The sequence below is a fragment of the Selenomonas sp. oral taxon 478 genome, from assembly GCF_001189555.1.
GTDB lineage: Bacteria > Bacillota > Negativicutes > Selenomonadales > Selenomonadaceae > Centipeda > Centipeda felix.
Window position 1 is genome coordinate 1,144,528 of record NZ_CP012071.1, and the last position, 55,779, is coordinate 1,200,306.

The window sequence follows — 55,779 nt, forward strand, 5'->3', positions numbered from 1 at the left end:
ACCTTCGTCATGTTCATCGAACATCTCGCACCGATCGCCATTGTCTGTATGGTGGTTGTGCTCTTTATCATGTCGACGATCTACCGCAAGCAGCTCGTGACGACGCCGGAGCTGCAGGCAGAGCTGATGCAGATGGACGAGAAGGCGGCGATCACGGATCACGCCCTGCTGAAGCGTGCACTGTTCGTGCTGGGGCTGACGATCCTCGGATTTTTCACGCACTCCTTTACGCATATTGAGTCCTCGCTCATTGCCCTCACGGGCGGCTTCCTGCTGCTCCTCCTCGCGGGCGGCAGCGAGCATCTCGTGGAAAAGGCGATGCATGCGGTCGAGTGGCCGACGATCTTCTTTTTCATCGGCCTCTTTATCGCGGTCGGCGGTCTGATCGAGGTCGGCATCATCGCCCAGCTCGCGGAGACGGCGGTCAATGCGACGGGCGGCGACCTGACGGCAACGTCGCTCCTCATCCTCTGGATGAGTGCGATCATCTCGTCCGTGCTGGACAACATTCCGTTCGTCGCGACGATGATTCCGCTCATTCAGAACATGGGCGCGATGGGCATCACGAACCTCGAGCCGCTCTGGTGGTCGCTCGCACTCGGCGCGTGCCTCGGCGGCAACGGGACGCTCGTCGGCGCATCGGCGAACCTCATCGTGGCGGGGATGGCGGCGGAGCGCGGCGTACACATCAGCTTCGTCCGTTACTTCAAGATCGGCTTCCCGCTCATGCTGCTCACGATCGTCCTCTCGACGGTCTACGTCTACGTGCGCTATCTGCTCTGATTTCTAAAGGATAAAAGAAAATTATTCTTTGCAGGAAAATAGAGCGTTTGCGCGAATCAAATAAATACAGGAAAATTGTGGGAGACACCGACACAGTTTCGGTGTCTCTCTTTTTGACCAAGAAATATTTGCTTTCTGTGCTCTGCATGGAGAGCAGGGAGTATCATCAGGCAGGAGGGAGCTATGTTTATTCTTGCATCAGCATCGCCGCGCCGCCGCGCGCTCCTGCGCCAGATCGGGGCGCAGTTCGTCTCGATTACGCCCGCTGTCGAGGAGCGCAAGGACGGGGAGCACCCGCGCGACGATGTGATCTACAATGCGCTGATGAAGGCGCGCAAGGTGGCGGCGGAGTACCCCGACCACGCCGTCCTCGGGGCGGATACGGCGATTGTCCTCGGCGGCAAGTCGTTCGGCAAGCCGCGCGACGCCGAGGAGGCGCGCCACATCCTCTCCCTGCTGGAGGGGCGTCAGCACACGGTACTGACGGGGATCGCGTGGGTCGTGGGTGGACGCGTGGTCACGGACGCGACGGAGACGACGGTGCGTTTTGCGCCGATGTCGCCGGCGGAGATCGCCGCATACGTGGCGACGGGCGAACCGATGGGCAAGGCGGGGGCGTATGCGATTCAGGGGCGCGCGGCCGTCTACATCGAGGAGATCCACGGCTCGTTCTCGAATGTCGTCGGGCTGCCTCTCTACGCCGTGGCGGCACTCGCGCGCACGGCGGGCGTCATCATGGAGGCAGCGGACGATGCCTCTCTCTGACCTCCCGCACGGGGAGCTGCCGCGCGAGCGGCTTCTGGCGCATGGGGCAGCAGTGCTCAGCGACGCGGAGCTGCTGGCCGTTCTCCTGCGGACGGGGCGGACGGGAGAGCATGTCCTCGATCTCGCACGCGGCATCGTCGCGCAGTTTCGGGAGGAGGGGCTCGCGGCGATCCTGCGCATGCCAGCCGCCGAGTTTGCACGCATCCCGGGCATCGGCGGGGCAAAGGCGGCGACGGTACTCGCCGCCTTAGAGCTCGGCCGACGCGCCTACGCGGGGACGCACGGGATGCCGCACCTGAACGAGGCGGCGGATGTGATGACGCTCCTTTCGGCGCGCTGCCATGCGGAGCGACGCGAGCACTTCTTCGTCCTGCCGCTCTCGGCAAAGAACGAGCTGCTGATGCTCGCCGATGTGTCGACGGGGACGCTCACGAATGCGCTGGTGCACCCGCGCGAGGTATTCGAGCCCGCGATCCGCTGCGGCGCGGCGCATGTGATCGTCGCACACAACCACCCGAGCGGCGACCCCACGCCGAGCGCGGAGGATCACCGCCTCACACGCAGTCTGTACGAGGCGGGGAAACTGCTCGGCATCCCTGTGACGGATCATGTCGTCGTCGCGCGGGACGGTTTCTTCAGCTTTGCCGAGGAGGGGCTGCTGTAATACTTTTTTTTCACAGAAAAAGGATTTGCCGTTTTATCATCGAAATATACAGATAACGTAACTAACAATATGCAGCAAATTAGGAGGGATTATGATGAGTGACATCAAGAAGATTCTCGTCCCTGTGGATGGTTCGGTCAACGGCTGCAAGGCTGTGGACGAGGCGCTCTCGATCGCGGAAAAATGCGGTGCGGAGCTGGATTTTGTCTACGTCGCGAGCAACATCAACAAGGATATCCCGAGCCATATCGTCTTTGACCGTATCTGGGAGAAGCTGCCCGAGAGCCTGACGGCGCGCAAGCACGTCAAGAGCGGGCACGTCGCCAAGTGCATTCTGGAGCTGGCCGATGAGGAGAAGGCGGATATCATCATCATGGGCAGCCGTGGTCTCGGCCTCCTCAAGGGCGTATTTATTGGCAGCGTCAGCCAGAAGGTGGTGGAGGAGTCGAAGATCCCCGTCATGGTCGTCAAATAGGAGGTGCAGCCATGACGGTACGTGAGCGTTTGGAGGAGCAGGAGGCGGCTCTGCTGTCGCCGCTGGCGGCGCGCAGCGTGGATGCATCGCGCAGTCATCCGATGGCGGAGTGCCCCTTTCGCACAAAGTTCCAACGCGACCGTGACCGCATTCTGCATTCCAAGTCCTTTCGCCGGCTAAAGCACAAGACGCAGGTCTACATCGTGGCGGGCGACCACTACCGCACGCGCATGACGCACAGCCTTGAGGTGGCGCAGATCTCGCGCACGATCGCGCGGAGTCTGCGGCTCAACGAGGATCTGACGGAGGCGATCGCCCTCGGGCACGATGTCGGACATACGCCGTTCGGACATGCGGGCGAGGCGGTGATGGAGGAGATCCTCGGGCATTTTGCCCACAACGAGCAGAGCCTGCGCATGGTGGAGATCCTAGAGCGCGGCGGGCACGGGCTGAACCTTACGGGCGCGGTGCGCGACGGCATCCTGAACCACACGGGAAAGGGGATGCCGTCGACGTTTGAGGGACGCATTGTCCGCATCGCCGACCGCATCGCCTACCTCTGCCACGACTATGACGACAGCCTGCGTGCGGGGCTCCTCACGGCGGATGATCTGCCGGCAGAGGTGCGCGACGCGTTCGGTACGGATACGTCGGCGATGATCACAAGTATGGTGTCGGATATGATCGTCACCTCGGAGGCACGCGGCGACGCGGCGCTCTCTCCGGAGGTGCAGCATGTGATGGATGCGTTCCGCAGCTTTATGTTCGAGCACATCTATCATTCCAAGACGCTCGCGCACGAGCGCGCACAGGCGGGCTATGTCCTGCGTGCGCTGATGGATCACTTCACCGTGTACTTTGACACGCTGCCGCGCGAGTTTATCGCGCGGGCGGAGCGGTGGGGGCGCGAGCAGTGCGTCGTGGACTACGTGGCAGGGCTGACGGACAGCTACGCCGTCGCGCTGTTCCGCGAGATCTACATCCCGCCCGTCGATCAGATGACCATCAAACCAATATAAGGAGAAACCTATGCGTGACCCGAGGATGGAGGCGTTCGTGCAGCAGGTGCGCGCAGGAACGGACATCCTCGCCGTCGTGCAGAGCTATGTATCTCTGAAGCGCAAGGGCAGCCGCTACTGGGGCTGCTGCCCGTTCCACAGCGAAAAGACCGCATCGTTTTCCGTTGTGCCGTCGGAAGGCTTTTTTTACTGCTTCGGCTGCCATGCGGGCGGCGATGCGTTCAAATTTCTCTCGCTCATCGAGCACATCACCCCGTTTGAGGCGATCCTGCGGCAGGCGGAGCAGCTCGGCATCGAGCGCCCCGCACGCAAGCGCGACGCACAGGAGGAGGCGCGCCTGCGCGCCCTCGACGACCTGCGCCGCGTAAACGCGCTCGCACGTGACTTCTTTCACAACTGCCTCACCATGACGCGCTACGGCGCGGCGGGCAAGGCATATCTCGCGGGGCGCGGCATCACGGACGTGGCCATCGAACGCTACGGCATCGGCTTTGCCCCGGATGCGTGGTCAAAGCTCTCCGATGCGTTCCAAAAGCGCGGCGTCGCGGAGCACGTCCTCGTCGATGCGGGGCTTGCCGTGCGGCGTGAGCGTGGGGACGGGATCTACGATCGCTTTCGCGGACGTGTCATCATCCCCATCGCGGATGAGCGCGGGCGCGTTGTCGGCTTCGGCGGACGTGCGCTCGGCGATGCCCAGCCGAAATATCTCAATACGGCGGAGACGCCTGTCTTTAACAAGCGAAAGCTTCTCTTTGGCATGGATCGTGCGCACAGTGCGATTGCCCGCGCGGGCTATACCATCGTCGTCGAGGGCTACATGGACGCGATTGCTGCGTGGGAGGCGGGCGTTGACAACGTCGTCGCGACGCTCGGCACGTCGTTCACGAGCGACCACGCCGCCCTGCTCCTGCGCCGCGCCCCGCGCATTGTCTTCTGCTACGACAGCGACCGCGCGGGACAGGAGGCGACCCTGCGCGCGCTCGCGGCGGTGCATGGGCGCGCGGCGGAGCTGCGCGTCCTCCTTCTGCCCGACGGCAAGGATCCCGATGAGTACGTGCGCACGCACGGCGCGGATGCGTTCCGCGCCCTCGTCGAGACAGCCGTGCCCGCGCCCGCCTTCCACCTGCGCCATATCCGCGCGCAGATGGCGGACGGCATCGAGGGACAGCGTACGGCTCTGCGCGCGATGCTGCCCGTCCTCGCGGAGCTGGATCCTGTGGAGCGCGCTGCATACGTGCGCCGCACGGCGGCGGAGCTCTTTCTCGACGAGGGGGTCGTTGCCGATGCTCTGCGCCGCTGGCTGCGGCGCGGTGGTGCGGCAGAGGAACCTGCCGCACCCACTGCGGGCACGCCCGTACGACGTGCGGATCGTGCCCTGCAGCGCGCAGGGCGACAGCTCATCGCGGCCGTGCGGCAGGATCCCGATTTCCTCGCGCAGATCACGGCGGCCGTGCCGCTCGATGCGTTTCCCGATGAATTCTTCGGCACGATTTTTTGCGCCGTTGCCGCGCAGATCGCGGCGGGGGGCGTGATTGATGCGGATTTTATCGCGGCGCAGCCGGCGGAGGAGAGCGCGGAGATCACGCGTGCGCTGGTCGAGGAGCCGCCCACGTCGGAGGCACGCGCAGGTGCGCTCGCGGTATTTCGGCGGGCGCATTTGACCGCTGCCCTCGCACAGCATACACATCGCGCAGAAACGATGATGCAGGAAGGAAAAGCGGGCTACGTTGACGAATTAAACGAAGTGAAGCGCATTCAGGATGAGCTTGCCAACATCGGCACACAGGAATAAATATGCAGATTCCTTTAACAACGACCTGCGATGAACGATATAATAAGTAATAGTAACTATTTAGAAAAAATACGAACTGAAAGGAGGGGGCAGCGTGCAGATCGCGGCATTACGAAAAGAAACGGAGCAGACGGCTACGCCTGTAGAGATCATGGATCTGCTGAAGAAAGGCAGAGCAAACGGTGGGACACTCACCTGCAGTGAGCTGATGGACGCGCTCGCGCAGGACAGCGTGACCCCCGACGCAATGGATGCGCTGTATCAGCGCTGCATGGATGAGGGCATCGAGATCATCGACGATGCCGATGTCGGTGCAGAGGATGACGCAGCGGATTTCGCCGATGATTTGGAGGATAAGGACGAGACGGACGCTGATGTCGATATCGACCTCTCCGTACCCGAGGGTGTTGCGCTCGACGACCCCGTCCGCATGTACCTCAAGGAAATCGGGCGCGTTCCCCTGCTGACCGCAGAGGAGGAGGTCGATCTCGCACGCCGCATGGAGGCGGGCGATGAGACGGCACGCCACCGTCTGGAGGAGGCGAATCTGCGCCTCGTCGTCAGTATCGCGAAGCGGTACGTTGGGCGCGGCATGATGTTCCTCGATCTCATCCAAGAGGGGAATCTCGGGCTCCTGAAGGCGGTCGAGAAATTCGACTACAGCAAGGGCTATAAATTCAGCACCTATGCGACGTGGTGGATCCGGCAGGCGATCACGCGTGCCATCGCCGACCAGGCGCGCACGATCCGCATCCCCGTGCACATGGTCGAGACGATCAATAAGTATATCCGCGTCTCGCGTCAGCTCCTGCAGGAGCTCGGCCGCGACCCGACGTCGGAGGAGATCGCGCACCGTATGGGACTGAGTGTGGCGCGCGTGCGTGAGATCATGAAGATCTCGCAGGAACCCGTGTCCCTTGAGACGCCGATCGGCGAGGAGGAGGACACACATCTTTCCGATTTTATCGAGGACGAGGCGGCACCCGACCCCGCAGATGCGGCGTCCATGCTGCTGCTCAAAGAACAGATCTCGGAGGTGCTGACGACGCTCGCCCCGCGTGAGGCGGAGGTGCTGCGTCTGCGGTTCGGCCTTGTGGACGGACGCTCCCGCACCCTCGAGGAGGTTGGACAGAACTTTGGCGTGACGCGGGAACGCATCCGCCAGATCGAGGCCAAGGCTCTGCGGAAACTCAGACATCCCGTGCGTCTGCGCAAACTACAGGGAAATTTTGACGCGTAAGGTGGGAGAGCCTACCCAACATCGACAGGAGGACAGCCCTATGCCAGAGGGGACGGAGCAAAAGAAAGCGCCGAGCACCGACATCATTGAGCGACTGCTTGCCAAAGGCAAAAAGAACGGTGGGTCGCTGCTTTTTGGTGAGCTCATCGACGCGCTGCAAAAACAGGATATGTCCCCCGACGAGATGGACGATATGTACCAACGCTTCAGCGATGAGGGCGTGGAGATTGTCGATGATGTGGCGGCGGCGGGGGAGGCGGCAGAAGAGGATGGCCCCGACAAGGAGGAGGAGGTCGAGATCGACCTCTCCGTGCCCGAGGGCATCTCGCTGGGCGACCCCGTCCGTATGTATTTGAAGGAAATCGGCCACGTCCCCCTCCTCACGGCAGAGGAGGAGGTCGCTCTCGCTCAGCGTATGGAGGCGGGCGATGAGGAAGCGCGGCATCGTCTGGAGGAGGCGAATCTGCGCCTCGTCGTCAGCATCGCGAAGCGCTACGTCGGACGCGGCATGCTCTTTCTCGATCTCATCCAAGAGGGGAATCTCGGCCTCCTGAAGGCGGTCGAGAAATTCGACTACAGCAAGGGCTATAAATTCAGCACATACGCGACGTGGTGGATCCGGCAGGCGATTACGCGTGCCATCGCCGACCAGGCGCGTACGATCCGCATCCCCGTGCACATGGTTGAGACGATCAACAAGCTCGTGCGCATCTCGCGCCAGCTCCTGCAGGAGCTCGGCCGCGACCCGCGCCCCGAGGAGATTGCAAAGGAGATGGGCATCAGCGTCGCACGCGTCCACGAGATCATGAAGATCGCACAGGAACCCGTGTCGCTGGAGACGCCGATCGGCGAGGAGGAGGACTCCCACCTCGGCGACTTCATCGAGGACGAGGCGGCGCCTGCACCGGCGGAGGCGGCATCGTTCATGCTCCTGCGGGAGCAGCTCGAGGAGGTCTTGGAGACACTGACCGACCGCGAGAAGAACGTCCTGCGCCTGCGCTTCGGCCTTGAGGACGGGCGCTCGCGCACACTGGAGGAGGTCGGGCAGAGCTTCGGCGTGACGCGCGAGCGCATCCGCCAGATCGAGGCCAAGGCGTTGCGCAAACTCCGCCACCCGAGCCGCAGCAAGGTGCTGCGGGACTTCCTTGAGTAGTTGGCGAAACTGCAGCCAACATTTTTCTTGACAGCGGGGCATACAGCCTTTATAATACGCTTGTCTGACACATTCCTCGATAGCTCAGTCGGTAGAGCGTCTGACTGTTAATCAGAATGTCACTGGTTCGAGTCCAGTTCGAGGAGCCATTTGAATTTTTGGAGTGTAACGGAGAGGTTACACTCCTTTCTTATATTTGTTTGCGGGGATGTGCCCCGCATAGTGAAACGACAAGGAGGGGGGCTATGCAGCTCGATGCGCGGCTGGCGGCGATTGCGGCGCTTGTTCCGCACGGAACGACACTGGCGGACATCGGCGCAGACCATGCCTACCTTGCAGCGACGCTTGTCCTGCACGGGCACGCGCCGCGTGCGGTCGTCGGTGACCTCAGCGCGGGCGCGTGCGCGGCGGCGCGGCGGACGGTCGGCGCACAGCGGCTCACACAGCAGGTTGACGTGCGGCAGGGGGACGGGCTCTCCGTCCTCCTCCCGGGCGAGGCGGAGAGCATTGTTATCGCGGGCATGGGCGGCGCGCTCATCGCCGATATCCTTGCGGGGGCACAGGACATCCTCGGGGACGTCGGGACGCTCGTCCTCCAACCGATGAACGGTGCGGAGAAACTGCGCCGCTGGCTCTATGCGCATGACTGGACGATCGAGAAAGAGACACTCGCCCGTGCGGGGGGACATCTCTATGAGATCATCCGCGCCGTGCACGGACACACGGCGATGCCCGAGCCGGCACTGCTCCACATCGGCACACAGCTCGTTCAGCAGCGTGACCCGCTCCTCGGCGAGCACATTGCGCGCAAGGCGGCACGGCTCGCTCGTGCCGCGGAGGGCATGGAGGGGAGCGCGGAGGCACGCCGGAGTGCGGAGTACCGCGAAACGGTGTCACTCTTGGCGGCACTGCGGACAATGCAGGCGCTCATCCATGCGGATCGACGAACACCCTAAGCCCCGTCGAAATGGGGGGAGAAACCTAGCGCTCCCTAAGCCTCCCCCGTCGGAACAGGGGAGAAACCGAGCGTTCCTTAAGCCTCCCCCGTCACAACGGGGGAGGGGGACCGCTTGCGGTGGTGGGGGCGCCTTGAAGAGAGCTGTCAACGGACACCAAAAACGATAGCGCAGCGCATCAAAAGAACTCACATCATTTTACGCAACTCCCCCCATCGAAAACCCAACGCATCTAAGGAGGTCACACATGCTCAGCTGTCAGGTCGTCATGAACGCACTCGAACGCATCGCCCCGCGCCATCTGGCGGAGGACTGGGACAACACAGGACTGCTTGTCGGCAGCTTCTCGCAGAAGGTGGAGCGCATCCTCGTCGCGCTCGACGTGGACGACACTGTCGTTGCCGAGGCCATCGAACGCAGAGCGGACATGATCGTCGCGCATCACCCCGCGATCTTTCGCGGCATGAAGCAGCTGCGCACCGACCTCCCGCTCGGACGGCGGCTCGCCGCGCTCCTTACGCACGGCATCGCCGTCGCGGCAGCGCATACGAACCTCGACATCACGCGCGGCGGCGTGAACGACGTCCTCGCAGAGCGTCTGGGACTGGAAAAGCTCAGCAGCTTCATCATGGCCGCGCAGGCGGACGGCAGCGCGGAGAGCCTCGGACGCATCGGCACGCTCCCCGCCCCCGTCGCCATCGATGACTTTGCCCATAGCGTATGCGAGCGGCTCGGCGTCTCCCACGTGCGCCTCGTACGTGCCGCCGATCGCCCCGTACGGCGCGTGGCCGTTGTCGGCGGTGCGGGCGCGGAGTTTATCGACACAGCCGTACGGCGCGGCGCAGATGTCTACCTCACGGGGGATGTCAAGTACCACGAGGCACAGCGCGCCGCCGAGCAGGGCATGCACCTCATCGACGCGGGGCATTTCGGCACGGAGCGCCCCGTTCTCCCCGTCCTCGCCGGCCTCCTGCGCGCGGAGCTCGCGGCGGAGCACGGGACGGTGGAGATCCGCGTGACCGAGACACAGCGCGACGTATTCGACGTCATTATATAGGAAAGGGAATCTATGGAGCAGAAGCATATCCGCAATTTTTCCATCATCGCCCACATCGACCATGGAAAATCCACCATTGCCGACCGCCTCATCGAGTACACGGGGACACTCAGTGAGCGCGAGATGGAGGCACAGGTGCTCGACAGCATGGATCTCGAGCGCGAGCGCGGCATCACCATCAAGGCACAGACCGTGCGGCTCGACTATCGCGGCGAGGACGGGGAACTGTACGAGCTGAACCTCATCGACACGCCGGGACACGTCGACTTCAACTACGAGGTCTCGCGCAGCCTTGCCGCGTGCGAAGGCGCACTCCTCGTCGTGGACGCGGCGCAGGGCGTGGAGGCACAGACCCTGGCGAACGTCTACCTCGCGCTCGAGCACGACCTCGAGATCGTGCCCGTCATCAACAAAATCGACCTGCCAAGTGCCGAGCCCGAGCGCGTCAAGGAGGAAATCGAGGACAGCATCGGCCTCGACACGAGTGCCGCCGTCCTCGCCTCGGCCAAGACCGGCATCGGCATCAAGGAAATCCTCGACGCTGTCGTCGCCTACATCCCGCCGCCCGAGGGCGACGCGGACGCACCGCTGCGCGCGCTCATCTTTGACTCCTACTTCGACGCGTACAAGGGCGTGATCGCTCACGTGCGCGTCAAGGAGGGCGTGATCCAAAAGGGTATGAAGCTGAAACTCATGGCGACGGGCAAGACCTTCGAGGTCACGGACGTCGGCTGCTTCCGCCCGCGTCCTGTCGATACGGGCGAGCTCCGCACGGGTGAGGTCGGCTTTATCGCAGGCGCACTCAAGGACGTGCGTGACGTGCGCGTCGGCGACACCGTCACGGGTGCCGAGCGCCCCGCCGCCGAGGCGCTGCCGGGCTATCGCGGCGTCACGCCCATGGTCTTCTGCGGCCTCTACCCCGAGGACAGCAAGGACTATGACAACCTCCGCGAGGCACTCGAAAAACTCCAGCTCAACGACGCCGCCCTCGTCTTTGAGCCCGAGACCTCCATCGCCCTTGGCTTCGGCTTCCGCTGCGGCTTCCTCGGCCTCCTCCACATGGACGTCATCCAGGAGCGTCTTGAGCGCGAGTACAACCTCGGCCTCATCATGACCGCGCCCTCCGTCGTCTACCACGTCTACCGCACGGACGGCACCATGCGGGAGGTCAGCAACCCCGCCGACCTCCCGCCCCAGACCGAGATCGAGCACATCGAGGAGCCGTGTGTCAAGGCGACCGTCATCGTACCAAAGGACTACGTCGGCGCCGTCATGGAGATCTCACAGGAAAAACGCGGCGTATTCCAGACCATGGACTACCTCGACGCGACGCGCGTCACCGTCATCTACCACATCCCGCTGAACGAGATCCTTTACGACTACTTCGACCGTCTGAAATCCGCCACGCGCGGCTACGCCTCCCTCGACTACGAGCTGATCGACTACCAGACCAGCAATCTTGTCAAGCTCGACATCCTCCTCAACGGCGACCCCGTGGACGCGCTCTCGACCATCGTTCACCGTGACCGTGCCGCCGCACGCGGCCGCCAGCTCGCGGCCAAGCTGAAGGAAATCATCCCCCAGCAGATGTTCGAGATCCCCATCCAGGCGGCCATCGGGAGCAAAATCATCGCGCGCGAGAATGTGCGCGCCCGCCGCAAGGATGTCCTCGCAAAATGCTACGGCGGCGACATCACGCGCAAGCGCAAGCTGCTCGAAAAGCAGAAGGAAGGCAAAAAGCGCATGAAGGCGGTCGGCAGTGTCGAGCTCCCGCAGGAGGCATTCATGGCGGTGCTGAAAATTGACGACTGATATGCGCAGGGAAGAGGGGCGGCAGACGTGGGGCATCTACGTCCACATCCCCTACTGCGTGAAAAAATGTGCATACTGCGACTTCGTCTCCGCCCCGTCCGCGCAGCATGCGGCGGAGATGGAGGCCTACGCGGCGGCGCTGACGGCAGAGATCCTGCGCGAAGTGCCGCCGCTTCGTGCCCGGTGGGGTGCGGCGGCGACCATCTACGTGGGCGGCGGCACGCCGACGGCACTGCCTGCGCCGCTCCTCATGGGAGTGCTGGAGACGCTCCGCACGGCGGCGGGAACGCCTGTGGAATGGACCGTCGAGGCGAATCCCGGCACCGTGGATGCGGCGTACCTCGGTGCACTCCGCGCGGCGGGCGTGAACCGCCTCAGCCTCGGCGTACAGAGCTTTGACGATGCGCTCCTCTATGGCATCGGACGCATCCACACCGCTGCGGAGGCGGAGCAGGCCTTTCACGCGGTACGCGCAGCGGGCTTTGAGAATATCAGCATCGACCTCATGTACGGACTGCCGGGGCAGACCCTTGACCACCTGCGGCGCAGCGTCGCGGCGGCCGCCGCCCTCGCGCCGGAGCACCTTTCCGTTTACGGGCTGACCGTCGAGGAGGGAACGCCGTTCGCGGCGATGCAGGCAGCAGGGCGGCTCGACCTCCCCACGGAGGACGCGGCCGAGGAGATGTATGACTTCCTCATGGCGGAGCTGCCCGCGCGCGGCTACGCCCGCTATGAGATCGCGAACTTCGCGCAGCCGGGCTTTGAGAGCCGTCACAACCGCGGCTATTGGCACATGACCCCCTACCTAGGCCTCGGCGCGGCGGCGCACGGCTATGTGGACGGTGAGCGCTGGGCGAACGAGGCGGACATCCCCGCCTACATCCGCGCCATGCGCGCGGGCACGAGCGTCCGCACGCCCGAGGACGGCTCACGCACACGAGAGCGTGCGATGGAGGAGTATGCCTTCCTCGCGCTGCGCACGGCGGAGGGCATCGACGCGGCGGACTTTTATCGCCGTTGGGGGCGAGATTTGGAGGAGGTCTACGGCGCGGTGATCGCGCACTACGCTGCGCTCGGCCTCCTCCGCCGCACGGCGGCGGGCGCTGCGCTGACGGCGGCAGGCATGAAACGCGGCAACGAGGTCTTTGCCGCATTTTTGCTTGAGGAGTAGAGTTGTGGTATGATGATACGAAGTGTGGCATTGCTGTTCGCGCGAACACCTCGTTTGCAAGTGGTCGTGCGCTTATCTGCCTAAGGAATCGCTGATAAGATGGCGGTGCTGAATTTATCAGTGCTTCCTTAAAGTTGCGGTATGATAGGGAAGCTAAATATCGCACTCTCTAAGCCTCCCCCGTCACGACGGGGGAGGTGGCGAGCATCGCGAGCCGGAGGGGGCGCCATGGACGCTGGCAATATTACTGTGCATCGAGCGATAACCTCGCAAGTCACAAGCGCCCCCCATCGCCTCACTGCGTTCGGCACTTCCCCCGCCTCGGCGGGGGAAGCAATCACTGATATCGTCTAAATCAAAGGAGAAATTTCCATGAAAACACTGACCATGATCGAAATGCAGGGCTGCCCCTACTGTGCGAATGCACATCGCGCCATCGACGCACTGCGCGCAGAGGGCGGCGCGTACGTGGATGTTCCGCTCACCTTCATCGACGAGAACCGCGAGCCCGCGCGCACCCAGCCCTACGCCGGGCAGTACTACTACGTCCCGAGCATCTTTATGGACGGCACGAAACTCTACGAGGCACAGCCGGGCCAGAGCTACGAGGCCATCTATGCTGAGGTAAAGAACGCGTTTGATGCGGCAAGCGCTGAGTAAGGGGACGCGGTTTACACGAGGCTGACAATCTTGTGTAACAGCTTTGCCTTTGTGCCCCTTCCACCGCTTGCACGCTCCCCCTTGCTGACCTGTCCAAGAAGCAAGTCCACAGGACGAAGCTGATTGGGTAACAGGTCGTATGGGAAAACGTCCCAAGAACACGAGCGACAGCGATGTGTGATTGGCTGACGTTGACCGCTCCCCGTGATAACGGGGAAGGCTTTGGAGGATCACGGCATAGTAGCTAGTAGCTCGCTTGCGGGGGAAGTGGCGAGCACAGCGAGCCGATGGGGGCGGCAGCCACATCGGCTCGTGAATTGCAGCACGAATACGTGAGAATTCACTCACAAAACGAAATAAAACTTGTAAAATTGTTTGAAATGACGCATAATAAACAGCGAATTAGATTTAGCGCATTCCTATGGAGAAATGCGCAGCTGAAAAGGATGAGGTGATTGTATGCATCAACCGGTCACGGACAACCCCTTCGTCATTATGGTCATCAACATGGTCATTGTCTTTGCTGTGCTGACGGCGGTGTGGGGGCTCATTGAGCTTGTCCATCTGATTGATCCAACCAAGAAAAAGGAAGTGCCGGCAGCGCCGCCGCAGGCAGCTGCCGCACCTGCTGCACCCGTTATGGCTGCCGCACCTGCTGCACCCGTTATGGCTGCCGCACCTGCCGCCGCGGATGAGGGCGTCAGCGCAGAGACCATCGCAGTCATCGCCGCCGCCGTCGCCGCCTGCGGCTGCAGCCCTGCACAGATCAAGGCCGTGCGTCCGGCGGAACAGCCCTCGTGGAGCCGTTATGCCCGCGAGCGCGGGATGCGCTAAGGAGGGATCATCATGGACTTTATCAATGCATTTTCCGTCTCCCTGCAGGCGATTGTACAGGGCAGTGGATTCTCCGGATTCACATCCGGCAACCTCATCATGATCTTCGTTGGACTGGTGCTCCTCTACCTTGCGTTTGCCCGTGACTTTGAGCCGCTGCTCCTCAGCCCGATCGCCTTTGGCTGTATCCTTGCGAACATTCCGTTCAACGGCTTTGAGGAGCCTGGCGTCATGTCCGCGATCGGCATGGGCATCAAGTATGAGATCTTCCCTCCGCTCATCTTCCTCGGTGTCGGCGCAATGACGGACTTCGGTCCGCTGATCGCCCGCCCGTCGAGCCTTCTTATGGGCGCGGCGGCGCAGTTCGGCGTCTTTGTCGCTCTGATCGGCGCGATGATGCTCGGCTTCAATGCACAGGAGGCAGGTTCCATCGGCATCATCGGCGGTGCGGACGGCCCAACCTCCATCTACCTCGCCTCCAAGATGGCCCCGCACCTCCTCGGTGCGATTGCCGTTGCGGCGTACACCTACATGGCCCTCGTGCCGCTCATTCAGCCGCCCGTCATGAAGCTCCTCACTTCGAAGCGGGAGCGCGAGGTCGTCATGGAGCAGGCACGTGAGGTCACGAAGTTCGAGCGCATTGCCTTCCCGATCGTCTCGACCATCTTCATCAGCCTTCTCCTGCCGTCCATCACCGCCCTCCTCGGGATGCTGATGCTCGGCAACCTCTTCCGCGAGAGCGGCGTGACGGATCGTCTCTCCGATACGGCGCAGAATGCGCTCATCAACACCGTCACCATCTTCCTCGCGCTCGGCACGGGACTCACGATGAGTGCTGAGAGCTTCCTCGTCAAGCAAACGCTCATGATCATCGGACTGGGCCTGGTCGCCTTTATCTTCGGTACGGCGGCGGGTGTTGTCCTCGGCAAGATCATGTGCCGCGCGACGGGCTGGAAGATCAACCCGCTCATCGGCTCGGCGGGCGTCTCTGCCGTTCCGATGGCAGCGCGCGTCAGCCAGATCGTCGGCATCAAGGCAAAGCCCGGCAACTACCTCCTCATGCACGCCATGGGACCGAATGTTGCCGGCGTTATCGGCACCGCCGTCGCCGCAGGTGCGATGCTCGCGATGCTGATGTAATGCGTGCGCCTGTTGGCGAATGCTCTATATTGACAAAATCATCCTTCCTCTGTACTATGGGGGAAGGATTTTTGTATTCTTCGCACACTTCCACCGAAGAACCGATAAGAACAAGTGGGAAAAGAAAGAAAAGTGACGCCCAAGACAAAAGAAAGGCGCGGGCTTTCATCATGGGAGGAAATTTATGCGCGGCACATTCTACGGCATCGGCGTCGGTCCGGGCGACCCCGAACTGCTCACCGTCAAGGCAATCAAGGCAATTGAGGCAGCAGATGTCCTCATTGCCCCCAAGACCGAGAAGAAGGACGGCAGCGTCGCCCTCAAGATCGCCCGTCCCTACCTTAAAGAGGGCGTCGAGATCGTCTATCAGGTCTTCCCCATGGTCAAGGACTTCACGAAAAATCCCGAAGCATGGGAGGAAAACAAAGCAGAGATCCTCGCCCTCCTCGACGCGGGGAAGAACGTCGCCTTCCTCACCCTCGGCGACCCCATGTTTTACAGCACCTACATCTACGTTTTCCGTCTCATGGAGCAGGAGAACGTCGAGATCGTCACCATCCCGGGCGTACCCGCCTTTGCCGCGATCGGCAGCCGTCTCAATCGCCCCGTCGTGGAGGGCGATGACATCCTCGCCATCATTCCCGGCACGGCGGACCGCGCAGACATCGAGAAGATTCTCTCCGCCGTGCAGAGCGCTGTCGTCATGAAGGTCTACCGCAACGCCCCCGAGATCATTGACCTTCTCGCAGAAAACCACATGGCGGAGGATGCCGTCCTCGTCAGCCGTGCAGGGCTCGACGATGAGAAGATCATCCGCGACATTGGCGCACAGCGCGGCGAACCGCTGAACTACCTTTCCACTATTCTTGCACGGAGGAACTGACATGAGAGCATTGGGAACGATTTTCCTCATCGCCGCCACCCTCGTCCTCAGCGCGTGCGGTGCGCCCACCCCCTCCGCCGGCAGCGGGGCGGACGGCAGCTACGCCACGGTGACGGACGACAACGGACGCACGGTCAGCTTTGACCAAAAGCCTGCGCGCATCGCCGTCACCTCTGCCTCCTTTATTGCGCCGCTCTACGCCGTCGGCGGCGAGGTCGTCGGACGCCCCGACTCCAAGATGAAGATCCCGGTCGCAGCAAAGGCGGCGCCCTCCATCGGAAAAACCTACCAGATCGACACAGAGAAGCTGATCTCTCTCTCGCCGGACCTCGTCCTCCTCAATCGCGGCATGAACGAAAAGCTCATCGATACGCTCGATGGGAACGGCATCAAGACCCTCGTCCTCGACGGCAAGAGCTACGATGACGTAAAGCGCGAGATCGGCATCCTCGCCGCGCTCACGGGGGAGAAGGAAAAGGGGGAGGAGCTCGTCCGGAAGATGGACAGCGACCTCGACGCCGTCCGCCGCTCCATCCCGCAGGAGAAAAAGCGCGTCGCCATCATCCACAGCACGGGGCAGGGGCTCTCCGTCCAGCTCGACGGCAGCATCGCGGGCTGCATTGCGAACATGCTCGGCTGGGAGAACACGGCGGCGGGCATGCCTGCCCTTGACAAGAACCCCGATGCCGCCCCCTACAGCATGGAGACCCTCGTCGCACAGAACCCCGACATCCTCTTTGTCACGAGCATGGGCGATGAGGCGGAGATCCGCGCGTCCATGGAGGCAATGTTCGCGGATAACCCCGCATGGCAGACCGTCACGGCCATCCGTGAGGGCAGAGTCTACTACCTCCCGCAGGAGATGTTCCTCTTCAGCCCCGGGCTTGACTACCCCGCGGCGGCGAAGTATATGGCGGGGCTCGTCTATCCATGAGAAAACGCATCCTCGTCCTCGTGCTCTTTGCCGCGCTCGCCGTCATCGGCTGTATCGTATCGACGGCAAAGGGGTCGGTGAACATTCCCTGCGCGGAGATCGTCGCCGCCCTCGGCGGCGTGCGTGACACGGCGCACGCCCAGATCTTCTGGAACATCCGCCTGCCGCGCACCATCGTTGCTGCCCTCGTCGGCGTAAACCTCGCCCTCTCGGGGGCGATCCTGCAGGCGATCCTGCGCAACCCGCTCGCCGACCCGCACATCATCGGCATCTCCTCCGGCGCAGGGCTGGCGGGCATCTTTATCATGCTCGTCCTGCCTGGAGCGGCGTGGCTCATCACGCCGGCGGCGTTCGGCGGGGCGATGTTTGCCGCCCTCCTCATCTATCTCCTCGCGTGGCGTGACGGCATCCGACCGACGCGCGTCATCCTCGCGGGCGTCGCCGTCTCGGCATTCCTCGGCGCGGGCATCTCAGCCATGATGATCCTCTACAGCGACCGCGTCCACAGCGCGCTCATGTGGATGGTCGGCGGACTCTCTGCGCGGAGCTGGCCGCACGTCGAGATGCTCCTGCCGTACACCGTCGGTGCGGGGCTCTGCGCTCTGCTCGCGGCGGGACGGCTCAACATCCTCCTGCTCGGTGACGACATGGCACGCGGCGTGGGGCTTGCCGTCGAGCGCACGCGCGTCATGCTCACGGCGCTCGCCGCCCTGCTTGCCGCGAGCGCCGTCTCCGTTGTGGGGCTCCTCGGCTTCGTCGGGCTCATCGTCCCGCACGCCGCACGCCTCATGGTCGGCGCGGATCATCGCGTGCTCCTGCCCGCGGCGGCACTCCTCGGCGTCGCCGTCCTCACCCTCAGCGATACAGCGGCTCGCCTGCTTTTTGCCCCGCTTGAACTGCCCGTCGGCATCCTCATGGCGGTCATCGGCGCACCGTTCTTCCTCTATCTCCTGCGGAGGCAGCTGTGAGCGCCGTACTGCGGGCGGCGGGGCTCACCGTCTCCGCCGCCGGACAGGAGATCCTGCACGGTGTGGACATCGAGATCCCGGCGGGGCGGCGCACGGCGATCATCGGCCCGAACGGCGCGGGCAAGACCACCCTCCTGCGCGCCCTCGCGGGACTGAACCCACACTATACGGGGACGATCGAGCTGGCAGGACGCGAGCTACGCAGCTATACGGTGCGGGAGCTGGCACGCGTGCGCGCCATCCTGCCGCAGGAGCGCGCGGCGGCCGCGGGGCTCACCGTGCGCGAGCTCGTCGCCTACGGCCGATTTGCCCACGCGGGGCGGTTCTCCCTGCGCACGGGGGCGGCAGACCGTGACGCGGTCGCGTGGGCGATGGAGATGGCGAACGTCGGCGCATTCGCCGCGCGCGACGTACACACTCTCTCGGGCGGCGAGCGGCAGCGCGTCTTCCTCGCGATGGCGCTCAGTCAGAAACCGCGCCTCCTCCTCCTCGACGAGCCGACCACCTACCTCGACATCGCGCATCAGCTGCGCGTCATGGAGATCACGCGCCGCCTCAGCACGGAGCACGGCATGACCATCCTCATGGTCCTGCACGACATGGCACACGCCATGCAGTACGCGGACGACATCATCCTCGTGCGTGACGGTGCTGTCGCCGCCACGGGCACGCCCGCCGAGGTGCTCACCGAGGAGCGCATCGCCGACGTATTCGGCGTCCGCGTCGAGCTCCTGCGCGCGTCGGGCGGTACGCGCATCCCCGTCCCGCTCGCCCTCGTGGGGGAGTGAGAGTGGATGAGATGTATCAAAAATCATTGAATGCCTTGACCCCGTAACGCCAACGCCAGCCTCCCCTGCCGAGGCGGGGGAGGTGGCACACGCAGTGTGCCGGAGGGGGCGCCACGCACGCGGGTATGTCTCTGCCATAGGAAGTCAGCAGCCACGCAGAGAATCTGAAACTAATCTGAATTTCATCACCTAGTATAAAATTAATTCACAATAGGACTTGCATTTTGCTTTTCTGCATGGTAATATAAAGACGTTCCAAACGAGAGGATACAGAGGGCAAAGGAAACATGGATACTTTCACCCGCGTATTCCTCCGAATGGAAATCGAGTATTTCTCATTTATTGAAGGAGGAGTTTCTCATGAAGAAGACACTCGTATCCGCACTCGCGACGGCACTCGTTGTCGGCGCAGCATCCACCACGTTCGCAGCTGCGAACCCGTTCTCCGATGTGCCCCGTGACCACTGGGCATACGACGCTGTGACGCAGCTCGCTGCTGACGGCGTTGTCGAGGGCTACGGCGACGGCACGTTCCGCGGCGACCGCAACATCACGCGTTACGAGATGGCGCAGATGGTGGCAAAGGCAATGGCAAAGGGCGATATGTCCGCATCGGATCGTGCGCTCGTTGACCGCCTCGCAGCAGAGTTCGCTGATGAGCTCAACAACCTCGGCGTCCGCGTCTCGAACCTCGAGCGCAACGCTGACATGGTAAAGTGGAACGGCAAGCTCCAGTATAAGTATGAGAGCCTCCGTCCCGAGGGACAGGCAAAGGACACCACGAATGAGGTGAAGTTCCGTCTCGAGCCGAAGGCTGAGATCAACGATCACTGGCATGCGATCGCACGTCTCGACGCCGACCTCAACGTTGCAGATGACACGGGCAAGGATGGCAAGGTTACGCTGAAGCGTGCCTACGTGCAGGGTGACTACACGAACTTCCAGGTTCGTCTCGGCAAGATGGCGCTCCTCTCCTCAGAGGGCTATCAGGCACCGGGATCCATCGTCCTCGATGACAACTTCTCGGGCGCACAGGTCACGTTCGGCAGTGATCTGAAGGCAACGCTCGAGGCTGGCCGCTACAAGGGGGCATTCCTTGATAAGGATAACCTCAGCGAGCGTGCGAACTACTATGGTGCGAAACTCAACTATGAGAAGAACAACTTTGTCGCAGGTGCGGGCTACTACCACCTCAAATCGAAGGACATCGGTTCCTACACGTCGAACGGCAAGGATTCGCTTAACGTTTGGGGCGTAGACCTCGGCTATCACTTCGACAAGAACAGCTTCCTCTCGGGTGCCTATGCACATGCGAACAAGCTGGATGTAGACAATAAGTACAAGAAGTCCTATCAGGTGACCTACGCCTACAAGGGCGCAGACATGATGGACAAGGGCTCGTGGGGCGCATACCTCTCCTATCGTTACCTCGGCGGTGCATCGGTTGCTGCAACAACGGATGGTGCACAGTTTGGCACGAAGGGCATTGAGGTCGGTGCGGACTACACCCCGCTCAAGAACGTTGTTCTGACGGGTAAGTACTTCAACGGCAAGAAGCTCGAGAGCGGCAGCAACGACAAGGTTCAGAAGCTCTACGGCACGGTTGAGTTCTTCTTCTGATCAATTCTTTGGTCAGCGGCAGATCAATACGTAATAAAATCCCCCTCCTGCGGGAGGGGGATTTTTGTGTTGTGTTTTTCTTGCCCATGGGTGATTCCACGTGTTATAATACGCCAAAGGAGGGGGAGACAATGCGCAGTTATTCGTCCCGAGAGATCATTAAACTTTTGAAATCTGATGGATGGTATGAGGTGCATTGTGTCGGGGATCACCACCAATTCAAACATTTGACGAAGGAGGGGCGTGTGACCGTGCCGCACCCTGTCAAGGATCTTCCCCAGTATCTTGTAAAGTCGAGAACAGTCGGGGCTTGCACTCTAAGGAGGGAATTCCCATGAATGATACGTATGTGTTCCCCTCCGTTTTCCATACAGAAGCGGACGGTATTTCGATATTTTTTCCTGATTTGCCGGGCTGTTTTTCGTGCGCAGATACAATGGAACAGGCATTTTCGCGTGCGAAGGAGGCACTGCAGCTGCATCTTTACGGGATGGAGGAGGATGGTGAGACAATCCCTGCCTCATCGCCCGTCGGGAAGATTTCGCTTCGTGCAGGAGAAACCATCGCTATGATTGAGGCGTGGATGCCTCCCTTCCGTGAGCGGATGGATAACAGGGCGACCAATAAGACGGTGACCATTCCACGTTGGCTTGATACACTGGCGCGGCGAGAGAAGGTGAACTACTCTCAGCTCCTCCAACGTGCACTGAAATCCTATCTCGGCGTAGGAGAGAATCCATCCTCACGTGTGCATATTTGAGGAATCAGTGAAACATGGGAGCTGCCGGATTGACGTAGATTTTGTCCGATTTACTAACGATAAGCGGACAAAAAAGATGCATCAACGCAAAAAAGGGGTGTTTTTTATTGAGGTAATTTTTTTAGAAAAGATTGTGGTGTGAGCGCTGGCACACGTGACGAAGTAAAACCACTTGCATCTCGTGTGATGATAAAATCGCAGTGGAGGGATTCCGCACAAACGGCGACAAGTCCGTCCTCAAAATCAGGCGTCCGATTGTGCAGAGCCTTCTGGATGTGTGCATACGTAACGTCACAGACAGAAAGAATATCCAGAATGTGTTCTATCGCTTGATAGGCAAGCTCTGTATCGTGCAGGTTCTTCCGTACAAAGTAGAATATGTCTGTGATGCACGAGGCTGTCGTATATCCCTTGATTTGTCTGCTTTCGCAGAGACGGAGAACGTCTGCGGATGATGCTGCGAATGGTGCTCGGGCGAGCAGAACGTCGAGAATGATGTTTGTATCACATAGGATGTTCATGACGTTGCAGCCTTTCTTCGCGGATGTCCGTTGCCATTGTTTCCGCAGGAGCGTTTTTTAGCAGACCATATAGATGGTCCACTGCACTCATTTTTGGGGCGACCATGTGCGCGACGGGTTTTCCCTCGACGGTGAGGAAAATATCCTCATGTGGAATGAGAGCCAAGTATTTATCCATATTGGCGTGAAAGTCAACGGTGGTGACAAACATAGTGACACTCCTTCCTTATAAAAAAGGGGCTGTGCTACTGCACAGCCCCTACTCTGTTACACGGATACGTCGATGCTGCCGCCGAGGCTCGGGTCGAGGCTCGCGGTGCTCTGCTCGATCAGGTCGAGTGCCTCACTGCTCGAGTCCATCGCCATCTTTGCGGCGGCGATGCCGACGCTCTGTGCAGTCTGCTGTGCCGCCATGCTGACGGAAAGCTGTGCAATATCCATACTCCATTTTCCTCTCATTAGACATAGATGCTGAAGAGATTCAGCATGTTCGAGTAACGCGACATGGTGGGCAGGGAGCGTCCATTCAGGATGTTTGACGCGTAGCTGAGCTGCCCGCCGATCGCCTGCTCCATGGTCGGGATGACGCTGCGGCGCGAGAACTGTGCCGCCTCTGCGTGACGGTCGGCGCGTCCCGCGAGTCCGCCTCGGCCGAGAATCGCCTCGGAGCGTGCGGGGGAGTCGATGAGTGCGTCGGCGAGCAGGTTCTCGTTGACGCGCAGCTTGCCTGTTGCGCCGTCGACGGAGATGCCCATCTTCGCATACGAACCCGCCATATAGGTGGTGTCGGAGAACTCGCTTGAGAGTGCCTGCACGCCCTTGCCGAGCTCCTTGTTCTCGCGCAGGAAGTCACTCGTCTCGTTGTACTTGCTGACGAGGTCCTTCACGTCCGAGATCGCGCTCTTCAGACGGTCGCTGTAGGAGCGTGAGCCATCGGCATTCGTCGTGATGTCGCTGCGGCTGAACTTGAAGTCCGTGTTCTCGACGGCACGTGCCGCCTTGCGCAGATCCTTCATGTTGCCGTCGTACTCAGCATAGAACTTGGAGCTGGTCTCCGCATAGGTCTTGCGCAGCTTTGCCGCCTGATTCGCAATGGCGAGGATGGAGCTGAGCTCCTCTGCGCTCGAGTCCTGCCCGCGGTACTGTGCGGAGTAGAGACTGCTGTTGCCCTGCCGCTGCATGGGACCGCCGAAGATGGCACGCGTCGCATCCGTGCGAGAGTTGCCGGCGTAGAGCGAGCGGTAGATGCTGCTCGCCGCACTGGTCATCTGTGTAATCGTTGCCATGAATTTCCTCCTTCCGTGGTGTGTATGGTAGGGATTTTTTTCTACACCTATTATATCGTTTTTTTCGTAAATGTCATTAGGTGAGGGCAAAAATTTATCACGGCGGGCGTGCTGCGCGTGTGCCTTGCAAAGGCGGGCGAAATCTGTTAAGATAAAAGTATAGAGAAGGAGAACCTCTCATGGGGGATGCTCTCCTTCACCAGCAGACGGAAATAAACCGCTCCCATGCCAAAAGCAGGGCGGTTATTTCTTTTTTATTGTCGAAACGTCACACGAGACAGAGGCGCCCCCTCCGGCACACTGCGTGTGCCACCTCCCCCGCTTCGGCGGAGGAGGCTGAGCTGCCGCGCCTCCAAGCCTCCCCCGCAAACGGGGAAGCTAATATACAGGTATCCTAAGCCTTCCCCGTTATCACGGGGAGCGGTCAACGTCAGCCAATCACACATCGCTGTCGCTCGTGTTCTTGGGACGTTTTCCCATACGACCTGTTACCCAATCAGCTTCGTCCTGTGGACTTGCTTCTTGGACAGGTCAGCAAGGGGGACCGCGTAAGCGGTGGAAGGGGCACAAAGAAGGGGCTGCTGCACGAAGTTTGCGACTTCGTGCAACAGCCCCATGAAAACAGGAGGTGTGCGGTGCGCGCAGCATTTATGACACTCGGCTGTAAGGTGAACCAGTTCGAGACGGAGACGATGGAGGGGCTGTTCCGTGCGCGCGGCTACGAGATCGTGCCGTTCGAGGAGCGGGCGGATGTCTACGTCATCAATACGTGCTCGGTGACGCATCTGAGCGACCGCAAGTCCCGCCAGATCATCCGCCGTGCATCGCGCACAAATCCGTCGGCGTGCATCGCTGTGGCGGGCTGCTATGCGCAGGTGTCGCCTGAGGAGGTGCGTGCTCTTGCGGGGGTGCGCGTCGTGATCGGGACGGAGGAGCGCGCGCGCATCGTGGACTATGTGGAGGAGGCGCTTCGTGCGGACGGCGTAGTGGAGGAGATCACAGATGTGATGCAGGCGCGTGCCTTTGAGGACATCCCTCTGCATGGCGTACCGCACCGCACGCGCGCCTTTCTCAAGATCGAGGATGGCTGCCAGAATTTCTGCTCGTTCTGCATCATCCCCTATGCACGCGGCCCCGTGAAGTCGCGTCCGCTTGCGGCGGTGGCGCGCGAGATGGAGAAACTCGCAGCGGCGGGGTTTCGCGAGGTGGTGCTGACGGGCATCCACCTCGGCGCGTACGGCATCGACCTCCCGCAGCGGCCAACGCTCGCCGATGCGTGTCGCACCGTACTCCGCACACAGGGGCTGCGGCGGCTGCGGCTGGGCTCGCTGGAGTCGGTGGAGCTGTCGGAGGATCTCCTCTCGCTCGTGCGGACGGAGCCGCGCTTTGCTCCGCATCTGCATCTGCCCCTGCAGGCGGGGAGCGACAACGTCCTGCGCGCGATGAACCGCCGCTACGATACGGCGGCGTTTGCGCAGCTCCTCGCCGATGTGCGCCGCGCCGTGCCGGGCGCGGCGATCTCGACGGACATCATTGTCGGATTTCCGGGGGAGACGGAGGAGGACTTCACGGCAGGCCTTGACTTTGTGCGCGCGATGGGATTTGCGCGGATGCACGTCTTCCCGTACTCGGCGCGGCGCGGTACGCCGGCGGCACGGCGCACGGATCAGATCGCCCCGCCGGTGCGCAGGGAGCGTGCAGCGCGGATGCAGGCACTCGCCGAGGAGATGGCGGAGGCGTATCATCGTGCGGCGCTCGGCACGGTGGATGAGGTCCTCTTTGAGACGGAGCAGGACGGTGTGGCGGACGGACTGACAGGGACATACATCCGCGTCTATACAGATGCCGCCGTCCCGCGCGGCGAGCTCGTCCCCATGCGTCTCGTGCGTCTCTGCCGCGACGGCGTGTGGGGCGAGCGCGTCTAGGAGACTGCACAGGGCACAATGCGGTGCCCCCTTTTATTTGCTTGTGCAGCATATCTGTGGCAATCCTGCAACTTCCGCGTAAGTTGTAAAATAAATTGACGCAAAAAGTTCCATTTTGCAAACGGTTCAGTTAAACTTTTAGTCACAACACAAAAAGAAACTGAAAGTGAGACTGCAAAATGGAACAGAATCATTGTACTACAAAAACAGGGAAATGGAAACAGCTGACGGAGCGGGATCGGTACAAAATCGAAGCCTATTTCCAGGCCGGGTTGAAGCCGCAGGAAATCGCCGCGTACATTGGCTGCTCCAAGCGTACGATTGAGCGGGAGCGGCGTCTTGGAATGACAGCACAGCTCAAACCTGCGACAAAGAATATCAAGACCTGCGGAGACCTGCAGGTGCAGTGGGTGTATCTTGCCGATGTAGCACAAAGACGACACGAGGAAAACGCTGCTCGTAAAGGGCGGGGGCTGAAAATCGATAAAGACCACGCGCTTGCTCGACACATTGAACATAAGATCAAAACAGAAAAATGGTCTCCTGCGGCAGTTATCGGTGAGCTCTGTCAACGCGGCTGGAGCTATGATGTCCGCATTTGTGTCAAGACCCTGTATAACTATATCGATCAGCAGCTGTTTCTCGAACTCACAAACGACGACCTCCTCTACAAAAAGAATCGAGACAAACAGACAGAAAACAGCAGGCACGGCGTTGCGTGGAATAACCGGGACGGGAAAAGCATCGACGAGCGCCCTGAGCCGGTGAATCGGAGAGAGGAGTTCGGACATTGGGAGATTGACTTGGTTGTCGGTCGCAAAGGGACAAAGCCGGTAATTTTAACATTGGTCGAACGGCAGACGAGGAAATCACTCTATGTTCTGATAAAGAACAAGAGCCAAAAAGAAGTACTGCAAGCACTTCGTCGGTTGCAGCAGCGCGTCAAAGGAGACTTTACGCACGTATTCAAGAGCATCACGGCGGACAACGGGTCAGAGTTTTTAGATGGCGAAGGAATGAAGCGTGCCGCCAAATGCGGCGAGGTATATTACGCGCATCCGTACAGCAGCTGGGAGCGTGGAAGCAACGAAAACGGAAATCGGATGCTGCGCAGGTTTCTTCCCAAGGGAACGGACTTCAGCAAATTGAAGCCGAAGGAACTGCAGCGGATCGAAGATTGGGTTAACAACTATCCGCGCAAGATTTTCGGATATAAGTCAGCAAATGATATGTATGCTGCGATGATATAACTCGCTAAAAGTTTAACGAGACCTTGCGACAATAAAACTTGCAATTTGCCATCCTGCAACTTCCGGAAAATCCCCCTTGACAGTCTGCCTCAAAGATGTTATTATAATCACCGTCGCAAGACACGTGACTCAGTAGCTCAGCTGGATTAGAGTATTTGACTACGAATCAAAGGGTCGGGGGTTCGAATCCCTCCTGGGTCACCATTTTGAATGCAGACGCCGATGAAGATCGGCGTTTTTTTGTACATGGATGATATTTTTGTCATTGAGAATGAAAATATGAACGAGGTTCATATTTTGCTTTTCAAATGGCTTTTTTTTCGTTATAATAGTATTACTAACGAGAGAGGGTGCGATTCGTTTGGAAGAAAAGATGGGGCGTCGTGAGCGCAAGAAGCTGCAGTCGCGCAAGATGATTCTCGAAGCCGCGATCAGCGAGTTCTCGAAGAAGGGCTACAAGGAGACGTCGGTTGCGGACATCATGACGGCGGCGGATCTCGGCATCGGCACGTTCTACAACTATTTCGCCTCGAAGGAGGAGCTGCTGTTCTCCCTGCTTGGACGGCTGGGCGAGACGATACGCATGGCGCTTGCCGAAGCGCGGTCGGCGGAGCGCAGTTCGCTGGAGCTGCTTGAGGTCGGTGCGCGCGTGACGGCAAAGTTCCTCGATGAGAACCGCTTTGTGATGCCGCTCTTTCTCTCGGTGTCACATCATAAGCCGCAGGAGGGGGCGGAGGATAAGCCGCATCCGAGCCGCATGGCGCCGCAGGTAAAGCGGGTCTTTACCGAGATTATCCGCGAGGGACAGAAGGCGGGGGAGATTCGCGGTGACGTTCCCGTCGATCTGATCGCGGAGATGTTCCACTCACTGTATCAGGCGGCGGCGTTCAGCCAGCTGGAGCTGAGTTTTCAGGAGAATATCGCGCTCAAGACGCGCCTCCTCCTCGACGGCATCCGCAGGCGGGACGGGCAGTCAGAGGGCTGAGTGTTGTTTTCCCTACGGAGTGACGGCGCGAGCCGTGTTCCAATCTGTGTATTTAGGAGTACCAATGATCAGTGTAACGAAACTACTTTTTATGGATGAGTACTATGGTGATGCGCTGCGCTACTCGCACAATGCGCATCGGATGAAGAGCGGTGCAGCAGAGGGCATGGGCCCCGTGGTGGTCTGGAACTCGACGCGTACGTGCAATCTGCGCTGCCGCCACTGCTATATGGAGTCGGACGGGCAGAAGTACGACGGGGAGCTGACGACGGAGGAGGCAAAGCGCTTCATCGACGATCTCGCGGAGTTCCGCGTACCCGTGCTGCTCTTCTCGGGCGGCGAGCCGCTGATCCGTCCTGACTTTTTCGAGCTCGCGGAGCATGCGGCAGAGCGCGGCGTGCGTCCGACGCTCTCGACGAACGGGACGCTCATCACGCGCGATGTGGCACAGCGCATCAAGGATCTCGGCGTGGGCTATGTCGGCATCTCGCTCGACGGTCTGGCGGATGTGAACGATATGTTCCGTGGGGTGGACGGCGCGTACCAGCGGGCGATGGAGGGCATCGAGAACTGCGTCGCCGTCGGTCAGCGCGTGGGGCTGCGCTTTACGATCAATCACCACAACATCATGGAGCTCGATAAGATCTTCGATTTCATCGAGGAAAAGGGGATCAACCGCGTCTGCTTCTATCACCTCGTCTACTCGGGGCGCGGCGGGCAGATGATGGATGAGGATGTGACGCCCGAGGAGTCGCGGCGGGCGATGGATACGATTATCGCGCGGACGAAGGACTTTGAGGCGCGCGGTCTCAAGAAGGAAATCCTGACGGTGGACAATCACTGCGACGGGGTCTATATGTATCTGAAGGCACTTGCCGAGGGCAACGACGCGGGCGCGGAGCAGATCAAGAAGCTGATCGGCGCGAACGGCGGCAACCGCTCCGGGATCGCGTTCGGTGAGGTGGATCCGATGGGCTATGTGCACCCCGATCAGTTTACGCAGCATCATACGTTCGGCAATGTGCGCGAGCGCAAGTTCGGCGATATCTGGCAGGATGTGACGAATCCAATCATGGCGGGGCTGAAGGATCGCAAGCCGCTCCTCAAGGGGCGCTGTGCGCGCTGTCAGTATCTCGACTGGTGCAACGGAAATTTCCGGACGCGTGCCGAGGCACGGACGGGGGATTTCTGGGCGTCCGATCCGTCCTGCTATCTGACGGATGAGGAGATCGGCGTCGCGGGGGCGGCACTGTGAGCGCGCCGATGGATGCGGCGCACGCTGCACAGAGTGCCCCGGCAGGACATCCGCATGGGATGGGGCATCCCGGTGGACATCCGCATGGCATGGGACAGGGCGGTCACCCCGGCGGGCACCCGAAGGGCGTTGCGGGCGGCGGGGTGAAGATCATCTCGTGGAACGTGACGAACGCCTGCAATATGTACTGTGCGCACTGCTATCGTGACGCGGGCTGCCGCGCGGACGAGGAACTCTCGACCGAGGAGGGCAAGAAGCTCCTGCGCGAGATCGCAAAGGCGGGGTTCCGCATTATGATCTTTTCGGGCGGTGAGCCGCTGTCGCGCCCCGATATTCTTGAGCTAGTCGCCTATGCGCGCGGGCTGGGTCTGATCCCCGTGTTCGGCACGAACGGCACGCTGATCGACCTGCCAATGGCGAAGGCGCTGAAGGAGGCGGGCGCATGCGGGATGGGCATCTCGCTCGACTCGCTCGACAAAAAGAAGCACGATACATTCCGCTCGTTCCCGGGCGGCTGGGACGGCGCGGTGCGCGGCATGGAGAACTGCCGTGCCGTCGGTCTGCCGTTTCAGATCCACACGACAGTGATGGACTGGAACGCGCACGAGCTTGAGGCGATGACGGATTTCGCCGTGGAGATCGGAGCAAAGGCGCATCACTTCTTCTTCCTCGTGCCGACGGGGCGCGCGGAGACGATCGAGGAGGAGTCGCTGCGCGCGGAGGCGTATGAGGATGTGCTCACGCGCATCATGAAGAAGCAGGAGACGGTGGACATCGAGCTGAAGCCGACCTGTGCGCCGCAGTTCCTGCGCATTGCCGACCAGCTCGGCGTGGATACGCGCTTTTCGCGCGGGTGTCTCGCGGGGCTGACGTACTGCATCATCAGTCCGCGTGGCAAGGTGCAGCCGTGTGCCTATCTCAACCGTGAGCTCGGCGATGTGCGCGAGACGCCGTTCGACGAGATCTGGGCGAAAAACGAGGTGTTCAAGGAGCTGCGCACGCTCGACTATGGCGGCGGCTGCGGCTCGTGCAGCTATAAGAAGGCGTGCGGCGGCTGCCGTGCGCGCGCTGCGTACTACCACGGCGGCGACTTCATGGCGGAGGAGCCGTGGTGTCTCTACCACGGACGCCGCGGTGAGGCATAAAGAGATGTGAAAAGCCCCCGACGATCGTCGGGGGCTTTTGTGTGTTTTTTAGTTGCAGATTTGAACAGGTGTTTGTATAATAAGAATAGAGACCTTAACAGGCAGGGCGTCTGTTTCTCCACTTCCATTATCCTACGGGAAAGGAGGTGGTGCACATGGGTTACTACGAGTTCATCTTTGCGTTGATTCTCGTCACTGGCTACATTGCTGCGATAAAAAAGAAATAACCGCCCTCTGCTGGACACACTGAGCGGTTATACCTTATCGGTGTAGAAGTAGACGTCCTGTCAAGGTCTCTTCTCTATGTCCCTATTATATCAGAGAGCCGTGTAACGTGCAAGATTTATTCGCTGCGGGCTGCATCCTTGTGCCCTGCATCGTCCTTGTCTTTGCTCTCCGCATCATCGAGTGCCTTCTTTGTCAGTGCGGCAGTGAGGGAGGTGACGGCGTTCGCCGCCGCATTGTCCTCCTTGGGGGCAGCGTTTTCCTTTTCCTTTGCCGCAGCGGCGTCGAGGTCGGCGCGCTCCTGCACGGACTGACGCCGCAGGGCGTCGGTATGCTCTGCTTTTTCCTTGATGATATTTTGGAACTCACCGATGTTTTTTGCGTTCTCACTTATCTGTGTGCCGATGAGTCGCTTATCCTCTCCTGTGAGCCCTTCGGCATTGTATTGCCGTTCTAATTCGCGCCCCTTCTTGTAGAATGCGCTGAGCCAATCCTCATCGGTCATTCCCGCTCGCTTCAGCTTGTCCGCTTCCTTCTGCAGGAGTGCCTTATCGTCGTCTGTGAGCTTCTCGTCAGTCGCGATGCGCTGCTCGATGGCGGCGGCTTCGTCCTTTTTCGCGCGTTTCTCATCCAGCTCGTTCTGCTCGGCGGCGAGTGCCGTCTCGGCAGGGGTCAGGCGGTCGTCGGGAGCATCCATTGCACTCAGTTCGCGGCCTTTCGCACTGATATAGACCTCGGCGGCACGGGAGAGGATGGTCGGTGCAGCTTTTGTGTTTTGCCCTGCTGCCTGTCCCGTGGCCTGACGTGCGGGATGATTGTCCGTGTGCAGAAAGGAAAGTTTTTCATCGATACGCTGTGTTTGCATGATCAGCACCTCCGCAGAGAACGATCTCTTTATCTATCATATCGTATGGAGGGGAGATTGCTTAAGGAAACACTGATAAAATGAGGTCAGCCAGATTGGCGTAGATTTTTTGTCCGATTGAGGCAGCAAACCGGACGCATAGCGAGGGCTATGTGGAGGATTTGCTAACGAAAAGCGGGCGAAAAAGATGCGTCAAGATGGTTGTGCCGAATTTATCAGTGTTTCCTTAAATATGGATGAAGTTCTTCTGCGCCCGCATGGCACGCATGGCATTGAGGACGGCGAGGAGGGTGACGCCCACGTCGGCGAAGATCGCCGCCCAGAGGCTTGCCCAGCCGAGTGCACCGAGGAGGAGGACGGCCGCCTTGATGCCGACGGCGAGGGCGATGTTCTCCCGTGCGATGCGGACGGTGCGGCGTGCGAGGGCGAGGAGGGAGACGAGCCTGCGCGGTTCGTCGGTCATGAGTACGACATCTGCCGCCTCGATGGCGGCGTCCGCACCGATGCCGCCCATGGCGATGCCGATGTCGGCACGTGCAAGGACGGGCGCGTCGTTGATGCCGTCGCCGATGTAGGCGAGTGTCCTGCCCGCGCGCTCGGCGGCGAGCAGACGCTCAAGATGCGCCGCCTTGTCCTGCGGCAGGAGTTCGGCGTATACCGTGTCGATGCCGACTGCCGCAGCGACGTCTTGTGCGGCGGGGCGGGCATCGCCCGTGAGCATGACGGTCTCGCGGATGCCGTGCTCCTTCAGCGCGCGGACGGCGTCCGCAGCACCTGCCCTGACGGTGTCGGCGACGCAGATCATGCCCGCATACGCTCCATCCACGGCGAGCCAGATCGCACCCGCAGGTGCGGCAGGCGGGAGGTCGGCGACACCTCTCTCGCTGAGGTATGCGTGTGTGCCGATGCAGATGACGCGCTTTTCGCTGCGTGCGGTGATGCCGCGTCCCGCCCGCTCCTCGATGTCATGGACAGCCGCAGGGGTGCCGCCGCATTCCGCGAAAGCGCGCATGACGGCCCGCGCCGTCGGATGGGACGAGTGCTGTTCTGCTGCAGCGGCGAGGGCGAGCACCTCCTGTTCCGTACCGCCTGCGGCGGGGAGAATGCGCGTCACGCGGAGGCTGCCCTCGGTGAGCGTGCCCGTCTTGTCAAAGACGATGGTGTCCGTACGGGCGAGCGCGTCGAGATAGGAACTGCCCTTGACGAGGAGACCCGCACGGGATGCTGCCCCGAGTCCCGCGAAGAAGGTGAGCGGGACAGAGATGACGAGGGCGCAGGGGCAGGAGATGACGAGGAAGGTCAGTGCACGATAGACCCACGGAGCGAAGGGCTCTCCCATGACGAGCGGCGGCAGGACGGCGATGCCGAGAGCGGCGCATACGACGACGGGCGTATAGATGCGCGCAAAGCGTGTGATGAATGCCTCCGTGCGCGACTTCTTCTCGGCGGCCTCTTCCACGAGCTCCAGAATGCGCGCCGCAGCGGACTGCGCATAGGCGGCTGTGACGCGTACGGTGAGCGCACCCGTGATGTTGACGCAGCCGCTGAGCAGCGTATCTCCCATACGCACGGTGCGCGGCAGGGACTCGCCCGTGAGCGCGGCAGTGTCAAGTGTGCTCTCGCCTGCGGTCACCGTCCCGTCGAGCGGCACGCGCTCGCCCGGATAGATGCGGATCGTGCTGCCAAGGGCAACCACCGCGGGATGTACGATCTCCTCGCGCCCGTCCATGAGGACGCGCGCCGTGTCGGGGCGGATGTCCATGAGCGCTGTGATGGAGCGGCGTGCACGCTGAACGGCACGATCCTGCAGGAACTCGCCGAGCTGATAGAGAAGCATAACAGCGACGGCCTCGGCATAGTCGCCGAGTGCGAGTGCGCCGATCGTGGCGGTGCTCATGAGAAAGTGCTCGCCAAAGATATGCCCCCGATGCAGATGCACAGCGGCACGGCAGAGAACATCAGCGCCGACGAGGAGATATGCCGCGAGAAAGAGAATAGTGCCCGCCGTCCCCTCGCCGCAGAGCATGCCGAGGAGAAAGAGCAGCACTGCTGCCGCGATGCGCGTGCGCATGGACAGGTACGCGCTCCGTTCCGCCTGCGCATGCGTGCATCCGCACCCGCATTCATGAGACTGTGCTGCTGAATCCATGATGGATCACCGCTTTCTGCTTTTATATGAACAGTTATTCATACGTTGATTATAGCGCAGAAGCGCGATGAAGTCAAGCGGAGATGTGGAGATCACGGATAAATTCAGCGCGATTTTTAAGGAACCTTTTTGCCTGTCCTTTGAAGAAATAATCGTCTGTCTTTTCGTAATGCTGTGTTCTATTAAATTTTCCCGGAGGGTGCAGAACTGTTGCAATAGCACGGCGGATATGGTAAATTATCACTCGTATTTCTTATACGTGTGCCAGCATTCGAAAGGGAATGGGGGAACGGCATACGGCACATTTGGAAGAATTAGCTGGCCTTGGCGAGGGATACCTTGAGACTTGGCGGGATGATTAGTGTCTGCACGGGGGAGACGCGCACGAGCGCGTCGTGCATCGACGACCAAATGGCAGGAAATACAGGCTGGTGAGGATCACCAGCTTTTCTTTTTGTCCGAAATGCGATAAAATAAATTGTGCGCATCTGTTTGAAAGGAGCTGCTATGTTTACATTCAAAGGAGACGGATTCCATGCCTTTCACGGCATTACGCCGCAGATTCACGAGGAGGCGTTCGTCGCGCCGCAGGTGTTCCTCTCGGGTGATGTGCGGCTCGGGCAGTACGCGAGCCTCTGGCCGGGGGTTGTCGCGCGCGGCGATGTCAACTATATCTCGGTCGGCGTCTGCTCCAATGTTCAGGATCTCACGTGTCTGCATGTCGCGGATGAGAACCCGTGCATCATCGGCGACTATGTGACGGTCGGACACAGCGCATGCATTCACGGCTGTGAGATCGAGGATCACGTGCTGATCGGCATGGGCGCCATTGTTCTCACAGGGGCAAAGATCGGACGCGGCTCGATTATCGCGGCAGGCGCCGTGGTCAAGGAGAACGCCGTAATCCCGCCGAACTCGCTCGTCGCGGGCGTCCCGGGCAAGATCATGCGAGAGAATATCGACCGTATCAAGACGATCCATGCACAGGCAATCAAGTATAAATGTGAGTGGGCGGTGGAATACGGCGTCTATCCTGAGATCGGCGGCGAACGCTACCACGGCGAGAAGGTCATCTGATGGTGGATGCGGAGGAGCTGATCCGCCAACCGCACGGCAGGGAGCAGCAGGTCAAGATGGAGATCGTCTCCATGATCCACGGCGGTGAGTCACCCTATGACGTGATCTATCACGTCGCACAGTGGCTGGAGAAAGCCTCGGGCGAGCCGGGCTACGCACAGTACGTCCTCAATGCGATGCGCGCGGTCTACGGCTGTGCGCTGCAGCATGTGCGGCCGATGGAGGATGAGCTGCGCGACGTGGAGGCACGCCTCGTCCGCATCCGCGCTGCCTACGAGGACCCTGTATTCACCGAGGAGGAGAAGAAGCGCATCCGCTTTGCGATCGACCTCCACGTGAAGAATATCGCGCGCCTGAAGGAGTGCATTGCGCGCGCCAAGGCGAACGGCGAGCCGGCAGAGATTGTGAAAAACTGAGAAATCGCTGATAAAAGCATTCTGCCATACGCGTGCCTTTCCTATGTATACCGCGATACAAACGCCGCCCTGCTTGCGTGCAGGGCGGTTTTTATGTTACTATGTTTCTGTTATTCCGTTTTTTGTGGAAAATCGCTCATTTTAGGAGGGAAAGAACATGAACATCTCTACCGTAAAGAAAATTTTTGCGGCAGGTGCAGTCCTTGTATTCTCTGCTGCACTCCTTACCGGCTGCGGCGGCGACTCTGCATCGGGCAAGAAGTTCCTGAACATCGGCACAGGCGGCACGGCGGGTACCTACTACCCGATCGGCGGCGCGATTGCCGAGATTCTGAACAAGGAGATCCCGGGGATGAACGCGAGTGCGCAGAGTACGGGCGCGTCGGTGGCGAATATCAATATGCTGCGCGACAAGGCGATCGACCTTGCGACGGTGCAGAACGATATTACATACTATGCCGTGACAGGCACGGAGATGTTCGACGGCAAGAAGGTGGACGGACTGCAGGGGATCGCCTCGCTCTACCCTGAGACCTGCCAGTTCGTGACGCTCCAGACCTCGGGCATCAAGAGCATTGCCGATCTCAAGGGCAAGCGTGTCGCGGTCGGCGCGGCCGGCTCGGGCGTTGAGGCGAATGTGCGCCAGATCCTCGCAGCATACGGCATCTCCTACGATGATATTGATGCGAAGTTCCTCTCGTTTGCCGAGGGGGCGAGCGCGCTGAAGGACGGCAACGTGGATGTTGCCGTGCTGACGGCGGGCTATCCGACGGCGTCTGTGCAGGATATCGCCTCACAGAACCCCGTACGTCTCCTCCCCGTGGAGGACAAGGCTGCGGATGCGCTGATCGCAAAGTATCCGTTCTATACGAAGACCACGATCCCTGCGGGGACGTACGGCGGATTCAATGAGGACATCCCCTCGGTCTCTGTCATGGCGATGCTCGTTGCGGGGCCCTCGGTGGATGCCGACATGGGCTACAGCATCACGAAGGCGATCTTCTCGAACCTCGATCGCCTGCAGGCCGCGCACGCTGTCGGCAAGCAGATCACAAAGGCAACGGCGGAGGATGGAATGTCTCTGCCGATGAATGCGGGGGCGGAGAAGTACTTTAACGAGAAATGAGAGCCTATCTGATCGCTCTCGCCGCGGCGGTGCTCCTCATCGCATTTGATATTCTCTCTGCGCCGGCGCTTCTCATGCACGCGGGCGGAGAGACGACTGTCCTCGTACGGGAGATCGGCAGAGAGGGCACGCCGCTTACCGTGCGGTTCATCCACTCCGTGCAGAAGACGCCCGTCGAGGAGTTCCTCACCGTCTATCCGGACGGACATTTCCACCTCACGGGCACGCGCTACCAGTCACACGGCGTGGGGCTGCCCTTTCTCCCCGAGGAGGGGACGTTTCACGAGGAGGATGGGCATTTCATCCTCGATATGGATCGCGACTATGACACGCTGAGCCTGCGCACAGGTGTGGGGACGGAGCTGACCATTACGGTGGACGGCACGGACTATCCACTCTATGAGCGCTATCCTGACGGCACGCGCATCGACCTCGTCGCTGCGCCGCTCTATACAAGCCTATGATAAGATTTCCGAGGCTGCGGATCGCGGCCTCGTATTTCTTTTTCTAAACTTTTATAAAATATTTTGTATATCGTGAAAATGCTCGGGGCTACGCCCTGCCGAAAGAATCATTTAAGGATGTGAACCTCTATGACAGACCATGCTGCAAATGCGGAAAAGGTACTCAAAAAGTACGACCGCGAATCCAACACCGCCCACTATACGGGCTGGCCGAAGAAGATCATTGCGGCGATCGCCATTACGTTTTCCGTCTTTCAGCTTTATACGGCGATCTTCGGCGTGCTCGATGCACAGCTGCAGCGCGCCATCCACCTCGGGTTCGGACTCGCGCTCGCCTATCTCCTCTATCCCTTTCGGCGCGCGTGGACGCGAGATCACTACTTTCATCCGATCGACATCGTATTCGCCGTCCTCGGTGCGGCGACACCCGCCTATCTCGTCATTCAGTACCGCGAGCTGATCACGCGCGCGGGTACGGTCTCGCCCGTGGACACCGTCGTCGGCGGACTCGGCATCCTCCTCGTCATCGAGGCGACGCGGCGCGTCGTGGGGCTGCCGATGGTGACGGTCGTGCTCGTTTTTATCGCGTATGCCTTCCTCGGCCCCTACATGCCGGGCGTGCTCGCGCATCGCGGACTCAGTCCGGAGCAGCTCATCGGACATCTCTACTTTACGACGGAGGGCATCTTCGGCATCCCGCTCGGCGTCTCCTCGACGTTTATCTTCCTCTTCATTCTTTTCGGTGCCTATCTTGAGAGCACGGGGCTCGGCAAGTTCTTCATCGACCTCGCCAATGCGGTTGCGGGCTGGGCGAGCGGCGGCCCGGCGAAGGTCGCCGTCCTCTCCAGCGGACTGATGGGCACGGTCTCGGGCAGCTCAGTCGCGAACGTCGTCGGCACGGGCTCGCTCACCATCCCGATGATGAAAAAACTCGGCTACAACGCGAACTTTGCGGGAGCGGTCGAGGCGGCGGCATCCACGGGCGGACAGCTCATGCCGCCGGTCATGGGCGCGGCGGCGTTCCTCATGGCGGAGTTCGTCGGCGTTCCCTACATCGACGTCGTCAAGGCGGCAGCGATCCCCGCACTCCTCTACTTTACGGGGGTTTGGCTCGGCGTTCACTTTGAGGCAAAGCGCAAGAAGCTGAAGGGCATCCCGCGCGCCGAGCTGCCGAATCCGTTGACGCTCCTGAAGGAGCGCGGGCATCTCGCGATTCCTCTCGTCGTGATTGTCTATCTGCTCGTCGCGGGCTATACGCCCATGCGTGCGGCACTCGTCGCCATCTTCCTCTCCATCATCTGCGCGATGCTGCGCAAATCGACGCGCATGAAGCCGATCGAGATCGTCTACGGTCTTGAGCGCGGCGCGAAGGGCGTGCTCGGCGTGCTCGTCGCCTGTGCGTCGGCGGGCATCATCATCGGCGTCGTCACGAAGACGGGCGTCGGCCTGCGCCTCGCATCGGGACTGATTGATCTCGCAGGTGGGATGCTCCTGCCGGCGATGTTCTTCACCATGATTACGGCAATCGTGCTCGGCATGGGCGTGCCGACCACGGCGAACTACGTCATTACCTCGACCATCGCTGCGCCTGCACTGGAGCAGATGGGCGTGCCTGTGCTCGCTGCGCACATGTTCGTGTTCTACTTCGGCATCATCGCGGATGTCACGCCGCCTGTTGCTCTCGCCGCCTACGCGGGCGCGGGCATCAGCGGAGGAAATGCGCTAAAAACAGGCGTGCACGCGTCAAAACTGGCGATAGCGGCATTCATCATCCCGTATGTATTCGTCCTCTCGCCCGTCCTCCTCATGGTTGATGCGACACCGCTCGCACTCGTCTCAGTCACGCTCTCTGCCCTCCTTGGTATGATCGCCGTCAGCTCCGCGCTCTGCGGATTCCTCGCCGATCACTGCCGCCCCTATGAGCGGATCCTCCTCATCATCGCCGGCCTCCTCATGATTAAGCCGGGCAGTATCACCGACCTCGTCGGACTTGCTCTCTTCGTCGTCATCCTCGTCATGCAGTATCGGCGGGCGAAGGAGGCAGCGTGAAGACGGCGCAGGAATACATCGAGGAACGCAGCTTTTTCGATGCGGTCAAGGTACTGTACGAAGTTCCGGAAGCCGAGCGCGATGCGCTCTGGAACTATCGCATGGGCTACTCCCTGTACTTTTTTGCGGTCAATCGGTATCCGAAGCTGTGCATTCTGCGTCTGGCTCTCGGCTATTTGGAGCGTGCAGACGAGGATGCGGAGAGCAAGGCGGAGATCGAGCGCGTCTTCTATGGAAAGCCCGGCGGCATGACAGCGCGGTGCCAAGAGGCGGTTGAAAACAAGCACGGCTGGTATGCGGAGGAGCCCGTTTCTATGAGTGTGGAGCAGCTCGTGCGTGAGGCTGAGGCAGAGCGCGAGCGTGTGCGCCGTGAGGTGACGGCGTTCTTTGAACGCACGCAGCGGCGTGAGATTGCGATCTCGCATCATCCGGCACAGGAAAAACTCCCCGTTGGCGCGAGCAAGTTCTACGGAACACCCGATCTGCCCGCAGATTTTGACTGGCCGTACTATAAGGGAACGGACTTCGAGGGCGTGACGAAGAACCGCCCGCTTGCCTTTCTCGCGCAGATCAACCTTGGCGAAGCCGCGCCGTATGACCGTACAGGTCTCCTGCCGAAGACGGGCGTGCTCAGCTTCTTCTATGAGACCGCGTCGATGGAGTGGGGATTTGAACTAAAGTCTGAGGGATATGCACGCGTCTATTATTTCCCCGAGACGGAGGGGCTTGTCCCAACAAAGATTCCGGAGGAAACGAAGGAGTGGAGTGTGGGCGAGCAGGCGCTGACCTTTGCGGATGCCGTCAGTCTCCTGTCGTCTTTTGCATACAGCCGCAGCTGCGGCAAAGAGGTGGATTGGGATACCTACAACGAACTGCGGACGGAGTTCGGATACGATGCTGCCGCTCACGAGGACAATCCTATGAAGATGCTCGGCTATGCGGATGAGATTCAGGGCGAAATGGAGCCTGAATGTGAGCTTTACAGCAGAGACATCGAGGGGGATGTGCAGGAAGAGCTCTCCGAAGAGGAGGAAGCGGAACTTGTGAGGAATGCTGCAGATCGCTGGGTGCTGCTGTTCCAGATGGGCACCGTCGAGGACGGTGAAACGGAGCTTATGTACGGCGACTGCGGTCTGATCTACTTCTGGATTCGGAAGGAAGACCTTGCTGCGCGGAACTTTCATCACGTCCGATTGATTTTGCAGTGTGGATGAAAGATAAAGAAAAACACTTGCAAAAATCATTATATTTGCGTATTCTATCCTTGTAAAGGAGTGAGTGCGATGGAACAGGCAGTTAATGTAAACTTTCGACTGGACGCAGCGGTAAAGAAGAACATGGAGCGGGTTTGTGCAGAACTTGGGCTCTCCATGAGTGCGGCGTTTACGATCTTTGCCAAGAAAGTGGGACGGGAACGCCGAATCCCATTTGATGTCTCTGTGGATCCGTTTTATGATGAGCGAAATCTGCACTATCTCGAACAAAAGCTGGAAGCATACCGAGCGGGAAAGCTGCGCTTTGCCGAACATGATCTCATTGAGAATTGATGATGAGAAAGCGTAGACTTCAGTGGGATTTCGATGCGTGGGAAGACTATCTCAATTGGCAGAGAAACGACAAGAAAATCCTAAAGCGTATCAATCAACTCATCCGAGAAGTGGTTCGCGATCCCTTTTGCGGCATGGGAAAGCCGGAGCCTCTGCGAGGAAATCTTGCAGGATTTTGGAGTCGGCGCATTGATGGTGAGCATCAACTGGTTTATCTTGTTGAGGACGAGAGCATTTTGATCTTTGCCTGTCGCGGACATTACGACTAACAAAAAACATCCCTGCCAAGCGGCAGGGATGTTTTCATATCCAATTCGCGATCAGTGCTTTTCTTCTGCCTTCACGTCGATGATCGGGCCGTCGATCAGCTTCTGCTCCTCGGGCTCGGATCCCTTGCGGCGGCGCCAGATCAGGAAGGCGATCACGCCGATCAGAACGAGTACAGCGATGACCGTACCGATGATGGCCGTTTTGTTCCAGATGCGGAACGAGACCTGAATCGGCGAAGATTCGCCCGTGACGAGTGTCTTGCCAAGGTTCCACGTGAGCGTCCTGCCGCCGTCTTCCTCGCGGTCGGCGTTGGAGCTCGATGGTGCGGATGGGAGCGTCATCTGATAGGTGAACGTGATGTTGCTCGCGAATGCACCTGCACCGCCGCCGTTCTGGCTGCCCTCGAACAGGAGGTCAAAATTGTAGTCCGTGTAGAAGAGGCTCTTCTTCACTGTAATGCCCGTGTTCTTGCCGTCATGTGCAGCGAAGAACTCCTGATCGGACAGCTTGTCCACCGAGTCGTAGTGCTCCGTGATCTCATAGCCCGACATATTTTCCTTTGTGACGGGCGCGACCTGTGCGTCGGGGTTCTTTGCCAGCATGGACGCCTTGCTCTGCTCGACGATCTGGGCGAGCATCGGCGCACTGACGAGCGTCGTCTTGAGATCGGCAGAGCCGTCGTTGTTGACCGTGACGTTCACGTCGCCGCTGAAACAGCCGCTCGTCAGAACGAGCAAGCTAAGCATCACTGCGGCAAGCATTGTGCGCATGTACTGCGTAGTGAACATAGTATACCTCCCATAGATTTGACCCCATAAATTCGGATTGAGATTTATCCGTATTGTACATGAGAGAGGGGGATTTTGCAAGGAGGAATACCTTAGTGGGCAGATGCTGTGCGTTCTGATACACAGAAACTATTTCCTAAAAAATTTTATCTATTTAGAGATAGGAAAGATTCGGTTGTCAGTGATGCGTATTTTCGCTATAATAGACATAGAATGATTCTGCTTGAGTGTCTGCACCGTATGGCAGCTCCTGCCGCAGCGGGGCAGAGGGGATATTTTCATGAGGAGGATTTCACATGGCAAAGGTAGCAGTTGTATACTGGTCCGGCACGGGCAACACGCAGAAGATGGCAGAGGCTGTCGTCGAGGGCGCAAAGGGCGCAGGTGCTGAGGTCGAGTGCTTCGAGGTGGATAGCTTCTCCGTCGATCAGATTGACGGCTTTGACGGTCTCGCGCTCGGCTGCCCCTCGATGGGCGCAGAGGAGCTCGAGGAGGGCTCGTACGAGCCGTTCTTCGCGGCTGCGGTGGACAGCGGCAAGCTCTCCGGCAAGCCCGTTGTGCTCTTCGGCTCGTGGGGCTGGGGCGCAGGTGCTTGGATGGAGACGTGGTCTGAGCGCACGAAGGATGCAGGCGCAAACCTCGTCGATACCTTCATCGTCGAGAACGAGCCGGACGACGAGGGGCTCGAGGGCAGCAAGAAGCTCGGCGCAGCCATCGCCGGTGCATGCTGATCGGTATCTCTGATCATATTTTTGACGAGAAGAGTCGCTTCGCGCGGGGCGGCTCTTTTTCTATGGAGTTGTTGCAGGAATTTTGCCACATGATAGAGAAATTAACAAGATATACATGAGGGGTGTATACTGAGCAAGGGAAAGGAATGATGATGTATGGAAACAGAAGCGGCGTCTGCGGCAGTGCAGACGGCAGGCTTTATTCATCCTGTGATGGCGGATGTTATGACCATCCTGTCGTTCGTCCTCGTCGTCGCGAGTGTCGCGATCGCCTCCGTGGCGACGTACTATGCGTGGCGGCAGTCGGGCGGCACGATTGACGCGGTGGAAAAGGATGTCGCGTGGCTGCGCAAAGAGGCGGAGCGTCTCTCGAACGAGATCAAAAGCGTCGCGGCAAAGGACAGCATGACCGCGAGCGAGATCACGCAGCTCAAGGAAAAGATCGCACAGCTTGAGGCGGCGCTGGCGGAGGCGGGGGAGCGGCCTGCGGCACCGCCGCCCGAGGAGCCCGCACCGGAGCCGGAGCTGCCTGCCCCTGAGCCCGAGCCCGAGCTGCCGGCACCGGAGCCAGAGCCCGAGCCCGAGCTGCCGGCACCGGAGCCAGAGCTGGAGCTGCCCGAACCGGAGCCGGAACCTGAGCCAGCCCCGGCATCGGAGCCTGAACCCGAACCCGAACCGGAGGAAGAGGAGGACGACGATCTCGACCTCGACGCACTGCTCGATAGTAAGCCGATATGGCAGGATCTCCTTGACGACTATCACGCCCTTTGCGAGAATTTTGACCGCACGAAGGGGGCGGAGCTGTGCATGCCGATCATCACGAAGTACGGGCTGCACCTCCTCGTCTGCTCTGACCACGCCGCCGTCGAGAACGGCAAGGCGATGCCGAAGTTCGAGGAGGTCGAGGACCTCAATGAGGCGACCTTCTGGGCGTATGACATCCCGGGGCAGCCGGACGACTTTGCCGTCGTTCCGAGCCCCATGTTCCCCTACGATCAGAAACTGCATGAGAGCGGCGGCATGAAGGAGACCTTTGCTGCACGCTGTGAGGCCGGCACAACCTACGACCACGTCATTGTCGATATGCCTGCACTCTTCAGCAAGCGCAACGACAAGTGGAACATTGAGCAGCCGGGTCTCCTGCGGCTCGTGGAGTAAAAGTACCGATAACAAAGAGAACCGTACACGAGGGAAACACCTCGGTACGGTTTTTTGTGTCATGGAGAGATTTTGATTTCAGGCGGCGTATGATATAATAATCATATAAACGAATAATGGAGGACGCAGTCTAGCTGTCGATTTTGGCACAGTTGACGATAGGTATGCCCACGCGGCAATTCACAGGAATTGCATCGAAGAATAGGTGGAGATAGCGATGAGCGTAAAAGCAATGTTTGAATTTAAGCGCGGCGCATTTTTTAGTGGGCAATTAAATTATCGTATAGTCAACAATCATTTCTCCATGAGGGCTTATAATGCGTTTCACTCCATGCGCTGCTTCTCGTTCAATGTAACGGAAGAGGATATGAAGGCAATATATATGTCTGTTTCTCCAATCATGGAATGGAAAGAAAAATACGATGATAATGATTTTATTCTCGATGGTTTTGGTTGGTCGATAAGGTATTGCTATAACGGAACTGAGATAAAGTCGCAAGGCTACGAGACTTATCCCTCCAATTACAAAAAAGTAATTGGTGAGATACAGGAGTGCATGGAAATACTGTGTAAAAAATACGCTGCGGATCAATATAGAGAGGATGAGGCCGAACAGAGAAGGCAACTCTGAAATATACAGAATATCCGTGGGAAAGGAAATATTAGATGCAAACGAATGACAAGTCAATTCTGGATTTGATGAAGGACATCGGTGCAGGAAAAATCCAACTTCCGGATTTCCAGCGAGGATGGGTATGGGATGACAGCCATATTTGCGGCCTTATCGCCAGTATTACACAAAATTTTCCGGTGGGAGCGGCCATGTTCTTAGAATATGGCAACGACAATGTTCATTTCAAGTATCGTATGATAGAGGGAGCACCAAAGTCCGATGCTAAGCCGGATTTTCTGATACTGGACGGTCAGCAGCGCCTGACGTCCATCTATTCTTCTTTGTGCAGCTCTCGTGCGGTAAAGACCAAAACGGATAAGGGCAATCCTATCACGCGTTTTTACTACATAGATATTCCGAAGGCTGTTGATCCCTCCGTTGACCGTATGGATGCCATTATTTCCGTCCCGGAAAATAAACAAATGACGTCCGATTTCGGCAGGAAGATTGACCTTGATGTATCGACAGCCGAGAAGGAATACGAAAATAAACTGTTCCCGTTGAATATCATATTGGACAGCGTAAAAGCAACGCAGTGGCAAATCGGATATATGCAATATTATCAGGCAGATCCATCTGTCTGCCAAGAATATCTCACGTTCATGAGTGAAATTATTCAAACGGTATCACACTATCAAATTCCTGTCATTACGCTGGACAAGGAAACACCAAAGGAAGCCGTATGCCAAGTATTCGAGAATGTGAACCAAGGCGGCGTGTCGCTGACGGTATTTGAGCTTGTCACGGCGGTATTTGCAATGGATGATTTTGAACTGAGGCCGGATTGGGAGAATCGAAAATACAATCACTTAAACGGGGAGGTTCTGAATATCGTTACAGCCACGGACTTTTTAACGGCGTGTACGCTTCTCGCCGCTCATGATAAAGGCGGAACTGTGAGCTGCAAAAAGAAAGATGTGCTGAACCTACAATTGGCAGACTACCTAAAATATGCTGATATTCTGACGCAAGGTTTTGAGGAGGCAGAGAATCTCCTCGCTGAGGAGCGAATTTTCGTCAGCCGTGACCTTCCCTATACGACGCAGCTTATCCCATTGGCCGTCCTGTGCGCTTTGCTCTTGCCGGACCATCGCATCAAACAATCCAACGTGAAAACTAAAATAAAGCAGTGGTACTGGTGTGGTGTATTTGGCGAACTTTATGGAAGCGCCAACGAAACCCGCTATGTCAACGATGTAGTGGGTGTGATGAATTGGTTGGCTGGCGGCGATTTGCCGAAAACCATCGTTGATTCTTATTTCAACCCCATGCGTCTCTTGATGCTTCAATCCCGACGGAGTGCCGCCTACAAAGGAATCATGGCACTCATTATGAAAAATCACAGTCGCGATTTTATCAGTGGGCAAGAGATGGATTTTGTTCGATATAAAGCTGATGGGATAGACATTCATCATATTTTTCCGAAGAATTACTGCAAAAGCAAAGGATACGATTACATCAAGTGGGATTCTATCATCAATAAAACACCGATTTCCTACAGCACCAATCGGGAGATTGGCGGAGTTGCACCAAGTATCTACTTGGCGCGTATCGAAAAGAAGGTGGAGCAGGGAGATTTGCGTGAGTTCCTCACCAGCCATTGGATTGATATGGATGATTGCATGACCGATAATTTTGAGCAATTCATCATCAATAGGGCAAAGAAAATCCTTGATGCTATTTCCAATGCCACGGGGAAGCCGATTTCCGGCAGAGACAGTGATGAGGTAAAGCAGACGTTCGGGGACTTCATATAAAAAACGGGGGTCTGCTAAAGATAAGCACACCCCCGTTAGTTTTCTGCCCGAATCGGACCAAAAATCTTCGTTAATCTGACGAAATTCATTTTATCAGAGAGTCGCAAGGCTCTTATTTCTTTTTCCCTTTCTTGTCGCTTATGTCCTTCAGGCATGCCTGTAGGAGGATTTGATTCACGAGGATGTCGGTGTTTGCGGGGGCGATGGCGGCGGCACCTGCGAGGGTTTTCCATGCGCCCGTGTAGTCTTTCATGTGGATGAGGGCGACGGCGAGGGCGTTCTGTGCGTCGGCATTCGCGGCGTCACGATGGATGGCGTCGCGCAGGACGGGGAGGGCCTTTGCTGCGGCGTTTTCTGCGAGGAGGGTGAGTCCGTAGTTGTAGCGTGCGCCCGCATCGTCGGGCGCGAGTTTCAGGTATGCTTCGTAGGCGCGGCGAGCTTCCTTGGTGCTGCCCTCTGCGGTATGGGTGAGGGCGATGCCAAGGTATGGCTCGGGGCGACGTGTATTGCGTTTCTGTGCGGCGGTGAAGTCGGCACGCGCGGCGGGGAGGTCGCCGCGGTGGAGGTAGACGAGGCCGCGATAGATGTAGCTGTCAGCGTCGGCTGCCTGCATGATGCGCGCATTCGCGGCGTGGAGGGCGATGTCGGAGCCGTCGGGGAGAGCTGCACGGTCGCGGATGGCGAGGATGCCTTGTCCGTAGGTGGTGCCGGGGACGGCCCAGACGCCGTTGAGCTGTACCCAACGCGTGAGTTTGCCGAATACGTCGGGGCGTTTTGTGCGGAGGAGATCATAGCGCGGGTCGACGATGGGGCTTTTCGGCGGTGTTGTGCTTGCGTAGGCGAGGAGGTGCTGGATGTGCGCCCGTGCGCCTGTGCGTATGTCGGGGAAGGAGAGCCCCTTTGCGCCGTTTCCCGTTGCGCCGAGTCCGCAGAAGTTGTTCTGCCGCCAGTCGACGTCGCCGCCGTAGGCGAAGAAGCCCGTTTCCTTGTATGCCTGTGCGAGCGCGACGTCAGGCCGGATGCCCTCGCGCTCGGCCTCCTCGTAGTAGGCACGGACGAGTTCTTGGGGGGTGCCGGTGAGTTTTGGCTTCGGGTTGCGCGCGAGGAGGTAGGCGAGCATCTGCTCCTCAGATGCAATGGGCTCGCCGAGGATGGTGACCTCGGCGGCGGTAGGTCCCGGCACGGGGAGGATGTCGAGATGCGGTGCGGGGAGGGCGAAGTGCAGCCCTGCGGCGAGTTTGGCGTCGATATTTTTTGCCTGCGGGAGTTCGGCAGGGAAGACGGGACGCGGGATGCTCGGCGCGGGTTCGGACTGCGCTGCGTACGCGGGAACGGTACAGAGGAGGGCGGCAGCGGCAAGTACGGCAGAGAGCTTTTTGCAGAACACAGGCATTTTCCTTTCGGTGAAAGATGTTCATCTGTGCAGTGCAAGCTCCACGCGAACACCTCGTTACGCAAGTGATCGTGCTCTTGTACGCTTAAATACCGTCGGACTTCTTAAACGCGCTTCGCTTGAACGAAAGAAATCCGACGGGGCGTACCGCGCACTTTACTCACTTGCTCCACTAGGGTTCGCTTAGAAGTCTTGCACTGTACCGAGCATAATTGTGGAATATCACTTCGTCCCGTAGAGCATGCCGATGCCGCGCATCATGAAGCGGACAGGCGCGGGCATGGGGATGTTTCGCTCGGTGTTCGGGAGATAGGAGATGTCGGCGATGCCCTTCTCCCGCAGGTAGGCGACGAACTCATCCATGTTGCCGTACATATCCTTGTTCCCGAAGGTGTCGTGCAGAGCGAACGCGCCGCCCTTTTTCAGCACGCGCAGAGCCTCCTCCACGAGCATGAATTTATCCTTTTGCGTGCGTACTTCGTGAAAGACAAAGTTGCTGACAACAGCGTCGAAATGATTGTCGGGGAAGTCGAGTTTTGCTGCGTCCCCATGCTGAAATGTGCAGCGATCTGCGACACCCTCGGCGGCGGCGTTTGCCTCGCACTGCGTCTGCCCGTAGTTCCACATCGGCGGCCAGTAGTCGATGCCCTGCATCTCGGCGAGCGGGAAGCGTTTTGCCGCTGCAATGCTCAGTGCGCCCGAGCCGCAGCCGACCTCGAGCATTCGGCCCAGTCCGTCCCACGGGAGCTGATCGAGCAGGTAGGTGTGGATGCGGCGCATGAGCCCGCCGCCCTCGAAGTCGAAGATGCGGCGGCAGTAGTACATATAGAGCACGACGACGGTCGCGACGAAGGAGAGGATGGCAAGGATGAAGAAGGGCGCGGTCACGCGGTCATATATGAGCGCATAGAGCGCGGTGAGCACGTAGAGCCCCCCCGCGATTGCTGCGAGGGTTTTCATCATCGGGGTCGAGATCCAGTTACCGTAGTTCGTTTTCATAGTTCAGTCTCCTTATTCAGTCCTGCAATCACTTCGTCGACCTCGCGGTTGACCTCCGCACGCAACTCTTTGAGTACGGGAGTAAATGCTGCCTCCTTCACACCGTAGGTGCGCTGCAAATCGTATTCAAGCGGCAGCCATGTGTGAGGATCGCCCTCGTTGTGCGTGATGACTGCCTCCATGCGGTCGAGTGCCTTGACGATTTTCGCTTCCTCGGTCTCCATCGCATCCATCTCGGTGAATAGGGAACGTACCTCCGCCGCACAGGGTGCGGGGAGAGCGTCAATCCACTCGTCCCTCAGCTGGTGTTCGCGTGCGCGGTCGGCATCCGTCTTTTCAAATGTCGGGATGTCTCCCGTAAAGACTTCGCCCACATCGTGCAGGAGTGCCATGAGGAGGAGGCGTGTGAGGTCGGCGGTGGGGAATTCATCGCGCAGAAAGTACGCCATCAGTGCCATCCGCCAGCTGTGCTCGGCGACACTCTCCTGCCGTCCCGACTTCATCCACGCGTGGCGTGTGCGCTCCTTGAGCCCGGCGATGCAGTGAACGATGGCGAGATACTCCTTTGGCGACATAGCTGCTCCTTTCGTATGGTTGAGAAATCATTTCTATTATAACATATTGCAGGAAGTGCAGTTTGAAAAATAAATAAATCTAGGATATGGCTACAATGTGGCTATATTGTGTCTTTTCCGTGTCTGTGCTATACTTTCTTCAGAGGAAATAGGAGGAGGAGGTTTTATGTCAACGACAATGGTTCGAGTTCGTATGGATACGGGTCTGAAGGAGCAGGTGGATGCAGCACTGGCGAGCATGGGGCTGAATATGTCCACCGCAGTGAATGCCATGGCGCGGCAGATCATTCATCAAGGGAAGCTGCCGTTTGAGCTGTACACGACAAGTCCTGCACTTCGTGAGGCAATCCGCGAAGCCGAGGAAATCCGCAGACACCCGGAGGAGCATCGAGCATATACGAACGCGCGCGAGATGATGGAGGATATTTTGTCCTGATGTACCGTATCATTCCGACGGCACGCTTTCGCAAGGATTTGAAGCGTGCGGCGAAACGTGGACTGCCGATGGAGCAGTTGGAGAACGTTGTAGATGCACTTTCTCTGGGGAAAACTCTTGCGCCGAAATACCGAGATCACGCGCTCACAGGGAATTATGTCGGCTATCGTGAGTGCCATATCCAGCCGGATTGGCTTCTTGTGTACCGCATTGATGAAGAGATACTGACGTTGGTACTTGCATATACGGGGACGCACAGTGACCTCTTTTGAGCGAATTTTGCTGTAGGACGATGAAAAACATTGTCAACACGCCGCACATATAGTATAGTAGATTCCCATAGGAGGAATGTGTGTGAGACAGAAAATGGGCGTGCTCGGTCCCGTGGGGACGCACAGCGAGGCGGCAGCACGCTATCTCATGGAGTGGCAGTGTCTTGACCGTGAGATCGTATGCTTCGGCGACATCGGCGAGTGTCTGCATGCGGTGGAGATGGGCGTAGTGGACGCTGCGTTCGTGCCCGTGGAGAATTCGCTTGAGGGCGCAATCGCGGTGACGCTCGATGCGCTTGCACGCTCGGATACGCTGCGCGTGCGGCGCGAGGTGATCTGGCCCGTGCACAACTATCTGATGGCACGCGCAAAGGATGCAGAGATCCGCGTGGTCTACTCACACGCGCAGCCCATCGCACAGTGCCGCGACTTCCTCCTGCGGCACTGTCCACAGGCGGAGATCATCAAGACAGCGAGCACGGCACGCGCGGCGGAGATCGTCGGCGCATCGCTCGCAGATGCGGGAGCGGCGGCAATCTGCACGCGCCGTGCGGGTGCGCTGAACGGTCTGGTCGAAATCGCGGGCAGGATCGAGGATCGCGGCTCGAACTGCACACGCTTCTTTGAGGTTGTGCGCGACGGCATGCTCCCGCCGCCTGCAGAGGAACCCGATACGGTGCTTTTCGTCTGTCAGATTGACGGTGCACGCGCGGGCGCACTCTACGATGTGCTCGGCGAATTTGCGCATCGCGCGGTGAACCTCACGCGCATCGAGTCACGCCCCGCGCGGACGGAGCTCGGCGCGTATCTGTTTTTTTTCGATCTCGACGCGCACAGCGATGCGGATGCCATACGCGATGCCATCGATGCTGTCGCAGAGAAGAGCGTATGGCTGAAGGTGCTCGGTGTTTTCCCCGTACACACGGCACGCAATGAATAGTAAGGAGCGATATAAATGGTTGTTATTATGAACTCGGATGCCTCGCAGGAGGATATTGAAAACGTCATCCACGCCATTGAGGAGCAGGGGCTCGAGGCGAAGGTCATGGAGGGCGCGCGGCAGAAAATCGTCGGCGTGATCGGCGACAAGACAAAGCTCGCGGCGACTCCGCTGGATGCGATGCACGGCGTTGAGACGACCGTCGCCATCTCCAAGAGCTACAAGCTCGCGAGCCGTGAATTCCATCCCGCACCGACGGTCATCGACGTGCGCGGCGTGAAGATCGGCGACGGGACGCCCGTGGTGATGGCGGGGCCGTGCGCTGTGGAGTCGCGCGAACAGCTCCTAGAGACGGCGCAGCTCGTCAAGGAGGGCGGTGCGCAGTTTATTCGCGGCGGTGCGTACAAGCCGCGTACCTCGCCCTATGCGTTCCAAGGCCTCGAGGAGGAGGGGCTGAAGTATCTCGCCGAGGCTCGTGAGAAGACGGGGCTTGCCGTTGTGACAGAGGTCACGGTGGTCGAGGCGGTGGATACGGTCGCCGCCTACGCTGATCTTCTGCAAGTCGGCGCACGCAATATGCAGAACTTCGGTCTCCTGAAGGCGGTCGGACGCGCGGGAAAGCCCGTCATGCTGAAGCGCGGGCTGGCTGCGACCATCGACGAGTGGCTGAACGCCGCCGAGTACATCATGAATGAGGGCAATCCAAACGTCATTCTCTGTGAGCGCGGCATCCGCACGTATGAGACCTATACGCGCAACACGTTTGACATCAGTGCGATTCCTGCGATCAAGCATCTCTCGCATCTGCCGATCATTGCCGATCCGAGTCACGGTACGGGAAAGTGGCGCATGATCAAGCCCGTGTCCCTCGCCTCCATCGCGGCAGGCGCGGACGGGCTCATCATCGAGGTGCATCCGAACCCCGCACGTGCTCTTTCCGATGGGCCGCAGTCGCTGACGCCGGAGAACTATCGCGATCTCATGGCGAGCGTGCAGAAGCTCAGCCGCTTTATGAAGAATGAGCAGATCGAACCGATGGTGATGGAGTAACGCAATAGAAAAAATGCGGTAATACGAACGTCAAATTCGTATCACCGCATTTTTTTATGGATTGCACCTCGTTGACTATACCTCGGCGATGACCTCGATCTCGCAGAGTGCACCTGCCGGCAGGGCCTTGGCAGCGACGCAGGAGCGCGCGGGCTTGCCCGTGAAGTGGCGGGCATAGACTTCGTTGAACGCGGCGAAATCCGCGATGTCCGCGAGGAAGCAGGTGGTCTTGATGGTGTGCGAGAGGTCGGTACCGGCAGCACTGAGGACGGCGGCGAGGTTCTTGCAGACCTGCTCCGCCTGCCCTGCCACGTCCGTCGCCGTGATCTTGCCGACGGCGGGGTCGATGCCGATCTGTCCCGAGGTGTAGACGAGAGAGCCGACGCGCATTGCCTGACTGTAGGGGCCGAGGGCAGCGGGGGCGTTGTCGCTGTGAATCATTTCCATAGAGAGGCTCCTTTCATCAATAAGGGCTGGTGTACGAAGCGTTCTATTTCGTACACCAGCCCTTTCACGATTCTCACAGCACTGTTTTGCAGTGTGGGAATTTTCTCTGTTTAGTGGATCGTCGTGACGCGGACGGCGATGGAACCGCCCTCGTTGTAGGTCATGCCTGCAACCATGACAACCTTGTCGCCGTGGTCGACATAGCCGTTGTCGAGAGCACTCTTGGTGCAGGACTCGATCATCTCCTCGACGCTCGACCACTTGCGTCCCTGGATGGAGTAGACACCCCAACGCAGGTTGATGTGGCGTGCGACCATCGGGCTCGGCGCGTAGGCGACGATGGTCGCCTTCGGACGGTATTTCGACACGACGCGCGTCGTGTAGCCGGACTGGGTCGGCGTGAGGATGGCGGTGGCACTCGTCTCGTAGGCAAGCTGCACGGTCGCATGGGAGACGGCATCCGTCGTGGAGGAACGCTCACGGATCTGACGCGAGCGGATGAGTGAGTCGTACTCAAGCGACTCCTCGCAGCGCTGGGCGATGGTGTTCATCATCTTGACCGCCTCGACAGGGTAGTTGCCGCTTGCGGTCTCACCCGAGAGCATGATGGCGTCCGCACCGTCGAAGATGGCGTTGCCGACGTCGGAGACCTCGGCACGTGTCGGACGCGGATTCTCGGTCATCGACTCGAGCATCTGCGTAGCGACGATGACGGGCTTGCCGACGGCGTTGCACTTGCGGATGATTTCCTTCTGGATGACGGGCACATCCTCAGCGGGCACCTCGACACCGAGGTCGCCGCGCGCGACCATGATGCCGTCGGAGACGGCGAGGATCGCGTCAAAGTTGTTGACGCCCGCGAGGTTCTCGATCTTCGGGATGATCTCCATGTGGCCGCCGTGCTTGGCGATCAGGTGGCGGATCTCCTCCACGTCAGCAGGGCGCTGGATGAAGGATGCCGCAACGAAATCCATGTCGTTCTCGATGCCGAAGATGATGTCGCGCTCGTCCTGCTCGGAGATGGCGGGCAGGCTCAGCTCGATGCCGGGCGCTGCAACGCGCTTGCGCGTGGACATCGCACCGCTGTTCTGGATGGTGGTGATGATGTCCTTGCCGCGCACCTCATCGACAACGAGCTCGACGAGTCCGTCGGAGAGCAGGAGCTTGTCGCCCGGCTTGACCTCGGTGTAGAGCTTCTTGTGGTTGACGCTGACGTGCGTCTCATCGCCCGGCGCATCGTCGTACGTGAGCGTGAATTTGTTGCCCTTCTCGAGGTGCACCTTGCCGGCGGCGAATTCGCCGAGGCGCATCTCCGGTCCCTTGGTGTCGAGGATCAGCGAGATCACCTTCCCCGAGCGCTCCGCAGCGGCGCGTACCTTCTTGATGCGCTCCATATGCTCCGGATGCGTGCCGTGGGAGAAGTTGAAGCGTGCGCAGTTCATCCCGTTCTCGATGAGTGCATCGACGATGCCGTCCGGATCCGTGGCAGGACCCTGTGTGCAGATAATTTTTGTTTTTTTCAGCATGACATATCCCCCGTTTTTTGTCCCTGAGTTTACATCTATGGATATTCTACACTCTTTTTAAGGAGAAGTAAAGATACTATGCGGACACATGCCGCTAGTTGATGGAGGTTTATTTATCTGGACAATGAAAGAATACACGGATGCAATTTGACAAGAACCTTTTTTTTCGCTTATTATTGAAACTGTTTTTATAGGAAAGGGTGATACTATGGATTTTCTCAATTCGGCCGTGGGGACGATCAATGACTTTTTGTGGACTTATATCATCATCGTCGTCCTCGTTGGCTGCGGGCTGTGGTTCACACTCTCGACGAAGCTCGTCCAGCTGTGTGCGCTGCCCGAGATGGTGCGCCTCCTCACGGGGGATCTCGGTCGCCGCCCGAGCGGGCGCAAGGCGATCTCGTCGTTTCAGGCGTTCTGCGTCAGTACGGCGTCGCGCGTCGGCGTCGGCAATATCGCAGGCGTTGCCATCGCCATTGTGACGGGCGGCCCCGGCGCGGTGTTCTGGATGTGGGCGATTGCCTTTGTCGGGACGGCGACGGGGTTTGTGGAGAGCACGCTCGCGCAGATCTACAAGATTCCGCGTGGACATGGGCTCTTTCACGGCGGCCCTGCCTACTACATCCAGAATGCGCTCGGTCAGCCTGCCGTGGCAAAGCTCTTTGCCGTACTGATCTCCGTGACGTTCGGTCTGATCTACGTCTCGGTGCAGGCAAATACGATTGCGCTCTCGGTGGAGAAGGCATTCGGCGTGGAGACGTGGATCATGGGCATCGCCCTCTCGGTGCTGGCGGCACTCGTGATCTTTGGCGGGCTCAGCCGCATTGCGACGTTTACAACGTTCCTCGTACCGATCATGGCGGGACTGTATCTCCTCATTGCGCTCATCATTGTCATCATGCACATCGATGCGGTGCCGGGGATGTTTGCCCTCATCCTGCACGATGCGTTCAGTCCGCAGGCGGCGGTCGGCGGCGGCATCGGTACGGTGATCCTCACGGGAATCCGCCGCGGTCTGTTCTCGAATGAGGCGGGCGAAGGCTCGATCCCGAATGCGGCGGCGACGGCGAGCGTGACCCATCCTGTTAAGCAGGGACTGGTGCAGGCGTTCGGTGTCTACGTCGATACGTGGATTGTCTGTTCGGCGACGGCGTTCATCGTGCTCCTCACGGGGCAGTACACGGTCGGCGGCGACGTGAGTGGCATCGCACTTGCACAGGATTCGCTCGCGAGCGTCTTCGGCACGTGGGCTTCGTCGCTTCTCTCGATTCTGATCTTCCTCTTTGCGTTCAGCTCGGTCGTCGGCAACTACTACTACGGCGAGATCAACATCCACTTTTTCGGTGCGAATGTAAAGACGGCGCTCAATCTCTATCGCGCCGCCGTGGTCGCGATGGTGTTCTTCGGCTGCGTCGCTGCGTTCCAGCTCGTCTGGAACCTCGCGGATCTCTTCATGGCGATGATCTGCCTCACGAACCTCTACGCGATTACGCGGCTCGCGCCCTATGCGCGGATGGCACTGCGGGACTATTTCGCGCAGAAGGCGGCAGGGAAGAATCCAATTTTTGATCCGGCCATTCTCCCCAATCAGCGCGGTGTGATGGCATGGAACGAGGATGAGTTCCGCGCACAGAAATACGAATAAAATATTTGGGGGAGCGCTCTGCGAAGCGAAAACTTCGTGCGGCAGTTCCTCCTTCTTTTTTCTATGAAAGTCTTTACTTTTGATGCGTGCTTTCGTAGAATAGAGAGCAAGAACAATACGCGCGTGAGCGCAGGATCGAGACGGGGGATGGTTTTATGCTGAAAAAGGCAATCGCGGTCGTCACGTCGGGGGGAGACAGCCCCGGCATGAATGCGGCGGCACGCGCTGTGGTGCGTACGGCGCTCTATGAGGGCGTCGATGTCTACGGTGTGCACAACGGATACAGCGGTATGGTGCACGATGATATTGAGCAGCTCACATCGCGCAGCGTCAGCGATCTCATCCAGCGCGGCGGCACATTCCTCGGCACGGCGCGCAGCAAGACGTTCATGACGCCCGAGGGGCGCAAGACGGCCTACGAGAATCTCCGCAAACGCAACATCGAGGGGCTTGTGATCATCGGCGGCGACGGCTCGCTGACGGGCGGCTCACTCCTCAGCAAGGAGACGGGAATGCCGATCGTCGGGCTGCCAGGCACGATCGATAACGATGTCTGGGGCATGGACTATACGATTGGCTGCGATACGGCGTGCAATACGATCGTCGATGCGATCAATAAGCTGCGCGATACGGCGTCGGCGCATCGCCGCATCATCATCGTCGAGGTCATGGGACGTCACTCGGGTTGGCTGGCAATGATGTCGGGCATCGCGGGCGGTGCGGAGTATATCCTCGTACCGGAGGTTGCATTCGATCTCGAGGAGATCAGCCTTGAGCTGAAGGAGATGTACGAGAGCGGCAAGCGCTACAGCATCATCGTCGTTGCAGAGGGCGCGGGCTCGGGCGTTGAAATCGGCAAGATCATCGGCGAAAAGACGCAGATCGATACACGCGTCTCGGTGCTCGGACACATTCAGCGCGGCGGCTCGCCGACGGTGGAGGACCGCATCAAGGCGTCGATGCTCGGTGAGAAGGCGGCACTCGCGATCATTTCGGGAGTAACCGACGTGGTCTACAGCTTTAACGAGGGGCAGGTCGTGGGGGTCAACCTCTTCGAGGCGGTCAATAACAGCAAGACACTCGATCCAGAGCTCGTGCGGCTCTCGCGCGTGCTGGCATAATGATGCTTTTGAGGGGCTGCGGTGCCCATGTGCCGCAGTCCTTTAGGAAGCACTGATAAATTCGGTACAACCATCTTGACGCATCTTTTTTGCCCGCACTTCGGCGGAAAATCCTCCACAGAGCACCACTCTGCGTCCGGTTTTCCACCTCGTTCGGACGAAAAATCTACGCCAACCTGGCAGACCTCATTTTATCAGTGCTTCCTTTATTTTCCTCTTGACAAGATTCCGTAAACCAT

At 59.3% G+C, this 55,779-nt stretch carries 57 protein-coding genes and 2 tRNA genes (1 of these 59 only partly in view); 47 read left to right on the plus strand and 12 right to left on the minus strand.

Annotated elements, in window-relative coordinates; all coding sequences use genetic code 11:
- The 23 genes from ADJ74_RS05340 to ADJ74_RS05450 all read left to right on the plus strand — a co-directional run.
- Positions 1-783, plus strand: partial view of an SLC13 family permease gene (locus tag ADJ74_RS05340; RefSeq protein ID WP_050342489.1) — the 3' portion only. Its footprint begins 495 nt before the window's first position; only the last 783 of its 1,278 coding nucleotides appear in the window; the start codon falls outside the window, past its left edge; it ends in the stop codon at positions 781-783.
- Positions 784-966: 183 nt separating this feature from the next.
- Positions 967-1,548: a nucleoside triphosphate pyrophosphatase gene (locus ADJ74_RS05345; RefSeq protein WP_050342491.1), complete on the plus strand. Its 582-nt coding sequence runs from the start codon at positions 967-969 to the stop codon at positions 1,546-1,548.
- Positions 1,535-2,212, plus strand: coding sequence for a DNA repair protein RadC (gene radC, locus ADJ74_RS05350; RefSeq protein ID WP_009753256.1), 678 nt, complete (start codon positions 1,535-1,537; stop codon positions 2,210-2,212). Before ADJ74_RS05345 ends, radC begins: the two co-directional genes overlap by 14 nt.
- Positions 2,213-2,303: 91 nt before the next feature.
- On the plus strand, positions 2,304-2,687 hold the full coding sequence (locus ADJ74_RS05355; RefSeq protein ID WP_170950735.1) for a universal stress protein: 384 nt from the start codon (positions 2,304-2,306) through the stop codon (positions 2,685-2,687).
- An 11-nt stretch (positions 2,688-2,698) separates the two neighbouring features.
- A complete protein-coding gene (locus ADJ74_RS05360; protein WP_050342496.1) occupies positions 2,699-3,706 on the plus strand; it encodes a deoxyguanosinetriphosphate triphosphohydrolase in 1,008 nt (335 codons plus the stop codon).
- A gap of 10 nt (positions 3,707-3,716) precedes the next feature.
- Entirely contained in the window at positions 3,717-5,498 is a 1,782-nt protein-coding gene (gene dnaG / locus ADJ74_RS05365; RefSeq protein ID WP_050342498.1) for a DNA primase, read from the plus strand.
- Between the two features lie 94 nt (positions 5,499-5,592).
- A complete protein-coding gene (gene rpoD / locus ADJ74_RS05370; protein WP_084708963.1) occupies positions 5,593-6,738 on the plus strand; it encodes an RNA polymerase sigma factor RpoD in 1,146 nt (381 codons plus the stop codon).
- Positions 6,739-6,778: 40 nt separating this feature from the next.
- On the plus strand, positions 6,779-7,891 hold the full coding sequence (rpoD, locus tag ADJ74_RS05375; RefSeq protein WP_050342501.1) for an RNA polymerase sigma factor RpoD: 1,113 nt from the start codon (positions 6,779-6,781) through the stop codon (positions 7,889-7,891).
- A 73-nt stretch (positions 7,892-7,964) separates the two neighbouring features.
- Positions 7,965-8,040: transfer RNA gene (locus tag ADJ74_RS05380), tRNA-Asn, on the plus strand.
- A 96-nt stretch (positions 8,041-8,136) separates the two neighbouring features.
- The gene (locus ADJ74_RS05385; protein ID WP_050342503.1) at positions 8,137-8,847 is read left to right on the plus strand and encodes a class I SAM-dependent methyltransferase; all 711 of its coding nucleotides are present in this window, start codon (positions 8,137-8,139) and stop codon (positions 8,845-8,847) included.
- A 247-nt stretch (positions 8,848-9,094) separates the two neighbouring features.
- Positions 9,095-9,904 carry a Nif3-like dinuclear metal center hexameric protein gene (locus ADJ74_RS05390; RefSeq protein WP_050342505.1) on the plus strand — a complete coding sequence of 270 codons (810 nt, stop codon included), beginning with the start codon at positions 9,095-9,097 and terminating at the stop codon, positions 9,902-9,904.
- Positions 9,905-9,916: 12 nt separating this feature from the next.
- Entirely contained in the window at positions 9,917-11,716 is a 1,800-nt protein-coding gene (lepA, locus tag ADJ74_RS05395) for a translation elongation factor 4 (protein ID WP_050342507.1), read from the plus strand.
- A gap of 1 nt (position 11,717) precedes the next feature.
- On the plus strand, positions 11,718-12,887 hold the full coding sequence (gene hemW, locus ADJ74_RS05400; protein WP_050342509.1) for a radical SAM family heme chaperone HemW: 1,170 nt from the start codon (positions 11,718-11,720) through the stop codon (positions 12,885-12,887).
- A gap of 372 nt (positions 12,888-13,259) precedes the next feature.
- The gene (locus ADJ74_RS05405; protein WP_050342511.1) at positions 13,260-13,547 is read left to right on the plus strand and encodes a glutaredoxin; all 288 of its coding nucleotides are present in this window, start codon (positions 13,260-13,262) and stop codon (positions 13,545-13,547) included.
- Between the two features lie 459 nt (positions 13,548-14,006).
- Positions 14,007-14,381: an OadG family protein gene (locus tag ADJ74_RS05410; protein ID WP_050342513.1), complete on the plus strand. Its 375-nt coding sequence runs from the start codon at positions 14,007-14,009 to the stop codon at positions 14,379-14,381.
- Positions 14,382-14,393: 12 nt separating this feature from the next.
- Positions 14,394-15,521 (plus strand): sodium ion-translocating decarboxylase subunit beta, encoded by a 1,128-nt coding sequence (locus ADJ74_RS05415; protein WP_050342515.1) that lies wholly within the window; start codon positions 14,394-14,396, stop codon positions 15,519-15,521.
- Positions 15,522-15,705: 184 nt separating this feature from the next.
- Entirely contained in the window at positions 15,706-16,404 is a 699-nt protein-coding gene (gene cobI, locus ADJ74_RS05420; RefSeq protein WP_050342517.1) for a precorrin-2 C(20)-methyltransferase, read from the plus strand.
- A 1-nt stretch (position 16,405) separates the two neighbouring features.
- Positions 16,406-17,338: an ABC transporter substrate-binding protein gene (locus ADJ74_RS05425; protein ID WP_050342519.1), complete on the plus strand. Its 933-nt coding sequence runs from the start codon at positions 16,406-16,408 to the stop codon at positions 17,336-17,338.
- On the plus strand, positions 17,335-18,306 hold the full coding sequence (locus ADJ74_RS05430) for an iron ABC transporter permease (protein ID WP_050342521.1): 972 nt from the start codon (positions 17,335-17,337) through the stop codon (positions 18,304-18,306). The genes ADJ74_RS05425 and ADJ74_RS05430 overlap by 4 nt, the downstream gene beginning before the upstream one ends.
- A complete protein-coding gene (locus ADJ74_RS05435) occupies positions 18,303-19,094 on the plus strand; it encodes an ABC transporter ATP-binding protein (protein WP_050342523.1) in 792 nt (263 codons plus the stop codon). The genes ADJ74_RS05430 and ADJ74_RS05435 overlap by 4 nt, the downstream gene beginning before the upstream one ends.
- Before the next feature lie 360 nt (positions 19,095-19,454).
- Complete coding sequence (locus ADJ74_RS05440) at positions 19,455-20,714, plus strand: S-layer homology domain-containing protein (RefSeq protein WP_050342525.1); 1,260 nt, start codon at positions 19,455-19,457, stop codon at positions 20,712-20,714.
- A 131-nt stretch (positions 20,715-20,845) separates the two neighbouring features.
- On the plus strand, positions 20,846-21,052 hold the full coding sequence (locus tag ADJ74_RS05445; RefSeq protein WP_050342527.1) for a type II toxin-antitoxin system HicA family toxin: 207 nt from the start codon (positions 20,846-20,848) through the stop codon (positions 21,050-21,052).
- The gene (locus tag ADJ74_RS05450) at positions 21,049-21,474 is read left to right on the plus strand and encodes a type II toxin-antitoxin system HicB family antitoxin (protein WP_050342529.1); all 426 of its coding nucleotides are present in this window, start codon (positions 21,049-21,051) and stop codon (positions 21,472-21,474) included. The genes ADJ74_RS05445 and ADJ74_RS05450 overlap by 4 nt, the downstream gene beginning before the upstream one ends.
- 104 nt (positions 21,475-21,578) lie before the next feature.
- Here the strand turns inward: ADJ74_RS05450 and ADJ74_RS10965 are convergent, their stop codons facing one another.
- The 4 genes from ADJ74_RS10965 to ADJ74_RS05465 are packed head-to-tail and all read right to left on the minus strand — an operon-like array spanning position 21,579 to position 23,281.
- Positions 21,579-21,995: a PIN domain-containing protein gene (locus ADJ74_RS10965; protein ID WP_071844300.1), complete on the minus strand. Its 417-nt coding sequence runs from the start codon at positions 21,993-21,995 to the stop codon at positions 21,579-21,581.
- Positions 21,979-22,206 (minus strand): hypothetical protein, encoded by a 228-nt coding sequence (locus ADJ74_RS05455; protein WP_009753233.1) that lies wholly within the window; start codon positions 22,204-22,206, stop codon positions 21,979-21,981. Before ADJ74_RS05455 ends, ADJ74_RS10965 begins: the two co-directional genes overlap by 17 nt.
- A gap of 56 nt (positions 22,207-22,262) precedes the next feature.
- Positions 22,263-22,454 carry a YjfB family protein gene (locus ADJ74_RS05460; RefSeq protein WP_009753232.1) on the minus strand — a complete coding sequence of 64 codons (192 nt, stop codon included), beginning with the start codon at positions 22,452-22,454 and terminating at the stop codon, positions 22,263-22,265.
- Positions 22,454-23,281, minus strand: a complete 828-nt coding sequence (locus ADJ74_RS05465) for a hypothetical protein (RefSeq protein WP_009753231.1) — start codon at positions 23,279-23,281, stop codon at positions 22,454-22,456. Before ADJ74_RS05465 ends, ADJ74_RS05460 begins: the two co-directional genes overlap by 1 nt.
- Before the next feature lie 635 nt (positions 23,282-23,916).
- Here ADJ74_RS05465 and mtaB point away from each other — a divergent pair.
- The 6 genes from mtaB to nirJ2 all read left to right on the plus strand — a co-directional run bounded on the left by mtaB (position 23,917) and on the right by nirJ2 (position 29,841).
- Positions 23,917-25,206 (plus strand): tRNA (N(6)-L-threonylcarbamoyladenosine(37)-C(2))-methylthiotransferase MtaB, encoded by a 1,290-nt coding sequence (mtaB, locus tag ADJ74_RS05475; protein WP_050342533.1) that lies wholly within the window; start codon positions 23,917-23,919, stop codon positions 25,204-25,206.
- A 179-nt stretch (positions 25,207-25,385) separates the two neighbouring features.
- Entirely contained in the window at positions 25,386-26,456 is a 1,071-nt protein-coding gene (locus ADJ74_RS05480; protein WP_050342535.1) for an IS30 family transposase, read from the plus strand.
- A gap of 126 nt (positions 26,457-26,582) precedes the next feature.
- Positions 26,583-26,660 (plus strand) — tRNA-Arg (locus ADJ74_RS05485).
- Between the two features lie 169 nt (positions 26,661-26,829).
- Entirely contained in the window at positions 26,830-27,441 is a 612-nt protein-coding gene (locus tag ADJ74_RS05490; RefSeq protein ID WP_050342537.1) for a TetR/AcrR family transcriptional regulator, read from the plus strand.
- Positions 27,442-27,505: 64 nt separating this feature from the next.
- The gene (gene nirJ1, locus ADJ74_RS05495) at positions 27,506-28,696 is read left to right on the plus strand and encodes a putative heme d1 biosynthesis radical SAM protein NirJ1 (protein ID WP_050342539.1); all 1,191 of its coding nucleotides are present in this window, start codon (positions 27,506-27,508) and stop codon (positions 28,694-28,696) included.
- 8 nt (positions 28,697-28,704) lie between these two features.
- Positions 28,705-29,841, plus strand: coding sequence for a putative heme d1 biosynthesis radical SAM protein NirJ2 (gene nirJ2, locus ADJ74_RS05500; protein WP_172664538.1), 1,137 nt, complete (start codon positions 28,705-28,707; stop codon positions 29,839-29,841).
- 343 nt (positions 29,842-30,184) lie between these two features.
- Here the strand turns inward: nirJ2 and ADJ74_RS05505 are convergent, their stop codons facing one another.
- A complete protein-coding gene (locus tag ADJ74_RS05505; protein ID WP_050342541.1) occupies positions 30,185-30,931 on the minus strand; it encodes a hypothetical protein in 747 nt (248 codons plus the stop codon).
- Positions 30,932-31,157: 226 nt separating this feature from the next.
- Positions 31,158-33,002: a heavy metal translocating P-type ATPase gene (locus ADJ74_RS05510; RefSeq protein WP_050344223.1), complete on the minus strand. Its 1,845-nt coding sequence runs from the start codon at positions 33,000-33,002 to the stop codon at positions 31,158-31,160.
- Between the two features lie 585 nt (positions 33,003-33,587).
- Here ADJ74_RS05510 and ADJ74_RS05515 point away from each other — a divergent pair.
- The 8 genes from ADJ74_RS05515 to ADJ74_RS05550 all read left to right on the plus strand — a co-directional run bounded on the left by ADJ74_RS05515 (position 33,588) and on the right by ADJ74_RS05550 (position 40,028).
- Complete coding sequence (locus ADJ74_RS05515) at positions 33,588-34,157, plus strand: gamma carbonic anhydrase family protein (protein ID WP_050342543.1); 570 nt, start codon at positions 33,588-33,590, stop codon at positions 34,155-34,157.
- Entirely contained in the window at positions 34,157-34,573 is a 417-nt protein-coding gene (locus tag ADJ74_RS05520) for a hypothetical protein (protein ID WP_050342545.1), read from the plus strand. The genes ADJ74_RS05515 and ADJ74_RS05520 overlap by 1 nt, the downstream gene beginning before the upstream one ends.
- Before the next feature lie 157 nt (positions 34,574-34,730).
- Positions 34,731-35,699, plus strand: a complete 969-nt coding sequence (locus tag ADJ74_RS05525) for a TAXI family TRAP transporter solute-binding subunit (protein WP_050342547.1) — start codon at positions 34,731-34,733, stop codon at positions 35,697-35,699.
- Positions 35,696-36,163 (plus strand): DUF1850 domain-containing protein, encoded by a 468-nt coding sequence (locus ADJ74_RS05530; protein ID WP_050342549.1) that lies wholly within the window; start codon positions 35,696-35,698, stop codon positions 36,161-36,163. The genes ADJ74_RS05525 and ADJ74_RS05530 overlap by 4 nt, the downstream gene beginning before the upstream one ends.
- Before the next feature lie 129 nt (positions 36,164-36,292).
- On the plus strand, positions 36,293-38,212 hold the full coding sequence (locus ADJ74_RS05535) for a TRAP transporter permease (protein WP_050342551.1): 1,920 nt from the start codon (positions 36,293-36,295) through the stop codon (positions 38,210-38,212).
- On the plus strand, positions 38,209-39,426 hold the full coding sequence (locus ADJ74_RS05540) for a YwqG family protein (protein WP_050342552.1): 1,218 nt from the start codon (positions 38,209-38,211) through the stop codon (positions 39,424-39,426). Before ADJ74_RS05535 ends, ADJ74_RS05540 begins: the two co-directional genes overlap by 4 nt.
- Before the next feature lie 69 nt (positions 39,427-39,495).
- Positions 39,496-39,759, plus strand: a complete 264-nt coding sequence (locus tag ADJ74_RS05545) for a type II toxin-antitoxin system RelB/DinJ family antitoxin (protein WP_050342553.1) — start codon at positions 39,496-39,498, stop codon at positions 39,757-39,759.
- 2 nt (positions 39,760-39,761) lie between these two features.
- Complete coding sequence (locus ADJ74_RS05550) at positions 39,762-40,028, plus strand: Txe/YoeB family addiction module toxin (RefSeq protein WP_050342555.1); 267 nt, start codon at positions 39,762-39,764, stop codon at positions 40,026-40,028.
- Between the two features lie 51 nt (positions 40,029-40,079).
- On the opposite strand, the gene ADJ74_RS05555 is transcribed toward ADJ74_RS05550, so the two are convergent.
- On the minus strand, positions 40,080-40,817 hold the full coding sequence (locus ADJ74_RS05555) for a DUF3153 domain-containing protein (protein ID WP_050342557.1): 738 nt from the start codon (positions 40,815-40,817) through the stop codon (positions 40,080-40,082).
- A 296-nt stretch (positions 40,818-41,113) separates the two neighbouring features.
- Here ADJ74_RS05555 and ADJ74_RS05560 point away from each other — a divergent pair, with 296 nt between their 5' ends.
- The 4 genes from ADJ74_RS05560 (at position 41,114) to ADJ74_RS05575 (ending at position 45,136) form a co-directional block, all read left to right on the plus strand.
- Positions 41,114-41,548, plus strand: coding sequence for a flavodoxin (locus ADJ74_RS05560; protein ID WP_050342559.1), 435 nt, complete (start codon positions 41,114-41,116; stop codon positions 41,546-41,548).
- A 156-nt stretch (positions 41,549-41,704) separates the two neighbouring features.
- On the plus strand, positions 41,705-42,706 hold the full coding sequence (locus ADJ74_RS05565; protein WP_050342561.1) for a hypothetical protein: 1,002 nt from the start codon (positions 41,705-41,707) through the stop codon (positions 42,704-42,706).
- Positions 42,707-42,923: 217 nt separating this feature from the next.
- A complete protein-coding gene (locus ADJ74_RS05570) occupies positions 42,924-43,337 on the plus strand; it encodes a hypothetical protein (RefSeq protein WP_050342563.1) in 414 nt (137 codons plus the stop codon).
- Between the two features lie 35 nt (positions 43,338-43,372).
- Positions 43,373-45,136, plus strand: coding sequence for a DUF262 domain-containing protein (locus ADJ74_RS05575; RefSeq protein WP_050342565.1), 1,764 nt, complete (start codon positions 43,373-43,375; stop codon positions 45,134-45,136).
- A 112-nt stretch (positions 45,137-45,248) separates the two neighbouring features.
- On the opposite strand, the gene ADJ74_RS05580 is transcribed toward ADJ74_RS05575, so the two are convergent.
- From ADJ74_RS05580 to ADJ74_RS05590, 3 genes are all read right to left on the minus strand, one after another.
- A complete protein-coding gene (locus ADJ74_RS05580) occupies positions 45,249-46,529 on the minus strand; it encodes a glucosaminidase domain-containing protein (protein WP_050342567.1) in 1,281 nt (426 codons plus the stop codon).
- Between the two features lie 222 nt (positions 46,530-46,751).
- Entirely contained in the window at positions 46,752-47,528 is a 777-nt protein-coding gene (locus ADJ74_RS05585; protein ID WP_050342569.1) for a class I SAM-dependent methyltransferase, read from the minus strand.
- Complete coding sequence (locus ADJ74_RS05590) at positions 47,525-48,103, minus strand: HD family hydrolase (RefSeq protein WP_050342571.1); 579 nt, start codon at positions 48,101-48,103, stop codon at positions 47,525-47,527. Before ADJ74_RS05590 ends, ADJ74_RS05585 begins: the two co-directional genes overlap by 4 nt.
- Positions 48,104-48,269: 166 nt before the next feature.
- Here ADJ74_RS05590 and ADJ74_RS05595 point away from each other — a divergent pair, with 166 nt between their 5' ends.
- The 4 genes from ADJ74_RS05595 (at position 48,270) to aroF (ending at position 50,801) form a co-directional block, all read left to right on the plus strand.
- A complete protein-coding gene (locus tag ADJ74_RS05595) occupies positions 48,270-48,539 on the plus strand; it encodes a type II toxin-antitoxin system RelB/DinJ family antitoxin (protein WP_050342573.1) in 270 nt (89 codons plus the stop codon).
- Entirely contained in the window at positions 48,539-48,811 is a 273-nt protein-coding gene (locus ADJ74_RS05600) for a type II toxin-antitoxin system YafQ family toxin (protein WP_050342574.1), read from the plus strand. Before ADJ74_RS05595 ends, ADJ74_RS05600 begins: the two co-directional genes overlap by 1 nt.
- Before the next feature lie 82 nt (positions 48,812-48,893).
- Positions 48,894-49,751, plus strand: coding sequence for a prephenate dehydratase (gene pheA / locus ADJ74_RS05605; protein WP_050342576.1), 858 nt, complete (start codon positions 48,894-48,896; stop codon positions 49,749-49,751).
- A gap of 15 nt (positions 49,752-49,766) precedes the next feature.
- Positions 49,767-50,801 (plus strand): 3-deoxy-7-phosphoheptulonate synthase, encoded by a 1,035-nt coding sequence (gene aroF, locus ADJ74_RS05610; RefSeq protein ID WP_050342578.1) that lies wholly within the window; start codon positions 49,767-49,769, stop codon positions 50,799-50,801.
- Positions 50,802-50,876: 75 nt separating this feature from the next.
- Here aroF and ADJ74_RS05615 read toward each other — a convergent pair whose 3' ends face one another.
- Together ADJ74_RS05615 and pyk are read right to left on the minus strand one after the other, a co-directional pair.
- A complete protein-coding gene (locus tag ADJ74_RS05615; protein WP_050342580.1) occupies positions 50,877-51,248 on the minus strand; it encodes a RidA family protein in 372 nt (123 codons plus the stop codon).
- 110 nt (positions 51,249-51,358) lie between these two features.
- Positions 51,359-52,774, minus strand: a complete 1,416-nt coding sequence (pyk, locus tag ADJ74_RS05620) for a pyruvate kinase (RefSeq protein WP_050342582.1) — start codon at positions 52,772-52,774, stop codon at positions 51,359-51,361.
- Between the two features lie 208 nt (positions 52,775-52,982).
- On the opposite strand from pyk, the gene ADJ74_RS05625 reads away from it, so the two are divergent.
- The gene (locus ADJ74_RS05625) at positions 52,983-54,419 is read left to right on the plus strand and encodes a sodium:alanine symporter family protein (RefSeq protein WP_050342583.1); all 1,437 of its coding nucleotides are present in this window, start codon (positions 52,983-52,985) and stop codon (positions 54,417-54,419) included.
- Between the two features lie 155 nt (positions 54,420-54,574).
- Positions 54,575-55,540: a 6-phosphofructokinase gene (pfkA, locus tag ADJ74_RS05630; protein WP_009753197.1), complete on the plus strand. Its 966-nt coding sequence runs from the start codon at positions 54,575-54,577 to the stop codon at positions 55,538-55,540.
- Positions 55,541-55,779: the final 239 nt, after the last annotated feature.

Bases quoted from the DNA above. Each gene is read 5' to 3' on its own strand.
- ADJ74_RS05345 (WP_050342491.1), top strand. From the start codon at position 967: ATGTTTATTCTTGCATCAGCATCGCCGCGCCGCCGCGCGCTCCTGCGC.
- radC (WP_009753256.1), top strand. From the start codon at position 1,535: ATGCCTCTCTCTGACCTCCCGCACGGGGAGCTGCCGCGCGAGCGGCTT.
- ADJ74_RS05355 (WP_170950735.1), top strand. From the start codon at position 2,304: ATGATGAGTGACATCAAGAAGATTCTCGTCCCTGTGGATGGTTCGGTC.
- ADJ74_RS05360 (WP_050342496.1), top strand. From the start codon at position 2,699: ATGACGGTACGTGAGCGTTTGGAGGAGCAGGAGGCGGCTCTGCTGTCG.
- dnaG (WP_050342498.1), top strand. From the start codon at position 3,717: ATGCGTGACCCGAGGATGGAGGCGTTCGTGCAGCAGGTGCGCGCAGGA.
- rpoD (WP_050342501.1), top strand. From the start codon at position 6,779: ATGCCAGAGGGGACGGAGCAAAAGAAAGCGCCGAGCACCGACATCATT.
- ADJ74_RS05385 (WP_050342503.1), top strand. From the start codon at position 8,137: ATGCAGCTCGATGCGCGGCTGGCGGCGATTGCGGCGCTTGTTCCGCAC.
- ADJ74_RS05390 (WP_050342505.1), top strand. From the start codon at position 9,095: ATGCTCAGCTGTCAGGTCGTCATGAACGCACTCGAACGCATCGCCCCG.
- lepA (WP_050342507.1), top strand. From the start codon at position 9,917: ATGGAGCAGAAGCATATCCGCAATTTTTCCATCATCGCCCACATCGAC.
- hemW (WP_050342509.1), top strand. From the start codon at position 11,718: ATGCGCAGGGAAGAGGGGCGGCAGACGTGGGGCATCTACGTCCACATC.
- ADJ74_RS05405 (WP_050342511.1), top strand. From the start codon at position 13,260: ATGAAAACACTGACCATGATCGAAATGCAGGGCTGCCCCTACTGTGCG.
- ADJ74_RS05410 (WP_050342513.1), top strand. From the start codon at position 14,007: ATGCATCAACCGGTCACGGACAACCCCTTCGTCATTATGGTCATCAAC.
- ADJ74_RS05415 (WP_050342515.1), top strand. From the start codon at position 14,394: ATGGACTTTATCAATGCATTTTCCGTCTCCCTGCAGGCGATTGTACAG.
- cobI (WP_050342517.1), top strand. From the start codon at position 15,706: ATGCGCGGCACATTCTACGGCATCGGCGTCGGTCCGGGCGACCCCGAA.
- ADJ74_RS05425 (WP_050342519.1), top strand. From the start codon at position 16,406: ATGAGAGCATTGGGAACGATTTTCCTCATCGCCGCCACCCTCGTCCTC.
- ADJ74_RS05430 (WP_050342521.1), top strand. From the start codon at position 17,335: ATGAGAAAACGCATCCTCGTCCTCGTGCTCTTTGCCGCGCTCGCCGTC.
- ADJ74_RS05440 (WP_050342525.1), top strand. From the start codon at position 19,455: ATGAAGAAGACACTCGTATCCGCACTCGCGACGGCACTCGTTGTCGGC.
- ADJ74_RS05445 (WP_050342527.1), top strand. From the start codon at position 20,846: ATGCGCAGTTATTCGTCCCGAGAGATCATTAAACTTTTGAAATCTGAT.
- ADJ74_RS05450 (WP_050342529.1), top strand. From the start codon at position 21,049: ATGAATGATACGTATGTGTTCCCCTCCGTTTTCCATACAGAAGCGGAC.
- ADJ74_RS10965 (WP_071844300.1), bottom strand. From the start codon at position 21,995: ATGAACATCCTATGTGATACAAACATCATTCTCGACGTTCTGCTCGCC.
- ADJ74_RS05455 (WP_009753233.1), bottom strand. From the start codon at position 22,206: ATGTTTGTCACCACCGTTGACTTTCACGCCAATATGGATAAATACTTG.
- ADJ74_RS05460 (WP_009753232.1), bottom strand. From the start codon at position 22,454: ATGAGAGGAAAATGGAGTATGGATATTGCACAGCTTTCCGTCAGCATG.
- ADJ74_RS05465 (WP_009753231.1), bottom strand. From the start codon at position 23,281: ATGGCAACGATTACACAGATGACCAGTGCGGCGAGCAGCATCTACCGC.
- ADJ74_RS05480 (WP_050342535.1), top strand. From the start codon at position 25,386: ATGGAACAGAATCATTGTACTACAAAAACAGGGAAATGGAAACAGCTG.
- ADJ74_RS05490 (WP_050342537.1), top strand. From the start codon at position 26,830: ATGGGGCGTCGTGAGCGCAAGAAGCTGCAGTCGCGCAAGATGATTCTC.
- nirJ1 (WP_050342539.1), top strand. From the start codon at position 27,506: ATGATCAGTGTAACGAAACTACTTTTTATGGATGAGTACTATGGTGAT.
- nirJ2 (WP_172664538.1), top strand. From the start codon at position 28,705: ATGGATGCGGCGCACGCTGCACAGAGTGCCCCGGCAGGACATCCGCAT.
- ADJ74_RS05505 (WP_050342541.1), bottom strand. From the start codon at position 30,931: ATGCAAACACAGCGTATCGATGAAAAACTTTCCTTTCTGCACACGGAC.
- ADJ74_RS05510 (WP_050344223.1), bottom strand. From the start codon at position 33,002: ATGCGCACGCGCATCGCGGCAGCAGTGCTGCTCTTTCTCCTCGGCATG.
- ADJ74_RS05515 (WP_050342543.1), top strand. From the start codon at position 33,588: ATGTTTACATTCAAAGGAGACGGATTCCATGCCTTTCACGGCATTACG.
- ADJ74_RS05520 (WP_050342545.1), top strand. From the start codon at position 34,157: ATGGTGGATGCGGAGGAGCTGATCCGCCAACCGCACGGCAGGGAGCAG.
- ADJ74_RS05525 (WP_050342547.1), top strand. From the start codon at position 34,731: ATGAACATCTCTACCGTAAAGAAAATTTTTGCGGCAGGTGCAGTCCTT.
- ADJ74_RS05530 (WP_050342549.1), top strand. From the start codon at position 35,696: ATGAGAGCCTATCTGATCGCTCTCGCCGCGGCGGTGCTCCTCATCGCA.
- ADJ74_RS05535 (WP_050342551.1), top strand. From the start codon at position 36,293: ATGACAGACCATGCTGCAAATGCGGAAAAGGTACTCAAAAAGTACGAC.
- ADJ74_RS05545 (WP_050342553.1), top strand. From the start codon at position 39,496: ATGGAACAGGCAGTTAATGTAAACTTTCGACTGGACGCAGCGGTAAAG.
- ADJ74_RS05550 (WP_050342555.1), top strand. From the start codon at position 39,762: ATGAGAAAGCGTAGACTTCAGTGGGATTTCGATGCGTGGGAAGACTAT.
- ADJ74_RS05555 (WP_050342557.1), bottom strand. From the start codon at position 40,817: ATGTTCACTACGCAGTACATGCGCACAATGCTTGCCGCAGTGATGCTT.
- ADJ74_RS05560 (WP_050342559.1), top strand. From the start codon at position 41,114: ATGGCAAAGGTAGCAGTTGTATACTGGTCCGGCACGGGCAACACGCAG.
- ADJ74_RS05565 (WP_050342561.1), top strand. From the start codon at position 41,705: ATGGAAACAGAAGCGGCGTCTGCGGCAGTGCAGACGGCAGGCTTTATT.
- ADJ74_RS05570 (WP_050342563.1), top strand. From the start codon at position 42,924: ATGAGCGTAAAAGCAATGTTTGAATTTAAGCGCGGCGCATTTTTTAGT.
- ADJ74_RS05575 (WP_050342565.1), top strand. From the start codon at position 43,373: ATGCAAACGAATGACAAGTCAATTCTGGATTTGATGAAGGACATCGGT.
- ADJ74_RS05580 (WP_050342567.1), bottom strand. From the start codon at position 46,529: ATGCCTGTGTTCTGCAAAAAGCTCTCTGCCGTACTTGCCGCTGCCGCC.
- ADJ74_RS05585 (WP_050342569.1), bottom strand. From the start codon at position 47,528: ATGAAAACGAACTACGGTAACTGGATCTCGACCCCGATGATGAAAACC.
- ADJ74_RS05590 (WP_050342571.1), bottom strand. From the start codon at position 48,103: ATGTCGCCAAAGGAGTATCTCGCCATCGTTCACTGCATCGCCGGGCTC.
- ADJ74_RS05595 (WP_050342573.1), top strand. From the start codon at position 48,270: ATGTCAACGACAATGGTTCGAGTTCGTATGGATACGGGTCTGAAGGAG.
- ADJ74_RS05600 (WP_050342574.1), top strand. From the start codon at position 48,539: ATGTACCGTATCATTCCGACGGCACGCTTTCGCAAGGATTTGAAGCGT.
- aroF (WP_050342578.1), top strand. From the start codon at position 49,767: ATGGTTGTTATTATGAACTCGGATGCCTCGCAGGAGGATATTGAAAAC.
- ADJ74_RS05615 (WP_050342580.1), bottom strand. From the start codon at position 51,248: ATGGAAATGATTCACAGCGACAACGCCCCCGCTGCCCTCGGCCCCTAC.
- pyk (WP_050342582.1), bottom strand. From the start codon at position 52,774: ATGCTGAAAAAAACAAAAATTATCTGCACACAGGGTCCTGCCACGGAT.
- ADJ74_RS05625 (WP_050342583.1), top strand. From the start codon at position 52,983: ATGGATTTTCTCAATTCGGCCGTGGGGACGATCAATGACTTTTTGTGG.
- pfkA (WP_009753197.1), top strand. From the start codon at position 54,575: ATGCTGAAAAAGGCAATCGCGGTCGTCACGTCGGGGGGAGACAGCCCC.